We start from the raw sequence: 56,660 nt of genomic DNA, 5'->3' as shown, positions 1-56,660 counted from the left end.
CAGGCTTCGGTCACGTAGAGCATGGTGACGATGCAGAAGAGGCAGGTCAGGGCCAGGCATACCAGCAACGGCACGTAGCCGACCTTGCGGGCGGCGTAGGCCATGCTCAGCACGCCGGCGCCGATGTTGGTGCCGATGATGATCGCGATCGTCTCGAGCGAGCCCAGGGGATGGGCCTTGAGGCCCGATGCGTTGTCGTTCGCTTCTCGCATACCCATTTCTTGTTTCCTCTGTCAGGGCGGTGGAGTTCGGTTCTTCGGGGTCAGTCGAAGATCAGGTAGGTCTTGCGCACGGTCTGGCGGATGTCCCAGGTGCCCTGGGTGGCAGCGGCGAAATAGAGCGCGTCGCCGGCGCGAAACTCCACGGCCTGGCCTTCGTCGGGGGTGAAGCGACCTTCACCGCTGACGATGTAGCTGTACTCGGCCTGCTCGACCTGTCGGCGGAAGCGCCCCGGGGTACATTCCCAGATGCCGGTCACGCCGTTGCCGTCGGCGAGCGGGCGGTGGGCCGCGGTACGGGTCAGGGCTACCGGTTCGCCCAGCGGCTGGCCGACGGGCGTGGGCGAGGTGAAAGGACTTTCGTCGTCGAGACGGATGAGCGAAGGGTTCATGCCATGGGCTCCTCAGGATTTGTCTTCAAGGCCGGCGGGGGCGAAGCGTGCGAGAAAGCGGTCGGTGGCCGAGGGCGCGGTACCGGCGAGTTCCGCGCGTTCCTTGCGCAGGACGGCGTTGCGCACCAGGGAGCCACCCAGGTAGCGCAGCGGCTCGGGGGGGAAGCTCCGGCAGCGGCGTTCTACCAGCGGACAACGGCTCCACGGGTCGTCGCGGCCGAGGGCGAGGCTGGCGAGGATCCGCCCGCCCAGGCGGCTCGGTCCCACGCCGTTGCCGCTCCAGCCGATGCCGTAGTGGATGTTCTCGTGCAGGTGGCCGAAGACCGGCAGGCTGTCGTAGGTACGGTCGATGGGGCCGGACCAGCCGTCGACCAGCGGGATGTCGCCTAGCGAGGGATAGGTGCGGCGGAAGTCGGCCTCGGTCAGGGCCAGGCTCTCCCGGTCGACGTCGAATACCCGGCCGATGCGCGAGCCGTAGCTGATGGCGCCGGTGCCCTTGCCGAAGGCGATGCGCCCGTCGCGGGTGGTGCGGTAGTAGTCCACCATCAGTTGGGAATCGGTGATGGCTTCCCCGCCGGTCCAGCCGATTCGCTCCAGCCGTTGCGGTATCGCCTCGGTAACCGCGATGGAACTGTTCACCGGCACGATCAGCCTGGAGAGCCTGGGCAGGGCGGCCGACCAGGCGTTGGTCGCGAGAACCACCGCCTTGGCCTGGACCCGGGCCCCGGCGCTCAGCAGCTGTGCCGGCTGGCCGGGAACGATCTGGCTGACGCCACAGCGCTCGTGGATTTCCACGCCGAGGACCAGCGCCACGCGGCGCATGCCTTGCACCAGCAAGGCTGGTTGCACGGTGGCATTGCTGCGCTCGAAGACCCCGGCGAGATGCACCGGCGAACCGGTCCGGCGTGCCACTTCGCTGGCGTCGAGGCGTTCGAAGGGACTGACGCCGAGCCGTTCGCAGGCGGCGAGGGTATCGTTCCAGGCGTCGAGGTGGTGCGCCGTGGTGGCGGTCCACAGCCAGCCCTTCTGCTGGAAGTGCGCATCGATGTCATGCCGCGCGCAGAACTCCCCGAGTTCCTGGATCGCCCGCTCCGCGCTTTCGCCAAGGAAGCGCGCCTGCGCCTCGTTGCAGAAGCCCAGCAAGGTGCCGATCTTCGGCCACCAGGACATCACGAAACCACCGTTCCTGCCGGAAGCGCCGCCGCCGCAGACGTCCTGCTCCAGTAGCAGGACCCGTGCGTCCGGTTCCAGTTGCTTGAGGGTGATGGCGGTCCAGAGCCCGACGAAACCGCCGCCGACTATCGCCACGTCCGCCGAGTGGGCGCCGACGAGGGGGGCGCTGGCGGTGTCGGCCAGGTCGGTCGAGCGCATCCAGTGGCTGGGGGTCAGGGGAGGGGTGAGCGTGAGTTTCATGGCGCGGGTCCGGGGTCGCTGAATCTGGAGCAAGGGTGGCGAGCGGCGCCGTCCGCGACAATTGGACGCAACTAGGAATCGAGAAGGTGCTCTCGTACGATCGTATGAGTCTTGTGAAGGGCAGGCCTGGTCGGGACTGCCCGCCCTGTCCGAGCGAGCTGGCAGGCCCGAGCGGCGCCGCTGAACCGGAGGCTCAGGCGTCGCGCAGTTCGAAGGCGGGAAACAGCTCTTCCAGTTCTCGCCATAGCTGCGCAGCGCCCTGCGGCGCGGGCTTCGCGAGAAGCTGCGGATCGAGCTGGCGGGCCGGGCGCGCCAGTTGTACGGCGAAGCGCTCCACGCCCATCGCGCGCAGGCGCGTCGCCAGGCGCCAGAGGCGTTCGCTATCGAACAAGCCCCAGTGCACCGTGGTCCGGCATTCGTAGGCCACGCCGCTGTCCAGCAGGTATTCCAGGCTGCGCCAGTTGGCCGCGCCGCTGCCGTCCACGCCGGTAATGGCGGCGACGTCCTCGGCCGGCGCCTTGACGTCGAAGCCCACCCAGTCGCTCTGCGCCAGCACCCGGGCGAAGGCGCGGGGGTTGATGCCGGCGCTGTGCAGGCCGACGCGGAAGCCCAGTTCGCGGACCGTGCGCATGGCGTCGCCGAGGGCCGCCTGCAGGGTCGCCTCGCCGCCGCTGAAGACCACCGCCTGCAACAGGCCCTGGCGTCGGCGGAGGAAGTCGAGCAGGCGTGGCCAGGGGATTTCCTCCGCGCCGCGCGGCGCGATCAGTTCCGGGTTGTGGCAGTAGCGGCAGCGCCAGGCGCAGCCCTGGCAGAACAGCACGCAGGCGAGCAGGCCGGGGTAGTCGAGGGTGGTCAGGGGCACCAGGCCCCCGACCCTGAGCGTGGCGCTCATCGCGTCTCGCGGAAATGGCGGCGTTCGCGATGCTCGGACTGCTTGCCGGCATTGAACGCTGCCACGGGACGGTGGTAGCCCATCACGCGGGTCCAGACTTCGCAGCGCTGGCGCTGGCCTTCGGGCAACTGGTTGGGGATCATCGGTGGTACTCCTTGCTGGTGGATGAAAGGAACGACAGGCGACTCAACCGCCGCAGCCGCCGCAACAGCTCTTGGGCGTGGAGCGTTGCAGCAGCTCCTCGTCGCACTTCGGGCAGAACTCGTGCTCGCCGGCCAGGTAGCCGTGCCGCGGGCAGATCGAGAAGGTGGGGGTGACGGTCAGGTACGGCAGGCGGAAGCGACCGAGGGCGGTGCGCACCAGGGTCTTGCAGGCTTCGGCGGAGGAAATCCGCTCGGCCATGTAGAGATGCAGCACGGTGCCGCCGGTGTACTTGCATTGCAGGGCGTCCTGCAGTTCCAGCGCCTCGAACGGGTCGTCGGTGAAGCCCACCGGCAGTTGCGAGGAGTTGGTGTAGTAGGGCGCCTCCGGCGTGCCGGCCTGGAGGATGCGCGGATAGCGCTTGCGGTCCTCGCGGGCGAAGCGATAGGTGGTGCCCTCGGCGGGCGTGGCTTCCAGGTTGTAGAGGTGCCCGCTGTCCTCCTGGAAACCCACCAGCCGCGCGCGCACGTGATCGAGCAGGGCCAGGGCCATCTCGCGCCCGGCTTCGCTGTGCAGTCCCTCGCGGTCGTCGCTGAAGTTGCGCACCATCTCGTGCAGGCCGTTCACGCCGATGGTGGAGAAATGGTTGCGCAGGGTACCCAGGTAGCGTCGGGTGTAGGGATAGAGGCCGGCATCCATGTGCTGCTGGATCACCTTGCGCTTCAGCTCCAGGCTGGCGAAGGCGAGTTCGAGCAGGTGGTCGAGCTGGCGGTAGAGGCCGGCGGCGTCGCCACGGTGGCGATAGCCCAGGCGCGCGCAGTTGATCGTCACCACGCCCAGCGAGCCGGTCTGCTCCGCCGAGCCGAACAGGCCGTTGCCGCGCTTGAGCAGTTCGCGCACGTCCAGTTGCAGGCGGCAGCACATCGAGCGCACCTGGTTGGGCTGCATGTCCGAGTTGAGGAAGTTCTGGAAGTAGGGCAGGCCGTAGCGCGCGGTCATCTCGAACAGGCGCGTGGCGTTGTCGCTGTCCCAGGGGAAGTCGTGGGTGATGTTGTAGGTCGGGATCGGGAAGGTGAACACCCGGCCATGGGCGTCGCCGGCCTGCATCACCTCGATGTAGGCGCGGTTGATCAGGTCCATCTCGGCCTGCAGCTCGCCGTAGGCGAAGGGCATCTCCTCGCCGCCGATGCGCGGCACCTGGTCGCGCAGGTCGTCCGGGCAGACCCAGTCGAAGGTCAGGTTGGTGAAGGGCGTCTGGGTGCCCCAGCGCGACGGCACGTTGAGGTTGTAGATGAACTCCTGGAGGGCCTGGCGCACGCTGGCGTAGTCGAGGCGGTCCTTGCGCACGTAGGGCGCCAGGTAGGTATCGAAGGAACTGAAGGCCTGGGCCCCGGCCCATTCGTTCTGCAGGGTGCCGAGGAAGTTGACCATCTGCCCCAGGGCGCTGCCCAGGTGCTTCGGCGGACCGGCCTCGACCCGCCCCGGCACGCCGTTCAGGCCTTCGTTCAGCAAGGTGCGCAGCGACCAGCCGGCGCAATAGCCGGCGAGCATGTCGAGGTCGTGGATATGCAGGTCGGCGTCGCGGTGGGCGGCGGCGATGTCGGCATCGTAGACCTCGTCCAGCCAGTAGTTCGCGGTGACCTTGCCGGATACGTTGAGGATCAGCCCGCCGAGGGAATAGCCCTGGTTGGCGTTGGCGCGCACCCGCCAATCCTCGCGGGACAGGTATTCGTTCATCGACGCGGCGACGTCTACCAGGGTCTTGCGCTCGCGGCGCAGCCGGCCGTGGCGTTCGCGGTAGACCACGTAGGCGCGCGCCGTGGGGTAGTGGCCGGCCTCCATCAGCACCCGTTCGACCAGGTCCTGGACCCGTTCGATATCCAGGCAGGCGCGTTCCGGCAGGCGTTCCACCACGCGTTCGGCGAGCGCCTGCGCCTGCTGCGGGTCGAACTCGCCGGTGGCCTGGCCGGCGGCGGCGATGGCGCGTTCGATCTTGCCGGGATCGAAGGGGACTTCACGTCCGTTGCGCTTGAGCAGGGTGGCCGGCCAGGTAGCCTTCCGGGGCTGGGTCATTTCAATCTCTCCACAACATGATGTGTTTTGATTTTGCAAAACAACAAGATGTTGTGGATTCTGGCGAGCGACGCCGAGCCGGCCTTGATCTGCGTCAACGTCCGGCGGATTGCCCGGGTTCCATTGGAGGTATTCCCCGCGCCCGGGTGACGGCGTATCAGGCCTGGGCGAGGCGGGCGAAGACCACGTAGTTGTCCAATTGCTGCCAGACCGTGGCGGCCTCGGCGAAGCCCGCCTGGCGCAGGGCGGCGAGATGGAAATCGAGCGAGCAGTCTTCGTCTTCGCTGGCGCGCCTGAGCGGGCGCCGCGCGAAATGGGCGTCGCGCTGCGCCTTCAGCGGGGCCAGCCGGGGGATCTGCGCGGCGCGTTGCCACCAGTCTTCCCAACTGTCCGCGCCGCTGGCCACGGACGCCTGGAGGACCCGCTCGCGGTGCTTCCGGGACAATTCCGCGAGTCCCGGCCAGCGTCGGTCGTAGCGCATGTGGTCGGCGTTCAGCAGCACGCCGCCGGGGGCGAGCAGCTCGCCGGCCTGGGCGTAGAACCCGGCGAGTTCGGCGGGCGACAGCCAGTGCAACGCGGTGGAAGAGAGCAGCGCCGCGGGCCGTTCGCCGGCGAGGGACTCGCGCGCTTCGGCGACCCGTTCGGTCCAGCCTGGATCGGTGAGGTCGCACTCCACCACGCGGACCCGTTCGGCGAAACCGGCCAGCGCCGTACGCGCGATCTCCAGCAGCATGACGTCGGCGTCCAGCGCCACCACCCGCGCCGCCGGGAAGCGTTCGAGCAGGCGCCGGCCGAGGGAGCCCGGGCCGCAGGCGGCGTCGATGGCGGTGAAGCGCCCGTCGCGGCCGAAGAGGTCTTCGAGCAACTGGAACATCGCCTCGTAGCGCTCCTCGCGCTGGCGGATGTAGCCCTCCTGCTGGCGGTCCCAGCGTTCCAGGAGCGCCATGATCTGCTCGGTTGCGGTCATCTTTCCTCCTGGGGGGCATGCCCGGTTGAGAGTGGGGTCCTGTGCTTCGAGGGATACGGCGAGCGAGACGTTCCCTCGCCTCGACGAAGAAGAAACGGCGGGCATTCTTCATTCGAGAAAATGTTATGTTATAACTTATAAATATTCATAATTCATACCTGCCGACCATGACCCCCCATTCCTCCCCGCACCGTCTTCCTCCGCTGCGGCTGGCCCGCGCCGTGCCGTTCCTCTACCTGCTTCCCTGCCTGGCGCTGGCCGCGCCGGTCGACCTGGAGCCGACCGTGGTCAGCGCCACCACTACCGAGCGCAAGCTGCGCGACGCCCCGGCCAGCGTTTCGCTGATCACCGCCGAGGACCTGCGGCGGCGCCCGGTGCGCGACCTGCAGGAAGCCCTGCGCGGTTCGGAAAGCCTGCAGTTCAACGGCGTCGGCATGTCCCGGCGGGGCATCAGCGTTCGCGGCATGTCCAGCGAGCACACCCTGGTGCTGGTGGACGGCCAGCGGATCTCCACCTCGTCCGGGGCCATCGCCCATTCCGACTTCGACCTCGGCTGGGTGCCGGTGGAGAGCATCGAGCGCATCGAGGTGGTACGCGGGCCGATGTCCTCGCTCTACGGTTCGGAAGCCCTCGGCGGAGTGGTGAACGTGATCACCCGGCGCGCCACCGATACCTGGACGGGCAGCGGCCTGCTCGATGGCGGCGTGCGCGAGGACGGCCTCGGCGGGCAGAGCCACCAGCTCGGCGCCTATCTCGCCGGGCCGCTGGTGCCCGGCAAGCTGGGCCTCGCCCTGAACGGCGAGAGCCGCCGCCAGCAGGAAACCCCGGACGCCGACGAGCGCCGGCTCTCCGAGCTGGAAGGCGGCAACGCCGACAGCGGCGGGCTGAACCTCAGTTGGACCCCGGACGACGCCCAGCGCATCGACCTCGGCCACCAGCGCGGGCGCGAACGACGCTGGCGCAACAGCGAGACCGGGGGGCCGCGCTCGCGCTACTACGAGTCGCGCGACGTGATCGAACGCGAGCGCTGGTCGCTCGCCCACAATGGCCAGTGGGACTGGGGCAGCAGCCAGCTGCGCACCTACCGCAACCGCCTGGAGCGGCACAACGCGCGTTCCGACGGACAACCGCCGAGCAACCCGCAGCGGCTTACCGACAGCGTGGTCGACGGCCACCTCAGCATGCCGGCCTTCGAGCGGCATCTCTTCACCCTCGGCGGCGAATGGCGCAAGGAAGAACTGGAGGATCGCTCGGTGAATACCGCCGGCGACGCCAGCGCGCGACACAAGGCGCTGTTCCTGCAGGACGAGATCGCCTTCGGCCCGGACTGGTCGCTGACCCTCGGCAGCCGCTTCGACAAGCACGAGGCGTTCGGCTGGGAAAGCAGTCCGCGCCTGTACCTGCTGCACCACCTTTCCGATGCGCTGACCCTGCGCGCCGGCGTCGGCCGCGGCTACAAGGCGCCGAGCCTGAAGCAGCTATCGCCGGAGTATGCGGCGGTCGGCGGCGGCGGGCGCTTCACCATCTACGGCAATCCCGACCTGAAGCCGGAGACCAATACGTCCTACGAACTGGGCGCCGACTACCAGGGCGACGGCTGGTCGCTGAAGGGCACGGTGTTCGAGAACGATGTCCGCGACCTGATCCAGACCGTCTGCGTAGCGCGCTGCGGGGTGCGCGGCGCCGAGGTGCGCAACTACGAGAACGTCGACAGGGCACGGATCCGCGGCCTCGAGCTGGGCGGCGGCGTGGACCTGCCGGCGGACCTGCGCTGGGAACTCAACTACACCTACCTCGACGCGCGCAACCGCACCGCCGGCCAGCGCCTCGGCGACCGCTCCCGGCACCTCGCCAACAGCCAATTGCGCTGGAGCCCCAATGCGCGCTTCAGCGCCCAGTTGCGCACCGAATACGTCGGCAGCCAGGTGGCCTACAGCAGCAACGTCGGCTATGCCTTGCCGGCCTACAGCCTTTGGCACCTGGAGCTGAGCCAGAAACTCAGCGAGAACCTGACGCTGCGCGGCGGCATCGAGAACCTTGGCGACCAGCGCCTGGCCGACGACGACACGCACTTCACCTATGCCGAACCTGGGCGGACCTTCCATCTCGGTCTGGTGGCGAGCTTCTGATGCGCCGTTCGCTACTCTTCTGCGGCGCGCTGCTGGCCAGTCTCTGTGCCTGGGCGGAGCCGGCCCAGGTGCGTCTGCTCAGCAGCGATTTCGTCCTCCCGGGCAAGCACCAGCGCCTAGCCGGTTGGGCGCGCGAGGCCGGTGTCGAGTTGCGCGGCCTGCGCCTCGGCATCGGCGAGGCGCCGCCCGGCGAGTGGCTGGACGGCGGCGACCTGCTGATCCTCGACACGCCGCGGCCGACCGATCGCGCCCAGGTCGAGGAGGCGCTGGGCGAGCGCTTGCAAGGCGGGACGCAACCCTGGATCCGCGTCGGCGGCGGTCCTCCGGGCTTCGGCAACCTGCCGGCGGCGCTGGGCGGGCGCCTGGTCGGCTACTACGCGAACGGCGGCGAAGCCAACCTGCGCCGGCTGTTCGAGGCGGTCCGACGCTGGCATGCCGGCCTGCCCGTCGACGCGTTGCCGGCGCCGCAGCCCCTGGCGCAGGCCGGCTTCTATCATCCCGACGCACCGGCGCCGTTCGCCGGCCTCGCCGACTACCTGGCCTGGGGCGCCTCGCGCTGGGCCAGCGATGCCCCGCGCATCGCCTTCCTGATCCCGCGCGGCGCCATCGCCGACGCCCAGACCGGCGCCATCGACGAACTGTTGCGGCGTAGCGAGCGGCACGGCCAGGCGCCGCTGGCGGTGTGGTTCGACGACAGCGATCCGGAGGCGTTGAGGAAGTCCTTCGCTGGCGCCGATGTCCAGGCGCTGGTCAACCTGCAGCACCTGCAGAACGGCCCGGCGCGCCGTGCCGAGTTCCTCGCGCTGGACGTGCCGGTATTGCAGACCCTCGGCTACCGCGACGGCAACGAGGCCGACTGGCTGGCCGCCGCCAGCGGGGTGGCGCCGCGTACCGCGGCGGCCTTCCTCGGCATGCCGGAAACCTGGGGAATGAGCGATCCGCTGGTGATCAGCGCCCTGGAGAACGGCGAGCCGAAGCTGATGGCCGGGCAGGCCGAGGCCCTGCTGGACAAGCTCGACCGGCTGCTGCGCCTGCGTCGCCTGCCGGCGGCGGACAAGCACCTGGCGCTGATGTTCTGGAACCACCCAGAGGGCGAGAAGAACGTCGCCGCCTCGCATCTCAATGTACCGGCCAGCCTGGCCCGTCTCGGCGAAGCGCTGCGGGCGGCCGGCTACCGGGTTGCGACGAGCGACGAAAGCGCGCTGATCGATACCGCCCAGCGCCTGCTCAGCGGCTACTACCGGCCGCAGACCCTGGACGCGCTGTATCGCGACGGCCTCGCCGCGAGCCTGCCGCTGGACGCCTACCTGCACTGGTTCGAGGCGCTGCCGGCGGATCTGCGCGAGGAGATGCGCGCGCGCTGGGGCGACCCCCGTCGACATTGGGCCTTGCGCGATATCGACGGCCAGCGACGCTTCGTGTTCCCGGCGGCGCGCCTGGGTAATCTGCTGCTGTTGCCGCAGCCGCCGCGCGCCGGCCGTCCGGGCGAGGCCTACCACGACAGCGCGGTGCCGCCGGACCATCTCTTCCTGGCGGTCTACCAGTTCGTCCGCGAGGGTTTCGGCGCCGACGCGCTGATCCATTTCGGCACCCATGGCACCCAGGAATGGCTACCCGGCAAGGACCGCGGGCTGGCGGTGGGCGACTACCCGCTGCGGGCGCTCGGCGACCTGCCGGTGTTCTACCCGTACATCCAGGACAACGTTGGCGAGGCGATCCAGGCGCGCCGGCGCGGGCGCGCGGTCACCGTCAGCCACCAGACGCCGTCGTTCGCCCCGGCCGGGCTGTACGACGAACTGCGCGACCTGCACCAGTTGATCCACGAATACCAGCAACTGGACGAGGGCGCGGTGCGCGAACGCAGCGCCGAGCAGATCCGCGCGGCGGTGCGGGCGGCGCACATGAACGACGACCTGGGCTGGAGCGAGGCAGCGATGCGCGAGGATTTCCCGGCGTTCCTCGGCGTGCTCCACGACCACCTGCACCGACTGGCCGGCTCGGCGATGCCGCTGGGGCTGCACACCTTCGGTGTCGCCGCCTCGCCGGAGCTGCGCCTGGGCACCGTCATGCAGCAGCTCGGCGAGCCCTACTACCGCGCGCTCGGTCTCGACCCCGACGAACTGTTCGCCGCCGATTTCAGGGCGCTGCGGGAAGGTCGTGCCTACCGCACACTGCAACGCTACCTGCGCGACGGTGGCGAGATCGCCAAGGTGGCCGATCCGCGCCTGCGCGAGCAGTTGCTGCGCGCCCGCGAACTGGACCGCCAGCTCGCCGACACCGGCGAACTGGAGGCGCTGCTCGCCGGCCTCGCCGGGCGCTTCGTCGCGCCCGGGCCGGGCGGCGATCCGATCCGCAATCCGCAGGTACCCAGCGGGCGCAACCTGTTCGCCTTCGAGGCCGACAAGGTACCGACCCGCGCCGCCTACGAAGCCGGCGCCGAGGCCTTCGGCCAACTGCTGGAAAGCTACCGCGCCGAGCACCAGGGCAGGGCGCCGGAAAAGCTCGCCTTCAGCCTCTGGTCGTCGGAAACCATGCGCCACCTGGGCATCGTCGAAAGCCAGGCGCTGCACGCCCTCGGCCTGCGCCCGCGCTGGGACGCCGGTGGCCGCCTGCTGGCGCTGGACATCGTGCCGGCGGCGGAACTGGGGCGTCCACGGGTGGACGTGGTGCTACAGGTGACCAGTGTCTACCGCGACCAGTTCGACGGCTTCATGCGCCTGCTCGCCGAGGCCATCGAGCGCCTCGCCGCGCTGGACGAGCCGGGCAACCCGCTGGCGCGCAACAGCCAGGCGCTGGAGCGGCGCCTGCGCGAACGCGGCGTCGAAGCGCCACTGGCGCAGCGCCTGTCGCGCCTGCGGCTGTTCGGCAATGCGCCGGGCGACTACGGCACCGGGGTCACGCAACTGACCCTCGATTCCACCCGCTGGGACGACGACTCGGCGCTCGCCGAGCAGTTCCTCGGGCGCTTGCAGTACGCCTACGGCAGTCGCGACTGGGGCGTGAAGCTGGATGGCGGCAACCTGTTCGCCGAACAGTTGAAGGGTGTACAGGCGGCGATCCTCTCGCGCTCCTCGACGCTCAACGGCGTGCTCTCCACCGACCACCCGTTCGAGTACCTCGGCGGCCTGTCGCTGGCGGTACGTCACCTCGACGGCGCCAGCCCGGCGCTGTACATCGCCGACCTGCGCCAGCGCCAGCCGCGCACCACGGCCGCCGCGCAGTTCCTCGCCAGCGAGCTGCGCGGGCGCTACCTCAGCCCGCAGTGGATCGCCGCGATGCAGCGCGAGGGCTACGCCGGCAGCCTGGAAATGCTCGACCTGGCCAACAACCTGTGGGGCTGGCAGGCGGCGGATCGCACCATGGTCCGCGCCGACCAGTGGCAGGCGTTGCACGACACCTTCGTCATGGACCGCCGCGAGCTGGGTCTCGCCGAGTGGTTCGAAACGCACAATCCGACCGCCCAGGCGCAGATCATCGCGCGCATGGCCGAGGCCATCCGCAAGGGCTACTGGGACGCCAGCGAGCAGACCCGCCGCGAACTGGCCGAGCGCTGGCGGCAACTGGCGGCCGCCGGCGCCGGCGAGGTCGGCGCGGCGACCACCCGTGAATTCATCGAACGGATGGCCGGCGGTTTCGGCGAGGCCGCGGCGCAGGCAGAGGGCGCGGCCGCGTCCGGTGCCGGCGAAACGGTCAGCGGCCGCGTCCTCGAAGAAGTCGCGCCGCCGCCGTCCGGCGAGCCGCAGCCCTGGCTCCGGCTGGCCGCCGCCGTGCTGCTCGCGCTGTTCGCCGCCGGCGCCGTCCGGCAATCCGTAGTCAATCGTCGTCCGATGGAAAATCGCTCATGAATGGTCTGGAAACCAGCCTCTACGAACTCACCCGCCTGTTCCTGCTGCCGGTGCTGCTGTTGATCCTCGCCGCGCTGGCCTACGCCTTCGTCGCCCTCGGCGGCTTCGCCATGGAAGCCTGGCAGCGCCGTCGCGGGCGCTACCGCTCGCGCCTGGCGGCCTGGCAGGCGCTGCATGGCGGCAACAGCGACGACCTCGAACTGTGGATCATGCAGCGCCTGGAATGGCTGCGGATCACCTCGCGCAGCGCGCCGATGCTCGGCCTGGTGGCGACCATGATCCCCATGGGGCCGGCGCTGCTGGCGCTGACCCGCAACGACGCCCAGGGGATCGGCGAGAACCTGGTGGTGGCGTTTTCCGCGGTGATCCTGGCCCTGGTCGCCGCCAGCATCACCTTCTTCATCCTCACCGTGCGTCGCCGCTGGCTGCTCCAGGAACTGCGCGCCGTCGAACGTGCGCGGGAGGCCGGCTGATGCGCTTCCTCGAACACGACGAGGCGGACGACCCGATCCTCTCGATGGTCAACCTGATCGACCTGTTCCTGGTGGTGATCGGCATCCTCCTGATCGTCATCGTGCAGAACCCGCTCAACCCATTCAGCCAGGACAAGGTGGTGGTGGTCGAGAACCCCGGCGAGGCGGACATGCGCATGCTGGTCAAGGACGGCAAGGAGCTGAAGCGCTACCAGGCCAGCGGCGAGATCGGCGAAGGGCAGGGCAGCCGCGCCGGAGTGACCTACCGCCTGGCCGACGGACGGATGATCTACGTGCCGGAGAGCGGCGGGGAGGCCGGCAAGTAGCGACGCGTACGGCGGAGAGCTGGGACTTTTGCCCGGAGTTCCCGGATAATGGCCGGTTTCCGTTTCTCTTGGTGCTCGCCGTGGAAGTAAAGGTCAATTTTCTCGATAACCTTCGACTGGAAGCCAGGTTCGATGATTTCACGGTGATCGCCGACCAGCCGATCCGCTACAAGGGCGACGGCTCCGCGCCGGGGCCGTTCGACTACTTCCTGGCGTCGTCGGCGCTGTGTGCCGCCTACTTCGTCAAGCTGTACTGCCAGACGCGCAACATCCCCACCGACAACATACGCCTGTCGCAGAACAACATCGTCGACCCGGAGAACCGCTACCGGCAGATCTTCAAGATCCAGGTGGAACTGCCGGCCGACATCTCGGAGAAGGACCGCCAGGGCATCCTCCGCTCCATCGACCGTTGCACGGTGAAGAAGGTGGTGCAGACCGGACCCGAGTTCGTCATCGAGGAGGTCGACAACCTCGATGCCGACGCCCAGGCGCTGCTGATGCCCGGCACCGATGCCGCCGGCTGCACGCGCATCCCGGGCAAGGACCTGCCGCTGGAGCAGACCATCGCCAACCTGTCGGCCATCCTCGCCGGCCTCGGCATGAAGATCGAGATCGCCTCCTGGCGCAACATCGTGCCCAACGTCTGGTCGCTGCACATCCGCGATGCGCAGTCGCCGATGTGCTTCACCAACGGCAAGGGCGCGAGCAAGGAAAGCGCGCTGGCCTCGGCGCTGGGCGAATTCATCGAGCGGCTAAACTGCAACTTCTTCTACAACGACCAGTACTGGGGAGAAGAGATCGCCAATGCGGCGTTCGTCCATTACCCGGACGAACGCTGGTTCAAGCCCGGCCGCGACGATGCGCTGCCGCTGGGACTGCTCGACGGCCATTGCCTGGCGATCTACGACCCCGACGGCGAGCTGCGCGGCTCGCACCTGTACGACACCAACTCGGGCAACGTGCAGCGCGGTATCTGCGCCTTGCCCTTCGTGCGCCAGTCCGACGGCCAGGTGGTGTATTTCCCCTCCAACCTGATCGAGAACCTCTACCTCAGCAACGGCATGAGCGCCGGCAATACCCTGGCCGAGGCGCAGGTGCAGTGCCTGTCGGAGATCTTCGAGCGCGCGGTCAAGCGGCAAATCCTCGAAGGCGAGCTGGCGCTGCCGGACGTGCCGCCGGAGGTGCTGGCCAAGTACCCGGGCATCCTCGCCGGGATCCGCGGCCTGGAAGAGCAGGGCTTCCCGGTACTGGTCAAGGACGCCTCGCTGGGCGGCGAATTCCCGGTGATGTGCGTGACCCTGATGAATCCGCGCACCGGCGGCGTGTTCGCTTCCTTCGGCGCCCACCCGAGCTTCGAGGTGGCCCTGGAGCGCAGCCTGACCGAACTGCTCCAGGGGCGCAGCTTCGAAGGCCTGAACGACCTGCCCCAGCCGACCTTCGAAAGCCATGCGCTGACCGAGCCGAACAACTTCGTCGAGCATTTCATCGATTCCAGCGGCGTGGTGTCCTGGCGCTTCTTCAGCGCCAAGGCCGATTTCCCGTTCGTCGAGTGGGACTTCACCCGGCAGGGCGAGGCTGCCAACGCCGAGGAAGCCGCGACCCTGTTCGGCATCCTCGAAGCCATGGGCAAGCAGGTCTACATGGCGGTGTACGAGCACCTCGGCGCTACGGCCTGCCGGATCCTGGTGCCGGGCTACTCGGAAATCTATCCGGTGGAAGACCTGATCTGGGACAACACCAACAAGGCCCTGGCGTTCCGCGAGGACATCCTCAACCTGCACCGCCTCGACGACGCCGCGCTCGGGGCGTTGCTGGAGCGCCTGGAAGACTGCGAGGTGGACGACTACACCGACATCACCACGCTGATCGGCGTCGAGTTCGACGACAACACGGTCTGGGGCCAACTGACCATCCTCGAGCTGAAAGTGCTCATCGGCCTCGCCCTGAAGCGCTTCGAAGACGCCAAGGAAGGCGTGGAGGCGTTCCTCCAGTACAACGACAACAGCGTCGAGCGCGGCCTGTTCTACCAGGCGCTGAACGTGGTGCTGGAGGTCGTCCTCGACGACGAGCTGGAGATCGCCGACTACGAGGCCAATTTCCGCCGCATGTTCGGCGACGCGCGGATGGATGCCGCGCTGGGCTCGGTGGACGGCAGCGTGCGCTTCTTCGGCCTGACGCCGACCAGCATGAAGCTGGAAGGGCTCGACCGGCACCTGCGGCTGATCGACAGCTACAAGAAGCTGCACGCGGCGCGAGCCAGGATGCAGCCCGTGGTCGACGGCGAGGCCGGCGCTGCCGCGGCTGGCGGTCTCAAGCCTCGGCGCATGGCGATCCGCAAGCGCAAGTGAGGAGGGCGCCGAGGTCAGGGCGCGAGGATGATCATGAGGGAAACTTGATTTCATCACGAAGAAATTGAGTTTGTCTCATGGCATGAGCCTCACGAGAATCCCTCCATCGACCTTTCGACTGGAGGAACACCCATGGCCCTGGCCCACACTCTCGGCTTCCCACGCATCGGACGCGATCGCGAACTGAAAAAAGCCCAGGAAGCGTTCTGGAAGGGCGAGCTGGACGAGGCCGGCCTGCGGGCCGTCGGTCGGCAGCTGCGCGCTGCCCACTGGCAGGTACAGAAGGATGCCGGCATCCAGTTGCTGCCGGTCGGCGATTTCGCCTGGTATGACCAGGTGCTGACCCATTCGCTGACCTTCGGCGTGATCCCCGAGCGCTTCCGGGCGCACGGCGAGGCCGGGCCGACCCTGCATACCCTGTTCGGCATGGCCCGTGGCGTCAGCGACGACAGTTGTTGCGGCGGTGCCCATGCCCAGGAAATGACCAAGTGGTTCGACACCAACTATCACTACCTGGTCCCCGAGTTCAGCGCCGATCAGCAGTTCCAGCTGAGCTGGGAACAACTGTTCGAGGAGGTCGACGAGGCCAGGGCCCTCGGCCACCAGGTGAAGCCGGTGCTGATCGGTCCGCTGACCTACCTGTGGCTGGGCAAGGGCAAGGGCGCCGAGTTCGACAGGCTCGATCTGCTGGACCGCCTGCTGCCGCTCTACGGCCAGATCTTGCGCCGCCTCGCCGGCCAGGGCGTGGAGTGGGTGCAGATCGACGAGCCGATCCTGGTCCTCGACCTGCCGCAGGCATGGAAGAACGCCTTCGAGCGCGCCTACAACCTGCTACAGAGCGAACCGCTGAAGAAGCTGGTCGCCACCTACTTCGGCGGCCTGGAAGACAACCTGGGCCTGGCCGCCAACCTCCCGGTGGACGGCCTGCACATCGACCTGGTGCGAGCGCCGGAACAGTATCCGAGCATCCTCGACCGCCTGCCGGCCTACAAGGTCGTCTCGCTGGGCCTGGTCAACGGACGCAACGTCTGGCGCTGCGACCTGGAGAAAGCCCTGGAAGTGGTGCGCCATGCCCGGGAGCGCCTGGGCGAGCGGCTGTGGGTCGCGCCGTCCTGCTCGCTGCTGCACAGCCCGGTGGACCTGGAGCGCGAAGACGGGCTGGACGCCGAGCTGAAGAGCTGGCTGGCCTTCGCCGTGCAGAAGTGCCGCGAAGTCGCGGTGCTGGCCCGTGCCGCCACTGAGCCGGAAGCCGCCGAGGTGCTTGCCGCCCTGGAAGAGAGCCGTGCGGTCCAGGCCAGCCGCGCTTCTTCGCCGCGAATCCACAAGCCGGCCGTGCAGGCGCGCCTGGCCGCGATCAAGGCCAGCGACGCCCAGCGCCGCTCGCCGTTCGCCGAACGCATCGCCAGGCAGCGCGCCGGACTCGACCTGCCGGCGTTCCCGACCACCACCATCGGCTCCTTCCCGCAGACCTCGTCGATCCGCCTGGCCCGCCAGTCGTTCAAGCAGGGCAAGCTGAGCGAGGCCGAGTACATCGAGGCGATGCACAGCGAGATCCGCCATGCGGTGCAGATCCAGGAGCAACTGGGGCTGGACGTGCTGGTGCACGGCGAGGCCGAGCGCAACGACATGGTCGAGTACTTCGCCGAGCAACTGGACGGCTACGTCTTCACCCGCTTCGGCTGGGTGCAGAGCTACGGCTCGCGCTGCGTGAAGCCGGCGGTGATCTATGGCGACCTGAGCCGTCCGCGGGCCATGACCGTGGAGTGGATCAGGTACGCCCAGAGCCTTACCGACAAGGTGATGAAGGGCATGCTGACCGGCCCGGTGACCATGCTGATGTGGTCCTTCCCGCGCGAGGACGTGTCTCGCGAGGTGCAGGCGCGCCAGTTGGCCCTGGCGATCCGCGACGAAGTAGTCGACCTGGAGGCCGCCGGCATCAGGATCGTGCAGATCGACGAGGCGGCTTTCCGCGAAGGCCTGCCGCTGCGCCGCAACGCCTGGCCGCACTATCTGGAGTGGGCCACCGAGGCCTTCCGCCTGTGCGCCTCCGGAGTCCGCGACGAAACCCAGATCCATACGCATATGTGCTACAGCGAGTTCAACGATGTGATCGAGTCCATCGCCGCCATGGACGCCGACGTGATCACCATCGAGACTTCGCGTTCGGACATGGAGCTGCTGGAGGCCTTCGAGCAGTTCGACTACCCGAACGAGATCGGTCCGGGCGTCTACGACATCCATTCGCCGCGCGTGCCGAGCCGGGAAGAGATCGTCGCGTTGCTGCGCAAGGCGGCCCGGCGGATACCCGCCGAGCGGCTCTGGGTCAACCCGGACTGCGGCCTGAAGACCCGCGCCTGGCCGGAAACCGAGGCAGCGCTGGTGAACATGGTCGCCGCCGCCCGCGAACTGCGTGGCGACCTCGCCCGCGGTTGACCGGCGGGCCTGGTGAGCGGAACGGGACGCCTGGCGTCCCGTTCCGCATTTGCACGTCGGTTCAGCGCGGAGCGTCCACCAGCGCCCGTAGCACATGGTCTTCCCAGACCCCGGCGATCTTCAGGTAGGCGCGGGCGTAGCCTTCCTTCTCGAAGCCGAGGCTTTCCAGCAGGCGCTCGCTGCGTGCGTTGCGCGGCAGGTGGCTGGCCATGATCCGGTGCAGGCCGAGCTGCTCGAAGCAATACCGGTTGGCTACCCGCAGGGCTCGTGCCATCAGGCCGCGGCCCTGCGCCGCAGCGGCCAGGGAAAAGCCCAGGTGGCAGGCCTGGAATACCCCGCGGACGATATTGGTGTAGCTGCAGCGCCCCAGCACCTCGCCGTCGTCGGGATCGAGCAACAGCAGGAGAAGCGCCTCGCCTTCGTCCATGCTCGCCACCTGTAGCAGGGTGCGGGCGCGGGCGTTGTCCACGGAAAAATACCCCGGGTCGCGCAGCGGCTCCCATGGCGCCAGGTGCTCGCGGTTGGCGTTCTCGTAGCGGCTGGTCCGGACGAAATCGTCGGGTTGCAGCGCGCGCAGGAGGAAGTCCGCGTCGCGATGCAGTATCGGCACCTGCCGCCGGTTGTCCGGCAAGACCCTCGGGTAGCCGGGCGGGAAGGGCGCCAGGGCAGACTTGAAGTCATTCATAGAACTTGCCCGCCAGCATCAGCTGCGCCGCGCGCCGCCAGGCATTCTCCGGCCTGGAATAGCCCGGCAGGCCGTCGCGGGAGTCCTCGCCCCAGGTCGCGGCGGCATCGAGGAAGCCACCGATGCTGCCGTTCTCCCAACCCAGCGGGCTGGGGCCGAACGGTTTCGGCGGGTTGGCGGCGGCGAGGCGGCGGTCTTCCTCCCAGTCCGCCGCCAGCGCGGCGAGGAAGCGCAGGAAACCCGCTTCGTCCTCGACCTGTTCGGCCAGCGCGTAGAGATCGATTGCCATGTGCTTCCTCCTGGAAGTGGGTTTCGGGATACGACGGCGCGAGGTCGGAGCGCGGTCAGGCCGGGCGCCTCTGGCCAATGCCGGCCTTGGCCACCGCGATCGGCAGGGCGTAGCGATCATAGCGCGGGCCGGCGCTTGCGTGGCTGATGGCGCGGACGCGGGGCCACGCCCGGCAGGGGACGGACGGTGCCGCGGGCACCGAGGAAAGTTGCCGGAGCCCGATCTACACTGGCGTTTAGCGGTAGGACGGCTATCTCCGGTTCTCCACTCCCTCGCGATGGACAGGCGCCATCAAGGAGTCGTGCGCGATGCTCTTCGGCAGAAAAAGCAGGGCGGTGGAAAGCGCCGCCAAGGATGAAGACTTGGCGTGGCGACTCGATGCCATCGGGCAGAACGTCGCCACCATCCGTTTCACTCCCGATGGCCAGATACTGTCCGCCAACCCGCTGTTCCTCGCGGCGGTCGGCTATTCGGCGGACGAACTGGTCGGCAAGCACCACCGGATCTTCTGCGACGAGGACTACCAGGCCTCCGCCGCCTACGTGCGCTTCTGGAAGGAACTGGCCAGCGGCACGCCCCAGCGCGGCGTGTTCAAGCGCCTGCGACGCGACGGTTCGCCGGTCTGGCTGGAGGCCACCTATTTCCCGGTGAAGAATGCCGAAGGGGCGGTCGTCGAGGTGCTGAAGATCGCCGCCGACGTGACCCGCAACCATTCCGAACTGCTCCTGCTCAACGCGATCAACGACGCCATACGCCAGTCCATGGCGGTCATCGAGTTCACCCCGGACGGCGAGATACTCGATGCCAACGAGAACTTCCTGCGTCTCTTCGGCTACAGCCTCAAGTCGCTCAAGGGCCAGCACCACCGCATGCTCTGCTTCGACGAGTTCTATCGGGAGAACCCGGATTTCTGGGCTCGGCTGCGGCACGGCGAATTCTCCCGCGGGCATTTCGAGCGCCGCAGCGCCGCCGGCGAGCGGGTACATATCGAAGCCACCTACAACCCGGTCAAGGACAGTTCGGGGCGGATAATCAAGGTCATCAAGTTCGCCATCGACGTTACCGAACAGGTCAATCGCAACGAGGAAGTACGGCGCGCCGCCGAGCTGTCGTTCTCCACCGCGGAAGAGACCGCGCAGATTTCCACCCGCGGCATCGACTCCCTCGACCAGTCCGTCGCCCTGTCGGCCAAGACCCTGTCGATGGTCAACACCGCCGTCGGCCTGATTTCCCAGCTCACCCACCAGACCAAGGACATCGAGAACATCGTCACCACCATCCAGAGCGTCGCCGAACAGACCAACCTGCTGGCCCTCAACGCCGCCATCGAGGCGGCTCGCGCCGGCGACATGGGGCGCGGCTTCGCGGTGGTCGCCGACGAGGTGCGGCAACTGGCGGCGCGCACCAGCGGCGCCACGGTGGAGATCAAGAACGTGGTCACCGAGAACGTCAAACTGACCCAGCAGATCAACCACAACATGCAGACCATCGAGTCCAGCGCCCAGGAGAACAACAACCAGATCACCACCGTGGCCGGCATCATGCAGGAGATCAGCAAGGGCGCCGAGCACGTGGCGCGGGTGGTGTCGAGCCTATTCAAGTGACCTCGGCGCAGGCCTCCGGAGGCCGATAGCGGCGCAGGCGTCGAGCATCCGCCCGCCTTTGTGGCATGGCCATGGCCGTCATTTACTTTGAACGTATCTTCGAGCCGTTCGGTCGGACCTGAAAAAGCGGCATCCGCCGCGCCGATGCACCGACCGTGAGGCTTGTACCATGACCAATCCGGAGCCGGCGGACCTGCCGATCAGCCTGCTGATCAATGGCCAGCGCCGAGAGTTGAGAGTACCCCCGTGGCTGACGCTGCTCGACCTGCTGCGCGAGCGGCTCGACCTGGTGGGCAGCAAGAAGGGCTGCGACCACGGCCAATGCGGCGCTTGCACGGTGTTGCGCAACGGTCGCCGGATCAACGCCTGCCTGACGCTGGCGGTGATGTGCGACGGCGATGCACTGACTACCATCGAAGGTCTGGCCGAGGGTGATCGCCTGCATCCCCTGCAACAGGCGTTCATCCGCCATGATGCCTTCCAGTGCGGCTACTGCACGCCCGGACAGATCTGTTCGGCCCTTGGCCTGGCGAGCGAGGGGCGGGCGCGCTCGCGGGCGGAGATCCGCGAGGGCATGAGCGGCAACCTGTGCCGCTGCGGCGCCTACGGCAATATCCTCGACGCCGTGGAAGACGCCTTGCCGCTGCTCGATCGCGACGGGCAGGGAGGGCAGCGCGCATGACGCCCTTCGCCTATGCCAAGCCGGCCGACATCGAGCAGGCGCTGGGCCTCGCCGGCCCGGAGTCGCGCTACATCGCCGGTGGCACCAACCTGCTCGACCTGATGAAGGAAAACGTTGCCAGGCCCCGGCGACTCATCGACATCACCGGCCTCCCGCTGCGCGACATCCGCCGGACGCCCACCGGCGGCCTGCTGGTCGGAGCCCTGGTCAGCAACGCCGAACTGGCCTGGAATCCCGCCGTGGAGGCGGACTATCCCTTGCTAGCCCAGGCGATCCTCGCCGGCGCCTCGCCGCAGTTGCGCAACATGGCCAGCACCGGCGGCAACCTGTTGCAGCGTACCCGCTGCCAGTATTTCTACGACACCGGCACGCCATGCAACAAGCGCGAGCCGGGCAGCGGATGCCCCGCGCGCAGCGGGCTGAACCGCAACCATGCGATCCTCGGCGCCAGCGAACACTGCGTGGCGGTACATCCATCCGACCTGTGCGTGGCGCTGGCGGCGCTGGAGGCTCAGGTACTGGTGCGCGGCCGCGCTGGCGAGCGGCGGGTCGCTTTCGCCGACTTCCATCGCCTGCCGGCGGACACGCCCGAGCGCGACAACTGCCTGGCCGTCGACGAACTGGTCACCGCCATCGAGCTGCCAGCGCCGCGCTTCGCCCGGCATTGCCACTACCTGAAGGTGCGCGACCGGGCCTCCTACGCCTTCGCCCTGGTCTCGGTGGCGGCGGCCCTGGAACCGGACGGCGAGCGCATTGGCGAACTGCGCCTGGCGCTCGGCGGCGTGGCCCACAAGCCATGGCGCGTCGCAGAGCTGGAGGAACGTTTCAGGGGCCACCCGGCGAACCGGGACAGCTATGTCCGCTTCGCCGAAGCGCTGCTGCGTGACGCCAGGCCGCTGGCCCACAACGCCTTCAAGATCGGATTGGCGCGCAACGCCATCGTTCGCGCACTGGAAGAAGCCCACTCGGGAGGGATCGGCCAATGAGCAGCCTGCCACACAGCACCGGGCAAGCCCTGGATCGCGTCGACGGGCCAGCCAAGGTCACCGGCCAGGCTCGCTACGCCGCCGAATATCCTGCCGCCGACCTGCTCCACGGCAGCGTGGTCAGCAGCGACGTCGCCCGCGGCCGGGTGCGCGGCATAGACTGTGCGGCGGCCCTGGCGGTACCCGGGGTGGTCGCGGTACTGCATCACCTGAACCGGCCGCCGATGGCGGGCGACGACGAGCCCTACAAGGACGCCGATGCCGCCGAAGGCGAACCCTTCCGCCCGCTGTTCGACGACCGCGTCCTGTACAGCGGCCAGCCCCTTGCCCTGGTCCTGGCACGGAGCCTGGAACTGGCCCGCTACGCGGGCTCGCTGCTGCGCATCGATATCGAGCCCGAGCCGCACCAGACCGACCTGCTGGCCGCCCTCGACCAGGCCCATGAGGCTCCCGCCCAACTGCCCGCCGAGCGCGGCGATTTCTACACCGCCTACGGCGCCGCGCCGATTCGGGTCGAGGCCAGCTACAGCACGCCGATCGAGCACCACAATCCCATGGAACCGCACGCGTCCACGGTCATCGTCCAGCCCGACGGCAGCCTGCTGGTGCACGACAAGACCCAGGGGACGCAGAACAGCCAGGCCTACCTGCAAAAGGTCTTCGGCCTGCCCGCCGACAAGGTAAGGGTCTGTGCCGCCTACGTCGGCGGCGCCTTCGGCTCCGGCCTGCGTCCGCAATACCAGTTGGCCCTGGCGGTGATGGCGGCGCTGCAACTGCGGCGGTCGGTGCGCGTAGTGCTGACCCGCCAGCAGATGTTCACCTTCGGCTACCGGCCGCGCACCCTGCAGCGCCTGCAACTGGGCGCCGATGCCGAGGGGCGCCTCCTTGCGCTGGGCCACCAGGCGACAGCGCAGACCTCGCGCTTCGAAGACTTCACCGAGCACGTGGTGGAGTGGAGCGGCATGCTCTATCGCTGCGAGAACCTTTCCCTGGCCTACCGTCTGGTGCCGCTGGACGTCTATACCCCGCTGGACATGCGCGCCCCCGGCGCGGCGCTGGGGCTGATCGGGCTGGAATGCGCGATGGACGAACTGGCGGTGCGGCTCGGCATGGACCCCATCGCGCTGCGCCGGTTCAACTTCGCCGAGCGCAACGGCAACGAGGACAAGCCGTACTCCAGCAAGGCGCTGCTGGCCTGCTACGAGGAGGGCGCCCGGCGCTTCGGTTGGCAGGCCCGCGACCCACGGCCACGGAGCATGAGCGAAGGGCGCCAGTTGCTCGGCTGGGGCATGGCCGGCGGCGTCTGGGAGGCCATGCAGAGCAAGGCCAGCGCGAGGGCGCGGCTGGAGGCGGACGGCCTGCTGCGGGTGGCCAGCGCGACCACGGATATCGGCACCGGCACCTACACGGTGATGACCCAGATCGCCGCCGACGCCGCTGGCATGGCGCCGGAAGAGGTGCGCTTCCAGCTTGGCGACAGTGCGTTGCCCAAGGCTCCATTGCAGGGCGGCTCGTTCACCGTCTCGTCGGTCGGTTCCGCCGTCCGCCTGGCCTGCCTGCGCCTGCGCCAGGCCCTGGTCGCCCATGCCAGGGCCCGCCATCCGGAGCTGGCCGGCACCGCCGAAGAACGCTTCCGCATATGCCGTGGCCATCTGGAAGCGGGCGATACGCGATACGCCCTGGCCGACCTGCTGCAAGGGCTGCCGGAAGACGCGTTGCAGGTGGAGGTGGAAGCTGAACCCTCGGCGCGGCGCAAAGGCTACGCCACCGCGACCCATTCGGCGGTATTCGTCGAGGTGCGGATCGACGAAGCCCTCGGTACCCTGCGTGTGAGCCGGGTGGTCAGCGCGGTCGCGGCGGGGCGGGTGATCAACCCGAAGACCGCTCGCAGCCAGATACTCGGCGGGGTGGTCTGGGGCCTGGGCATGGCCTTGCAGGAGGAAACCCAGGTCGACCATGCGCTGGGCCGCTGCATGAACCACAACCTCGCCGAGTACCACATCCCGGTTAACGCCGATATTGGCGATATCGAGGTGATCTTCGTCGACGAACCCGACGATATCGTTAACGAACTGGGCTCCAAGGGCGTCGGCGAAATAGGCATCGTCGGCGTCGCCGCCGCAGTGGCGAATGCCGTGTACCACGCCACCGGCCGCCGCCTGCGCGACTTCCCGCTGACCGTCGACAAGTTGCTCGGCTGAGCCCGGCAGCCTGCGCAAGCGGCTTGGCGGCCACCTGCCGGGTCGCCGGGCTGGACTCTCCCCCAAGGGAAGATCGCAGGCCCCGCTCGCCACCCGCAACGGAGTCGAACACGACATGCCGCCGACAGCCTCGGTGGCGCCCTCGCCGAGCGCTACCGCGATGCCGGTCCAGGCGCACTTGTTGCATCGCGGCCACGCCGAAGCGGACCTGCCCGGCGCCCATTGGGCCATCGCCTGGGCCGAGCGTCCGGCCTGTGGTTGCAAGCGTTCGAGGGCAACCTGGCGGGCGCGAGGACCGTGTGGGTTGGAAGACCGGCGTTCCGCGTAGCGAGCGGTTTTCGCCTGGAAGCACGGTTGCGGGAAAAGTTCCGCTGGAAACCCTCCGACTTGCAGAACACGAGGCACCCCGCATTCCTTGGCACTGCGCTTGATCGCGGCGAAAAGACCCACGGAAAATCACCGGGTCGTTCAGTCTTTGCCAAAGGAAATCAGTATGAAGAACGCAATGGCCCTGACCCTGGCCGGCCTGCTGGCCGCTCCTTCCCTCGGCTTCGCCGCCGCGCCGGACGCAGTGATGGTCTTCGCCCGCCAGGGCGACAAGGGCAGCGTGTCCGTCGGCGACAAGCACTTCCGCACCCAGGCCTTCAAGGTCCGCCTGGTGAATGCGGCGAAGAGCGAGATCAGCCTGAAGAACAGCTGCCTGGTGGCGCTGTCCGCCGCCGGCCAGTCCTTCAGGCTGGATACCGTGGACGAGGAACTCACCGCCGAGACCCTCAAGCCGGGCGCCTCCGTCGAAGGCGACGCGATCTTCGCCTCCGAAGACGACGCGGTGTACGGCGCATCGCTGGTCAGGCTGAGCGACCGGTGCAAGTAGGCGACTAGCCGTTGCGCAGCGAAAGCCGCAGGGCAGCCTCGGCGGCTTTCGGGTGCGAGGAAACGGCTTTCGAAGGTTTCGGCGCGAATCTGAAATCATTCAGGGCGCGTTTCCGGTGCTTCTGGTTGCCTGGGCTGGGGGCCGAATTCCAGTTTCCAGATGCCCGGGGCTAGGGGAGTGTAGACATCGCTCCAGGCTGCGCCCGAGCGAGGCGCTCGACCCACAAGGCACGCCCGGCCCCTCTCCCGCGTGCGGGAGAGGGTTGACCACTACAGTTCATGGCTTGTCCTCCATGTGAGGGAGGACAAGGGTGGACCAGCCATAGCAACGGTCGCTAATCGGCCAGAAGCGGCCAGAAGCAGCCATTGATGCACTGTCGTCAGAGCCCGCACCTCTGCCCGAAGGCGACATCTCCCCAGTTTTTTTCTGCTACCAACCCCCTTCGACAGCTGCATCCTTGAGTTTCACCATCCGAATTTCCCCCTTCTCATCGCCTACCGTAAGTGCTGATGGAATGGGCTTCGGGGGCCTTCGATACCAGGCAATGCATGCCTGTATCAAATCGTTCTGAAACTGGCTTTGAGCGATCTGGTTTATCAGGTGTTCAGTCAACTCGATATTTGGATCAAAGAAAAAATCTCCGTCGAATCTCAGCGTATTATGAGAGCCATTCATAGACTTTATAAGGCGCTGGAAAGATTTTGACGGGGGAATTATTTCGAGTTCTGAAGAGATGGCGTGCTCGTTAAAAATCGGGCTCATGAAATCGATTAGATGGTCGCCGCAGGCAACCATTGCATGAAAAGCGTCGCTGGAGCTATGTATTTCGCCGCCATCGATTGTGGCGAAACACAAAACATTAGCCCCCTTTTCATTGACCATAAGACAAACAGCTCCAGCAAGTGGTTGGGCATCTTTTCCGTAGTGATGACGAAGGATTGCTGCTCCTGCGACGCTGAAGAACCAGCATGCACGGTCAGTTGTTGCACCGGCAGAGTCTAAAACGCTGCGGATTACGCGGTGAATGCGCAGGTAGTCGAGGAGAGGAATGAGTTGGTGCTTCTTCTTGCTCATGGTCGTCCTTGGTGGCTGTGCATGAAGTCCCAGAACGGATGGGCCTAATTGATTCACATGTAAAAGCTATAGCTGACCTGTGGCTTCTCCGAGGCATCCACGTATTTCATGATGTCTCCAACCTTGTTGGCGCACTCCAAAGTGATGGGTAGGCGTCCATCAAGCTGGGTGTTGTTCCAGTTCATCTTGGTCAACCCAAGGATCTCCTTGCACAGGTCTTCCAGGGATGAGTCGCTTTCGAACGCTTCCACGCGCAACGGGCTTGGGATGTACATGCCTGGGTATGTCTTGTAGAAGTCGACAATCCCCTTCGTATAGAGCACGCCTTGAGTTTCCGACAGGCTCAGCAGCGTTCCCCGGGTTGGCGGGTAGTTCTTGTCGCTGAACAGCCGGATATCGGTGGACGTGATCGACACCAAGTCTTTTGTCCTGATCCCCTTAGCATTCAGTACCCTGGAAAACCCTGATACTTCGGTAGGCCTGAACCTGCTGGACTTGTGGATCACGACGCGAGCCGGCTTCTGCATCAACGCCTTTTCATACTCAGCCAACGCGCTGTCGAGTAGCTCATACGCCTGAGATTCGTCCATGTAAGGGCGCTTGTCCCGCTTGTCCAGAGACACTGGTGCACCGCGCAAAATGACTCCATGTCCGAACTCGTCGAACACTTGAGCCAGGCTGGTCGAGACGGTTTCGCCATCCCGGCTCTTGTAGAACCCTATTCCGATGTAGCAGGTCTTGGGCTTGAACTTGTCCTCGACCAACCGCCACGGCACAGTGCGGTTGCCCTTGTAGTAGAGGGCGGTGCAGAAATTCCAAGCCTTGGTAGCGAGATCTTGCTGATCGATCGAGGGTTTGACTGACAGGATGGTCTTCTCGCGAACGAGTTGCAGCGGAATGCCCAGGTGCATGCAACGCGCTTTGAGAAGCCGACGGAAGTTGTGCTCCAAGTAGGCTTCCAGCGACTCGGTGTCTTTGTCCCCAGTCGCCTTGGTTAGAGAATCGAAGATGTCATTTGGGACGACGCAGACGATCACGTCGATGGAGCGGTTCTCGGACAGAAATCGAATCTGCTCATAGTAGAGCTCAACGCATTTCACGACCCGGTCTTCACGGGCCGTGATCTTCGATATGTTGTTGATTTCTGACTTCTGCAGGGTTCGTGTGTACTGGGGAGAGGACAGAATTTTGGTGTAGAACCCATGGTATTCATCCACGCCACCAAACCCCCGGAACAAATTGGGGAACTTGGTTTCTTCCTTTCCGACGATTCCGCGTTTGCATTTATCCAGCCATTCGTCCAGGAGATCAACACCTTCACCGCGCCCGACGATGCCAATGCGTAATTCACTACGCCTCAGCTCATCGCGCTTGTCATAAACTCCCAGGGTTTCGATGCCAGTCCTAGGGCATATGTGCGCGCCGTTTCCGAACTCCAACATTGGCTCTTTGAGGATTTTAATCTTCAAGGGCTAACTCCTCATCAAATTCAGCGCCAACCTGTTCGCCTTCCACCAGCTTTTCTTCGCAAGTGATCTCTAATAACTCGCCGAAGAATTCTACTTCATTCGCTGGGCTGTCCAGGGCAGGAGTCGAAGCAGAGTTATTAGGCAAAGCCTTAGTAATCGGGCTGTTGACTGAACGCAAGTAGTAGGCTAGGAATCGAACTATGTTTCGTACGCTTTGGTTAAACTCAAGTCTTTTTTGCTTTGATAGCAAATCCTCATGAAAGCGAGACTTGCGATTTCCATCATAAGTATAAAGCCAACTAGGCACAACGAGTGCGTACCACTGCTGCGCAATGCTGGTAAAGCTCAGTTCGAATGATAAATGAACATGGTGAGCGAGACGCGTGGGGTCTCGCTTGGACATCACCTTTTCGTACACTCGACGGGTTGATTTCTTTTTCCCTACCCAGTCTTCTTTGCGGCTTTCGTCGTCTGGGTTGTGAGGTTTGAAGAAAAAGATCTTCTCTCGGCGGTCATACACAATGTTGTGAGGCTTGACGGTCTCACGCACATGGTTATTCAAAAGTAGCTTGAAAATATTGATATTGTCGTCGATCTCAGATTCGGAGAGGTCGCGGGACTCAAGTGCTTCAATGGTGCCTACATCAACAATATGTCGAATACTGGAGTTGTTGATGTCCTCGAAGGTGAAGATTCGATTTTCGAAAACCACCCAGTCATCCGTGCCAGATCCATTGAGCAGTAGGGCCATCTTCACAAGGCTTTGCCTAGAGTAGCTATTTTTTCGAAAGTTCAGGTGTTCGCGGGCTTGCTCAAGGATTGAGGCCTCATTCAGCAGCAATTCGGCGACGTATACTGTTTCAGGCGGTGTTATCGTAATAAGGTTGGAAGTCAGTGTGTGAGATTGAAGGTTTCCCTCAGCATTGAAGTCCAGATATGCCTTGATGTCCCCCAAGATGATCTTGAAGTCATTCAACACCCGCTCCTGAGCGGGGATTCGAAGCCCGGACACCTTGGCTAGAATGTCGCCAAGATCAATGATGTGATTCTTCGTTGAAAACTCGAATGCGCCATTTGTGATGGCGTCAATCGCGGACTGGCTGTAGGAAGCCTGCTTGTTGGTCAGCATCAAAACGTACAGTTCATCAAACGTGTTGTAGAACTGCTTGTCGACGAAGTGGGTCAAGGTCTTTTTGACCTTTTCCAGAGAAGTGGTGGCGGTAACCTGAAAGGCGACACGGTCATGGTCATCACCCAGATCGATGCCGGGGAAGTTTTTCTGCCGCCTATTGAGGTTAATCAGGTTGGGTAGGTTGTAGGCTGCTTTCAGGATCGGAATCAGCGCATCTTCCAGCGACAGGTTGATGTCAAGCCTGCCTTGTTTAGTTGATAGGTCAACCTGGTTAATGATTCTGCTGACGACATCCCTTAGTTCATTCTCAATCTCTAACTGTCTCAATGCTAGACACTTCCCTATTGACCGAATCGATAGTGGCGCTGATACGAGAGCTGAGGCCGCTGGGAGTGGCATTGTACCACCATGGAATGGACGACTGTTCTGGGTGGATTGCCAGCCCCATTCTGCAAGGCTGCTGCGCTTGGCAGGCAATACAGTGCTGGTCAGGTGAGCTGGATGCGCTCGCATCGGGTGCGCAAGCGCTGGAAACCCCAATCAAGGCTCTCCTTCGATTGTGCACGACCGGTTATTCCTTAGCTGCCTTCAGCAGTGGGGCTCTCGGCGGGCTCGGCCAAACCCAAGAGACCCTTTCTCACGTCGGGCTCACATTTGTGGCAGGCAAAGTATTTGATTCTTTCCATGTCACCTGTGACGAATTCATCGCATCTCTCACACGCGACTGCTCCCCAGCCACGGTCGAAGCACGATACGCAACTCCACATGCCCTCGATGAAAAATACCGAGGGTTGAGGGTGCTGACACTTGTGGCAGGATGCGATGTGGACGTGGCCTTCCTCGCACCAGTCGTCGCCCTCGGGAAATTGTTTGGTGCAGAGGTCTATCAGGATGTCGGTGGTAATTTGATGGCCGCAGGCAGGACAGGCATGCAGACCTTTTTGAAAGAATTTAAACGGAGCATTGCAGCCGGGGCAGGGTAATTCTGCGTTGCACTCTTCCACTGCAGTGTCATCAACCCCGCAAACCATGCAGGTGTAGTCGGTACCCCATGAATGGGTTTCGCCGACAATTGCGGCAGACATGTGGCAATGACCGCAGGTAACGATCTTGTTGCCTTTCTTTTCCTGGATTTCGATCTTGGGTTTGAGGATCTCGAATCGGGCTTTGATGAAGTCGCCCTGACGCATCATGCGTTGGTTGAGCACCTGGAGTTCCACGGAGTAGGGCTGAAATACCGCCTCCCAAGGACCGGTCAATAGTGCATGGAGGTAGTGCCAGGATGCCCACGTTTCCACAATCACGCCGGCTTGTGTCTTACTCGGATTATCCATGCCTGAGTGGGCAAAATGGACGATCTGATTGCGGTGCTCGCCAAGGGCCTTGAAGTTGTCGGAAGCATCCTGGTCGATTTTCTCGCCAAGAATCGATTGGATTCGCTTCAGCGCGTCATCCAGGTAGACCGACAGAAAATCTCCCACGGCAAGGTTTTGTAGGTCACCGGTTTCGGGCTTCGCGAGCATGAGTGTCCAATGCTCTTTCATCAGTCGGGCTTTCAGGAACAGCTCGATCGCCGTGTACAGATCGACAATGGCATTCTTGGGTTTTTGCTGTAGGTGGTCGATGGAGGTATTGACGAAACCTAAAGCGTTTCGCACCAAGGCATCGAAAAGCTCCTCCTTTGTCCGCCGTTCCTGCTTCAGCCACTTGCGTGCCATAGTCCCTCACTGTGCCCGTTCTGCGGTTGTTGGGTCGGATGCATGCTGATGAAGCAGTCCTATTCGCGAGCTCAATCTATCGTATCGGGAATCCATAACGCTCATTAGCAGTACTTGAGATGGCTATTAACCCGCTTCTCATGCCCTCTGGAACCAGAGTTATCGTCAGCAAGCTTGTCCGCAATTTTAACCGATAGATCTCACGCAAGACTCGTAAAAGTCACCACCTCAAAAGTGAATCAGTCTACTTTCGAAGGCACTCGAAATGACCGCTTTTGGCCGATTCCGGCCATTCCCGATCAACGTAACACCAAGCACTCCTCCCCCTAAACCCTCACCCATTCCTCCCCAACCTATACCCACTGACCGCCTCGTAAACCGCCTTCCGCAACCGGTTGATCCCGCCGATCGGCCGATGCTCCGGCAGTGCGTGCCAGGGGTTGAACGAGAGGTTGTCACAGAACAGGTTCTGTTCCCGGCTATCAAAATCCTGAGCTGGCACAATGATGTCGGCTATGGTAGCGAAGGGCGCGTCCGACTCCTTCCATTCGACGCTGGTGTCTTCGATGGGCATGTACTTGGCCGGGTCCTGGCGCTGCACCTGGAAGGCGTAGCAGGCGGGGGTGCGGTCGATGGAGAGTTGCTGGTACAGGGCGGCGCGGAGGAAGTTGGGCAGGTCCTGGTTCTGCTTCGGTAGCTGGTAGGCCGGGCACTTCTCCGGGGCGGGGACGACGCGGAACTTGATGTTGTGTTCGCCCAGCTTGTACGGCGAGATGCCGTTGTAGCCGGCGTGCAGCGGGCTGTCCGGGGCGGGGGCGAGGGTGCGCAGGGCGATCAGCAGGTGGCGCAGTTCCCAACTGGCGGGGTTCCAGTTGGGGAAGAAGGCCAGGGCTTTCTTGCCGTCGGCCTGGGCGGCGAAGTTCTGCCGGTATTCGGCGATGTCGCGGATGAAGAACACCGGCTGGTTGAACATGACGAAGTCCTGCTCGCCGTCATGGCCGCGGCCGGGCAGGAGTTTTTCGCCGGGCACGTCGAGCAGCTTGATGGCCATGCCGCGCGCGTCGTTCTTGCTGTCGAACTGCGGGTAGGCGTTGCCGTTGGAGAAGCGCACCCAGGCGTTCCAGCTTTTGCCCGCTTCGGCGAACACGCCGCGACGCAGGGTTGGGTCGAGGTCGGCGCGTACCTTGAATTCGGCCTTCACGCAGCCGTGGGCCTTGGCGTGGGCATCGCGCAGGACGCGGGTGTTGTCGCGGTGCTGTTCGACCACGCGGATGGCGTCCTGGATGATCGCTTGGGTGATGCGGGCTTCGTCCGGGGCGATCTGCTCTTCCGCGGACACCGGGCCGGAGAATTTCCAGGCGTAGTAGAGGCTGCCGATGGCCCAGCCGCCGAGGCCGACGGCCAGCAGCAGGAGGAGCAGGCGGCCGAGCCATTTGCCGAGGAACAGCCAGGCGTGGGTGAGGAGTGCGCGCATGGAGTGGGTGTCCTTGGTGGTGTGCGTTGGCTGTGGGCTTTTATTCTTCTTGGGCGGGGAGTGCGCCACGATTGCTTCTCCCCGTCCTCTGGCTAGGCGTCCCCCCTGAAGGGAGAGGGGCTGCTCGGGGTGGAGAGGGGCGGCGGCGCCATGCCTCGCGCTTCTCCACTTCTCAGGTTCAGCGTTGCGCGGTCCGTTGCTCCGGCGCCGGGCATTTCGGGCCGGGCGTCCAGGGTGGGGTCTGGGCCGGGACCAGGCGGCGCTCGAATTCGGGGTTGCCGAGCACCTTCAGGTATTCCACCAGCGCCCAGCGTTCTTCCGGGCTGAGGGCGCGGCCGATCACGCCGTTCTGCCGGCAGCCGTCGCGGAATTCGTGGCCGCTGTTGCGGTTGCCGGTGAGACGGGTGTCGAGGAGGAAGCCACCGGGGAATTTCTCGGTGCGGAATCCGACGAATTTCGGATCGAATTCGAAGGTGCCGACGTAGAACTGCGGCGAGCGTTCGGCGGCCGGGGAGAGCAGTTGGAACAGGTTGGGCACCGAGCCGTTGTGCAGGAACGGCGGGGTCGCCCAGACGCCGTCCAGCGGGCGGGCCTTGTAGGCGCGCAGTTCCTGTACGCCGATCGGCAGGTCAAAGCCGTTCATGGTCTTCTGCTGTTCCGGCGGGATGCCGGCGTCCCGGTAGGCGCGCTGCTCGACGAAGGCGGTGATGTAGGCCAGGCCCTTGGCCGAGGACAGTTGCGAGAGGTCGAGTTGCTGCGGATCGGCGCCGATCAGCTGGACGTTCATCCGCGCCAGTTCGTCGACGCTCCAGCCGAGCTTGCGCAGGTCGTAGCGGTGGTCGGCGATGTTGTCGGCGGTGGTCGGGTCGGTGCCGATCACCTCGGTCGGCACCATGTGCATGCGCCACTCGGGATTGCGTCCGGGGGCGGCGTATTCCGCCGGTTGCACCTTGGGTGCATGGCAGAAGGCGCAGTTGGCTTCGAACAGGGCGCGGCCCTGGGAGGCGCGTTGCAGGTCGATGCGGCCGAAGAGGTCTTCCGGCCAGGTCGGCGGTTTCAGTTGTTGCAGGGTTTCTTCCAGGGCGTGCAGGTCGTGCAGGCGTACGCTGGAGGCGTAGCGCTGCTCGCCCCGCAGCGGCTGGCCGTGCTCGTCGAAGATCTGCAGGCGCGCGCCGACGCCGAGGGCCTCGCCGATGTTGCGCGCCATCGGCTGCATGGCCGAGCCGTTCCATTGCACCCAGTCGAATTTCCAGATGTCCCAGACCTGCGGATAGCTCACCGGGGCGTTGGCGACGCGGTAGTTGCCCGGGTCGATGGCATCGCCGAAGACGCTGTTGGCGATGCGCCCGAAGGCGTCGGTGCGGCCGGGGCCTTCCTCGGTGGGGTAGAGGTGGCGGCGGGTGTCGTTCCAGGCGGTGCGCAGGAGGGTGTCGAGCACGGCCTTGAAGTCGGCGCGCAGTTGCGACTTGTCCTGTTCGTAGCGTTCGCCGAGGACTTTCCTGGCGAAGCGCTTGAACTTGAACGGGTTGTAGTAGGTGGCGGCCATGCTCGCGCCGAGCGCCTGGCCGAAGGCGCCGCCGCGCAGGGTCGGCACGGTGGCGGCGATGGAGTGCATGGCGGCGCCGCCGTCGATGCGCAGCGACTTGCCCTGGTAGCGCAGTTCGCCGGTGTGGCAGGCGGCGCAGGTGATGTCCAGGTAGCGGGTGCCGGTCTTCTCGTCGCGGTGCTGGCTGAAGCCCACCGGCAGGTTGCCGGGGTTGAGGTCGCTGGCCTTCTGCTGCGGATCGACGAGGAAGCCGAAGCGGGCGAGGTATTCGGGGGCGGCGAAGGGTTCTTCGGAGAAGGGCAGTTCGAGGGCGGTGAACCAGTCGTAGTGCAGGCCTTTCACCAGGGTACCCTGGGGCGTGTAGTAGAAGCGCTGGCGGGCCTCGTCCTGCCATTGCGGCAGGTAGCGTACCTCGCTCGGCGCCTGGTAGTGGGGGAGGTTGGGATTGGCGACGTAGTAGACCACCACCCCGACGACCGCCAGCACGATCACGCCGACAACCAGCAGAGCCTTTTTCACGGTGCGCATCAGGAACGTCCTTGTAGGCCTTTTTTGGGCACCGTTATGCCAAGGCGTTGGCATATTGGCAAGCTGCTATCAGCTTTTTTGACAAGGTTTTCTTGACAGCGAACGGGTGAAACGTTTGCGCAGGCCTCGCCTGGCGATGTTGACGACGAAAGCTCGGTATTTCACCGGAGAAAGGCGGGACGCCGGAGCGTCTTGGAACGGCAGGGCGAGGCGCCAGCGGCCTGCCGGTCAGAGACCGGAGAAGGCCAGCCAGGCGATGATTGCGGCGTAGAGCATCCAGGTGGGATCGGTACGGCGGTCGAGCAGGGCTTTCATTTCTTCGCCTCCGCGCTCCAGAAGCCCTGGGCGTTGCGGAAGGGCTGGCGGGCCAATTGTTCCAGGCGGGTGATGCCGTCGGCGCGCATGGCATTGATCAGGGCCGAGAAAGATTTGGCGGAGTAGCTCATGGTGTCGTCTCCAGTTCCGTTCTGGTTATTCGGGGATCTGGCGACTATGTAAACATCGGCGTTGGCGAATGAAAAATGGATAGTCTCACTAGCCACTATCGATGGAATTGATTGATAGGCGAGAACATCTCCCCGCCGCAGGGCGGGGCGATGCGGATCATTCCGGGTTGAACAGGATCACCGCCGCGCGCAGCTTGCTGCGGCCGAAGCGGCTCATCTTGTCGAACTCGGCGTGGCTTACCGGGATGTGCTGGCAATCCAGCGGCTGGCGGTGCTGGCTGTGGTCGACGTCGGGATCGTGGAGGTAGACGAAGTCCTCGTCGTAGTGGGTGACCAGCACCCAGTGCGGGGCCTTGGAGCGGGTCAGGCGGTAGCTGCTGATCAGCACCAGCGGCTGGCCGCCCCTGGCCAGCTGGCGTGGGATGTCGAGCCTGGCCGAGCGCCTCTGCTCGACGCCCGAGGCGTCCAGTTCCTCGCAGAAGTCCTCGTGGACCAGGCGCATCACCGCCTTCTTGTCTTCGTTGCGTACGCCGTCGAGGAACAGCGGGCCGCCGGCGGACAGTACCAGCTTGACCCGGAAGCCGCGCCGCCAGGCGGCCAGCGCCAGGCCCTGGGGGCTACAGCCGCCGTGCCCGGCGGTCATGTAGATGGTGGTCGCCTCGCGCCACAGGCGCAGTTCCTCGCGGCGGGTCAACTGGCGTTCCGGTTGCAGCGCGCCCATGGCCATCAGCAGGCAGGCCGGGCCGCAGGTGAAATCGGTGGTCTGCCGGTAGAAGGGCACGTGGCGGCGCTGGTCGTGGCCGGGGTTGCGGATGCGTTTCTCGAAGCGCAGCGCTTCGCTGTGGTCCTCGTAGTAGTCGCGCACGGTGGCGAAGGGACGGTAGCCGTTGCGCTCGTAGAGGGCGATGGCGCCACGGTTGTCCGGGCGCACTTCCAGGCGCATGTAGGCGCGGTCGTTGTCCCGCGCGGCCTGCTCGGCGGCTTCCAGCAGCTTCTGGCCGAGGCCGATGCCGCGGGCGCGCGGGTCGATGGCGATGGAGTAGAGGCGGGCCAGCGAGGTGCCTTCGTGGAACAGCACCAGGGCGTAGCCGAGCACGCCGCCGTCGCCCTCGGCTACCGTCAGGCTGGCGTGGGCGCGGGTGAGCATCCACTGGAAGTTGCGGCGGGACAGGCGATCGTAGTCGAAGCAGCGGTTTTCCAGCTCGACCAGGGCGGACAGGTCGTCCACACCGGCCGGGCGGAGGGTCAGGTTCATAGCGGTCTCCACGGCCGCGGGCGGGAACTTCCGCGCGGGCGTGCTGTAATGGGTGCTGTACGCTTCGGTTTGCTGGCAGGCGCCATAGAGCGGTTTCGCAAGGGATTCCCGCCGAGTATTGGCCGGGATGCGTGCGCCGGCAAGCCGGTTCCGAATGCGCCGTGGTTTCGCAGTCACCCCGGGAGGTGTCGTGAGCAAGCTGTTCATCATCGTGGAACGCAAGGAAGACTGGACGTCCTATTACCCCAGCGAGGATGTGGTCACCGCCCAGGAATACCTGGAACTGCCCATCGACGACGACACTGGCAAGCGGGTCCAGGTGATCAACCTGTGCCGGCACTACAAGTACCTGCGCCATGGCTACTACTGCTCGCTGCTCGCCGAGGCGCGCGGGCACAAGGTGATCCCCTCGGTGCGGACGATCAGCGAGCTGGCCAGGAAGTCGCTGTACAGCCTGGTCCTGGAGGACCTCGACCGCACCCTGGACAAGGCCCTGGCCGCGCACCCCTACGGCAGCACCGATGGTTTCATCCTGACCCTGTATTTCGGCCGTACCGACATCGAGCCGCTGCAGGACCTGGCGCGACAGTTGTTCGAGGCGTTTCCCTGCCCGTTGCTGCTGGTGGAGTTCAAGCGCAACCGCACCTGGCACATCGAGGGCATCAAGCCCGGCGCCATCCACAAGCTGCGCGAGGACCAGGAAGACCTCTTCGCCAACGCCCTGGACAGCTTCAGCCGGCAGATCTGGCGCAAGCCGCGTTCGCGCAAGCCGTTCCGCTACGACCTGGCGATCCTCCACGACCCCGGCGAGGCGTTCCCGCCCTCCGACGCCAAGGCGCTGAAGAACTTCGTGCGGGTCGGCCGCAGCCTCGGCATCGACGTCGACCTGATCGAGCGCAAGGACTATTCGCGGATCGCCGAGTACGACGCGCTGTTCATCCGCGAGACCACCAATGTCGCCGACCACACCTACCGTTTCGCCAAGAAGGCCGAGAGCGAAGGGTTGGTGGTGATGGACGACCCGGTGTCGATCCTGCGCTGCACCAACAAGGTGTACCTGGCCGATCTGCTGCGCAGCCACAAGCTGGGCATGCCGGCCACCGAGATTCTCTACAAGGAGAACCCGCAGGAACTGGAGAAGGTCGGCGAGCGCCTGGGCTTCCCGCTGGTGCTGAAGATTCCCGACGGCAGCTTCTCGCGCGGGGTGATCAAGGTGGAGGACCAGGAGCAGTTGCTGGCGGCCAGCGCCGAGCTGTTCGAGCGCTCGGTGCTGATCCTTGCCCAGGAGTTCTTCTATACCGAGTACGACTGGCGTATCGGCGTGCTCAACCGCAAGCCGATCTTCGCCTGCCAGTACTTTATGTCCAAGGGCCACTGGCAGATCTACGACCACAGCCCGGACGCCGAGGAGGTCAGCGGCGATTTCCGCACCATGCCCGTGCACGAGGCGCCGCGCAAGGTGGTGGAGCTGGCGGTGAAGACCGCCAACCTGATCGGCGACGGCCTCTACGGGGTAGACCTGAAGCAGGCCGGCGACAAGGTGGTGGTGATCGAGGTGAACGACAACCCGAACATCGACTGCGGGGTGGAAGATGTCTACCTCGGCGACGACCTCTACAAGCTGGTCCTGGAGGAGTTCGTCCGGCGCCTGGAAGTCAAGCGTCGCGGCTACGACTGATAAGACGATTTCGGCATTGGCGATATAAACAAAGATTCACTTTCGCGCGTCAAAAAATTGCTAGATTTTCCTTTCAGAGCGCCAACATGCCGTTTTTATGACGGTTCAAAGAATTGGCGCCGCAAAGGAGCACACATGCCAGATGCATCGAACCTCCGCCGTCTGCTGGTGGTGGACCCGTGCGACGATTGCCGGCGCCTGTTGCCGGGACTTCGCGAGGCGGGTTGGGCAGTGGACAGCTGCGCGCTGGAAACGGCGCGCGAACGCGCCTGCGACGTCGGCCTGCTGCGCCTGCGGCCGTTCCACCTGGAGCGGCCGGAGACGGTGAAGGACCTGATCAGCCGCAGCGGCACCGAGTGGATCGCCGTGCTCAGCCCGGACACCCTGCCGGTGAATGGCGTCGGCGATTTCGTCTGCGAATGGTTCTTCGACTTCCATACCTTGCCGTTCGACATGGCGCGGGTGCAGGTGACCCTCGGCCGCGCCTTTGGCATGGCCCGCCTGCGCGGGCGCGGCACGGTGCCCGGCGATGCCGAGGGCGAGCACGAACTGCTCGGCGAGAGCCTGGCCGTACGCGACCTGCGCCGGCTGCTGGCGAAGCTGGCGCCGACCGACTCGCCGGTACTGATCCGGGGCGAGAGCGGCACCGGCAAGGAACTGGTCGCGCGTACCCTGCACCGGCAGTCGCGGCGCGCGGACAGGCCGTTCGTCGCGATCAACTGCGGGGCGATTCCCGAGCACCTGATCCAGTCCGAGCTGTTCGGCCACGAGAAGGGCGCCTTCACCGGCGCGCACCAGCGCAAGGTCGGGCGGATCGAGGCGGCCGACGGCGGCACCCTATTCCTCGACGAGATCGGCGACCTGCCGCTGGAGTTGCAGGCCAACCTGTTGCGCTTTCTCCAGGAACAGCAGATCGAGCGGGTCGGCGGTAGCCGGCCGGTCGAGGTGGACGTGCGGGTGCTGGCGGCGACCCATGTCGACTTGGAGGCGGCGATCGATGCCGGGACGTTCCGCGAGGACCTCTACTACCGGCTCAACGTCCTGCAGGTCGGCACCGCGCCGTTGCGCGAACGGAGCGAGGACCTGCCGCTGCTGGCCCAGCATTTCTCCCGGCTCTACAGCCTGGAGACCGGCCGCCGCCCGCGCCGCTTCAGCGAGGACGCGCTGGCGGCGATGGCGATGCACGCCTGGCCGGGCAATGTCCGCGAACTGGCCAACCGGGTACGTCGCGGGTTGGTCCTGGCAGAGGGAAAGCAGATCGAGGCCCAGGACCTCGGCCTGGAATGCGCGCGCGGCGACGGCCCGCCGTTGTCCAGCCTGGAGGTCTACAAGCTCTGCGCCGAGCGCCAGGCGATGTGTGATGCGCTGGCCCGTTACGGCGACAACCTCAGCGTGGCCGCGCGGATGCTCGGGGTGTCGCGGCCGACCTTCTACCGCCTGTTGCACAAGCACCGGTTGCGCTGAGTGGGCGGCGGGAGATCTGCCGGCCAGGCAAAATATCCTGCGTTTCCCAGCCGTAGCGAACTAGAATCCAACCGATCCCGACCGGTTCGCGACAGTTGCTCGTGGCGATTGACAGAATCTGTCAGATCGACGCATATTCACCTAACGCAAACGTTTGCGTCTGGATAATCTCCTGGAAAAGCCTCAATACAACGATAAGAAAAGCTGGAGGATACACCATGAAGCGGGTCGCTTCCCGGCGCCTGTTGGCTGCCGTTGTGCTGACTGCCTGTTCCTCGTTCCTGCCCCTGTCCGCCGTCCACGCGGAAACTCCCGAGAAGCCCAGGATCGCGCTGGTGATGAAGTCGCTGGCGAACGAGTTCTTCCTGACCATGGAGGACGGCGCCAAGGCCTACCAGAAGGAGCATGCCGACCGGTTCGAACTGGTTTCCAACGGCATCAAGGACGAGACCGATACCTCCAGCCAGATCCGCATCGTCGAGCAGATGATCGTTTCCGGGGTCGACGCACTGGTGATCGCGCCGGCCGATTCCAAGGCGCTGGTGCCGGTGGTGAAGAAAGCGCTGGACGCCGGCATCGTGGTGGTCAACATCGACAACCGCTTCGACCCGCAGGTGCTGCAGGCGAAGAAGATCGGCGTGCCCTTCGTCGGGCCCGACAACCGCAAGGGTGCGCGGCTGGTCGGCGAGTACCTGGCGAAGCGACTGAAGGCCGGCGACGAGGTCGGCATCATCGAAGGGGTCTCCACGACCACCAATGCCCAGCAGCGCACCGCCGGCTTCAAGGATGCGATGGACGCGGCGGGGATGAAGATCGTCTCCTTGCAGTCGGGCAACTGGGAAATCGAGAAGGGCAACGCGGTGGCCTCGGCGATGCTCAACGAGCATCCTGACCTCAAGGCGCTGCTCGCCGGCAACGACAGCATGGCCCTCGGCGCGGTATCGGCGGTGCGCGCGGCGGGCCGCGCCGGGCAGGTGAAGGTGGTCGGCTACGACAATATCCAGGCGATCAAGCCGATGCTCAAGGATGGCCGGGTGCTGGCTACTGCCGACCAGTTCGCCGCGAAGCAGGCGGTGTTCGGTATCCAGACCGCGCTCAAGCTGCTTGCTGGGCAAGCCCCGGAACATGAGAAGGACGGCGTGGTCGAGACGCCTGTCGAGTTGGTGACCGCGCCCTGATCCGTCCGATGGAGCCTTCCCATGTCTAGCGACGCATTGCCGCTGCTGAGCATCCGCGGGGTCGGCAAGACCTACGCGCAGCCGGTGCTGGCGGAGATCGACCTGCAACTGTTCGGCGGCGAGGTGCTGGCCCTGACCGGCGAGAACGGCGCCGGCAAGAGCACCCTGTCGAAGATCGTCGGCGGCCTGGAACGTCCCGGCGCCGGCAGCCTGGAGCTCCTCGGCCGGCCTTACGCCCCCGCTAGCCGCCGCGAGGCCGAGGCGCTGGGCGTGCGCATGGTGATGCAGGAACTGAACCTGCTGCCGACCCTGTCGGTGGCGGAGAACCTGTTCCTCCACGACCTGCCCCGGCGCGCCGGCTGGATCGACCGTCGGCGCCTGCGCGCGGCGGCCCGCGAGGCGATGGCCCAGGTCGGCCTGGAGGCGATCGATCCCGACACGCTGGTCGGCGACCTCGGTATCGGCCACCAGCAGATGGTCGAGATCGCCCGCAACCTGATCGGCGACTGCCGCTTGCTGATCCTCGACGAACCCACGGCGATGCTTACCGCGCGCGAAGTGGACATGCTCTTCGAGCAGGTCGAGCGGCTGCGCGAACGTGGCGTGGCGATCGTCTACATCTCCCATCGACTGGAGGAACTGGCGCGGATTTCGCAGCGCATCGCGGTGTTGCGCGATGGCCGCCTGGTCTGCGTCGAGCCGATCGAGCGCTACGACGCCGACCAACTGGTGACCCTGATGGTCGGCCGCGAACTGGGCGAGCGCTTCGACCTGGGCCCACGGCAGACCGGTGCGCCGCTGCTGCGGGTGGAGCGGCTGAGCCGGCGCGGCAAGGTGCATGAGGTGTCGTTCGAGGTGCGCGCGGGGGAGATCTTCGGCATTTCCGGACTGATCGGCTCCGGGCGCACCGAATTGTTGCGCCTGATCTACGGCGCCGACCGCGCCGACGGTGGGCAGGTCCTGCTCGGCGATCCGCCGCAGCGCCTGAGCCTGCGTTCACCGGCCGACTCGGTGCGCCAGGGGGTGGCGCTGATCACCGAGGACCGCAAGGGCGAGGGCCTGCTGCTGGACCAGTCGATCAGCGCCAACCTGGCCCTGGGCAACCTGCCGGCGCTGGCGCGCCACGGGGTGATCGACCGGCGCCGCGAGGAAGCCCTGGCGCGGCGCCAGGTGGAGGCGCTGCGGGTGCGCTGCGCGGACACCGCGCAGGCGGTGGGCGAACTGTCCGGCGGCAACCAGCAGAAGGTGGTGATCGGCCGCTGGCTGGAACGCGACTGCCAGGTGCTGCTGTTCGACGAGCCGACCCGTGGCATCGACGTCGGCGCCAAGTTCGACATCTATGCCTTGCTCGCCGAACTGACCCGCCGGGGCAAGGCGCTGGTGGTGGTGTCCAGCGACCTGCGCGAGCTGATGCTGATCTGCGATCGCATCGGCGTGCTCTCGGCGGGACGTATGGTGGACACCTTCGAGCGCGACGCCTGGACCCAGGACGCGCTGCTGGCGGCGGCCTTCGCCGGTTACAAGAAACGCGACGCGCTGCTGGCGACGTCGTGAACATGCAACGCAAGGAACCAGAAATGAGCGACCCGACGTCTTCCGCTACCGCCGCCGCAGCGCCAACCCTGCGACGCGGCAACTATTTCGGCCTGGGCACCTACCTCGGCCTGGCCGGCGCGCTGCTGGCGATGATCGCGCTGTTCTCGGCGCTGAGCAGCCACTTCCTCAGCTATGGCACCTTCCTCGCCATCGCCAACCAGATCCCCGACCTGGTGGTGCTGGCGGTGGGCATGACCTTCATCCTGATCGTCGGCGGCATCGATCTCTCGGTAGGTTCGGTGCTGGCCCTGGCGGCCTCGGCGGTAAGCCTGGCGACGCTCGGCTGGGGCTGGGGCGTGCTGCCGGCGGCGATGCTCGGGATGGCCTGCGCGACCCTGGCCGGCTGCGTCACCGGTTCGATCACGGTGGCCTGGCGGATTCCCTCGTTCATCGTGTCCCTCGGGGTGCTGGAGATGGCCCGTGGGCTGGCCTACCAGATGACCGACTCGCGCACGGCCTATATCGGCGACGCCTATGCCTGGCTGTCCAATCCGCTGGCGTTCGGCATCTCGCCGGCCTTCGTGATCGCCCTGCTGGTGATGTTCGCCGCCCAGGCGGTGCTCACCCGCACGGTGTTCGGCCGCTACCTGATCGGCATCGGCACCAACGAAGAAGCGGTGCGATTGGCCGGTGTGAACCCGAAACCCTATAAGATTGCAGTATTCGCCCTGATGGGGCTGCTCGCCGGGTTGGCCGCGCTGTTCCAGATCTCGCGTCTGGAAGCGGCCGATCCCAACGCCGGGGTCGGCCTGGAACTCCAGGTCATCGCCGCGGTGGTGATCGGCGGCACCAGCCTGATGGGCGGGCGAGGTTCGGTGGTCAGCACCTTCTTCGGCGTGCTGATCATTTCCGTATTGGCGGCGGGGCTGGCGCAGATCGGTGCGTCGGAGCCGACCAAACGAATCATTACCGGGGCGGTGATCGTGGTAGCGGTGGTGCTGGATACCTACCGCAGCCATCGCGCCCGCAGACAGGGCTGAACGATGGCGACAATGAAGGACGTGGCGGCGATGGCGGGGGTTTCCTTCACCACCGTATCGCATGTGGTGAACAGGACGCGGCCGGTCAGCGACGCGGTGCGCAAGAAGGTCGAGGACGCCATCGCGCAGCTGCACTACGTGCCCAGCGCGGTGGCGCGCTCGCTGAAGGTGCGTACCACCTCGATCATCGGCCTGCTGGTGCCGAACAGTACCAACCCGTATTTCGCCGAGCTGTCGCGCGGCATCGAGGATTGCTGCGAGCGCAACGGCTACTGCGTGATCCTCTGCAACTCCGACGACAACCCGCAGAAGCAGGCCAACTACCTGCGCGTACTCCAGGAGAAACGCATCGACGGCCTGGTCCTGGCGTCCGCCGGCGGCGACGGTGCGCTGGCCAAGGGGCTGGCGAACATGCGCACGCCGACCGTGATCGTCGACCGCGAGGTGGAAGGCGTGGAAGCCGACCGGGTGCAGATCGACCATGAGATGGGCGCCTACCTGGCGACCCGCCACCTGCTCGAACTGGGCCATCGCGACATCGCCTGCATCGGCGGGCCGCTGTCGACCAAGGTCTCGACGCTGCGGGTCGAGGGCTACCGGCGGGCGATGGCCAAGGCCGGCCTGGAGGTGCGCCCGCAGTGGCTGCTGGAAAGCGAGTTCAGCAGCCCCGGCGGCTACCACGCGGCGCTCGGCCTGCTGGGCGGCGAGGGCGAGCGACCGACGGCGATCGTCGCCGGCAACGACATGATCGGCATCGGCGTGCTGCGCGCCGCGGCCGAGCTGAATATCAGGGTGCCGCACGAACTGTCGGTGATCGGCTTCGACGATATCGAGCTGAGCCGCTTCGTGTTTCCCGCCTTGACCACCGTGGGCCAGTCGATCCGCCTGCTCGGCGAGATCGCCGCGCAACTGCTGCTGCAACGCATCGCCGAGCGCGAGGAGCCGATGCAGCGGCGGGTGGTGGCGCCGGCGCTGGTCCTGCGCGAATCCACCGCGCCGCCGCTGGTGCGGGTCTGAACCGGGCGCCGGGGGCGCCCTCGCTAGAGAGAGGCTGGAACAAGGACGCAACGATGCAAGCGAAAGTACTGGTGGTGGGCAGCCTGAACATGGACCTGGTAGTGCGCGCGCCGCGCCTGCCACGGGGCGGCGAGACCCTCGCCGGGCAGTCCTTCACCACCATTCCCGGCGGCAAGGGCGCCAACCAGGCGGTCGCCGCGGCGCGTCTCGGCGCTGGGGTGGCGATGATCGGCTGCCTTGGCGACGATGCCTACGGCGACCAGCTGTACCGCGCGCTGCAGGCCGAGGGCATCGACTGCCAGGGCGTCGAGCGGGTGGCCGGGGAGTCCAGCGGGGTGGCGCTGATCGTGGTCGACGACAGCAGCCAGAACGCCATCGTCATCGTCGCCGGCGGCAACGGCCACCTGTCGCCGGCCGTGCTGGCGCGCCACGAACACTTGCTGGAGCAGGCGCAGGTGGTGGTCTGCCAGCTGGAAAGCCCGCTGGAGACGGTTGGCCATGTGCTGCGCCAGGCCCATGCGCTGGGCAAGACGGTGATCCTCAACCCGGCGCCGGCCACCCGCGACGTGCCGGCGGAGTGGCTGCCGCTGGTGGACTACCTGGTCCCCAACGAGACCGAAAGCGAACTGCTCTGCCGCCTGCCGGTGGACTCCCTGGAGAGCGCCGGGCGTGCCGCCGAGCGCCTGCGCGAAATGGGCGCCGGCAGGGTGATCGTCACCCTCGGCGCACAGGGCGCCCTGCTGGTGGGCGAGGGGCGGGTCGAGCATTTCCCGGTGGCGCGGGTCAAGGCGCTGGATACCACGGCGGCCGGGGACACCTTCGTCGGCGGCTTCGCCGCGGCCCTTGCGCGCGGCCTCGACGAGGCGGCGGCGATCCGTTTCGGCCAGGCCGCCGCGGCGATCTCGGTGACCCGCCTCGGCGCGCAGACCTCGATCCCCTCGCGCGAGGAAGTCGAGCGGGCGCTCGCTGGCGAGGCTTGAGAGGGACGGTGCCGTTGCTACCGGCGGATAACGCCTGCGCAGCTAGGCGAGGATCGCTCCCAGGCTCACGCATCCCTTCGAGGGGTAGGGCATGCCCAGGCTCGAACGGTGGCCCCTCAGAAGTAGTAGGGGAATTTCACGCCGAAGGTAAAGTCCGGCGCGTCCGGAGTGATGCCGATGGACAGGCTGGGCACGATGCTGAACCTGTTGCTCACCGCATAGGTCATGCCCAGGCCGAAGTAGCCGGCGTTGGCGTCGCTGCCGCTGACGGTCTGCCAGCTCTGGCCGTCCTGCTTGACCTTGCTCTTCTGGCTGATCAGCTCTGAGAAGGAGAACGACATGCTCATCTTCTCGTTCAGCGCGAAGGCCACGCCGACGCCGAGTTGGAACCAGTTGCCGAGCTTGACCTTGCCGCCGGTCTTCACGCCTTGCTGCGGGTTGATGTCGTCGAACGACTCTTCGAAGTTGTAGGTATACGACAGGCTGCCGAACAGCACCGCCGGGTCCACCGTCTTCACCAGCGAGATGCCCGGGGTGATCGACCAGACGCCGTTGCCGGTGGGCAGGTCGTCGGGCACGTTGAGGTTGTTGTTGCCCGGTACCTGCTTCAGCTTGATGCCGTAGGGATCCTTGCCGGTGGGCGCCTTGACCCGCAGGCTGACCACCGCGTCCGGGGTGCTCTCGCTTTCGTCGAGGAACTTGTAGGCGACGCCGAAGCTGACGTCGCCCAGGCGTGGGTCGCCGGTCACCGATTTCTCGGTGATCTGCGAGGTCGAGCCGCCGGCGCCGGCGGACTGGTAGGTCGATTCGCGATAGACCACCGGGGCGTTGATATCCACCTGCCAGCGCTGGTTCCAGTTGTAGCGGCCGGTCAGGTCGAGGGTCCAGATGTCGGCATCGATCTGGTCCACGCCGATGTTGCCGAGGAAGATCGAGTCCAGCGCCAGGAAGCCGTTGAGGAACAACTGGCGGGTGTCGTAGTGGCTGTAGGTGAGGCCGGTCTCCAGGCTGAAGGTGCCGCCGCCGAAGAAGCCGCTGGCGTCCTGGTAGATGTTTTCCACGCTGGGCGCGGGCGCGCCATCGTCCTTGAGGCTGGCGCCGTAGGTGCCGGCGACTGCGTTGGCGTCGTTGCGCGCCTGCGCCGGCGGCTGGATCGACTTGACCAGGCGTTGCGGCTGCGGCGCCTGGGGTTGCGCCTCGACCTGGCGCACGCGCTGTTCGAGGACCATCAGGGCGTTCTGCTGGGCCTCGTAGCGTTGGCGCAGCTCCAGGAGTTCCTTCTTCAGCGCCTCGACCTCGGACTCCGTCGCGGCCTGCGCCAGGAACGGGGAAACCAGGGTGGTGGCGCAGAGGACAGCTCGCAGCGAGAGTGTCTGGGTCATGTTTGCCGTTCCGTTTTTATGGCCTTCCGATAGCACAGTGATTTCAGACTAGATCAACTTTCAGTAGCCGCTGGGGCGCAGCGCGCGCAATTGCTCCCAGGCGCAATTCAGTGCCGGATCGGCGCCCGGCCGGTCCTTGAGCATCACCTCGAGCGCCGCCAGGTTCTGCACCAGGTTGCGGTTTCCGCTGAGCGCCACGCTCTGCACCAGGCCGCCGGCGCCGAGGCTTTGCAGGCTGGCGCCCTGGCCGCTGGCCTGGATCGCCAGTTGCAGGGCGCCGCCGTTCGGCGTGACCTTGACCGTGCCGGCCTCGCCGCTGAGGGCCAGCGCACCTTCCAGCGGCGTGCCGCCCGGCAGTGGCGGCGGCGCCTCGCCGTGGCGGACCTCGATGCTGACGCCATTGCTGGCGCTGTTGTGGTCGCCGGCGGTGCGGATGCTCTGGCTGACCCCCTGGGTCTGCGCCAGTCCGGCGCCGCCGAGGACCTGGCCGTTGCCGGCGACGGGTGGCGGGGCGTCGCCTGGCCGATCGACCAGGGTGACGTTGAGGACCGGGCGCGCCAGGTTCTGCCGCACCTGCAGGTCGACGCGTGCGCCGAGGACCTGGCCGCTGGCGTTCTGCCAGGTGCTGCTCATGGTCACCCCGAAGCTGACGATCCGCCCCGGCAGCACGTAGCGCCCGCGCAACTGGGAAAGCTCCTGGTCGCTCAGTTCGGCGGGGGCGAAGAGGTCGCTGGCGGGGGCGGGCAGCGCAGCGCCCAGGCAGCAGGCGAGGACGAAGCAGTGGTGCGTGTACATGGCGTGCTCCCGGAGCATCCGGCTCCTGCGATCAGAAGAAATCGCTCTGGATGAAGCCGAATTCCATCAGTTCGGCGTCCCTGACCGGTTTGAAGCGGTCCAGGCGATTGCGCGCGGTCAGCGGCTCGGGCGGCGTCAGCAGCGGATTGCCGCGGTCGTATCCCTGGCCGATCACGGCGAAGACGATGCCGTTCCAGCCCTTGGCGAACTCTGTCAGCGCGTAGCGTTTGTGCCCCAGCGCCGGGTCACCCACGTACACGTACTCGCCCTGGGTGCGTTGCAGGACGACGAAGTGCTTGTAGCCGCGGATTTCCATCAGCACGATGGCGGGTATCTTCAGTTGTTCCAGTTGCGCCGCCTCGATCCGGTAGCCGCGCGCGCGCATGCCCATGGATTCGACGTAGCGCTTCATGTCGAGCATGGAGAAGCCCTGGGTGCGGACGATCTCCGGGTCGGTGTGGGCGAGCATGCCCTGGATCACCGCCTGCTCGTCGAGCGGGGCGCCGTAGGCCTTCTCCAGGATGGTCGCGAGGGCCGCGGCGCCGCAGCTGAAATCGGTCTTCTGCTCGACCAGGTCGGCGAAGCGCCGCTCGCGGATGCTCTGCACCTGCTTGTAGACCAGGCCGCCGCCGGGCAGGGCGGGAAAGCCGAGGGTCGCCGCCTGGGCGGTGAGGTCGACGAGCAGCAGCAGGGAAAGGATGAGCGTGCGCATGGCCGGTTCCTGTGTCGGATGGAAAAGGGTTCCGGCTGGCGCCGGAACCCCTGGGCCAGGATCAGAAGCCAAGGCTCTCGCCACCGGCCGGGCAGCTGCTGCAACCGGCGGCGATGGACAGGGAGTTGCTCTGCTGGTTGCCGCCACCGGCGGCGATGTTCACCCCGACGTTGCCCGAGACGTTCTGCAACGAGTTGCTCAGGCTGGCGTTGTTGGTGACCGGGGTCTTGAAGCCGACGATCGCCGGGATGAAGCCGGACACCGTGCCTTTCAGGTCGACGTCGCCCTTTTCCTTGAAGGCGAACGCGCCGCCGTCGTGGTTCAGGTCCTTGGCGCCCTGGGCCTGGCTGTCCACGTCGATGTGGCCGGTATTGCTGCCGCCCGGATGGGTCTGGCCTTCCCAGGTGTCGAGGTAGACGTCGCCGATCTGGTCGGAGGTGCCCTTGTAGCTGCCGTCGGCGTTCAGCTTCAGCGACACGTAGGTGCCGCCATAGGCGTAGTTGGCGCTGTTGACGGTGGTGTTGCCGGTGGAGGTCTGCGACGCGGCGCTACCGGCAGTGCTGTACTGGCCGTTGGAGACGGCGGCGGCCAGGTCGTTCTTCTGCTGGTTGAAGTTGCCGGCGGCGACGTTCACGCCCAGGTTGCCCGAGACGTTGTTGGCCGAGTTGCTCAGCGATGCGGTGTTGGGGTTGGAGTAGTTGTTCAGCGTATTGCCGTAGCCGCTCTGCAGCACGCTGGTGCTGGCGGTCGCGGTGCCGAACACGAAGCTGGCGTCGGCGCTGGCCAGCGCGGCGGCGTTGGCCTGCTGGTTGTTGTCGCCGGCGGCGACGTTGACCCCGACGTTGCCCGAGGCATCCTTGATCGAGCCGCTCACCGAGGCATTGTTCACCGTGCCGAAGTTGCTGACCTTGTTGTTGTAGTTCTGCTGCGTATCCACCACCAGGGCCGTGGCTCCGCCCTTGTTGTTCGACTGCGGGTTGGGTTTCGGCGGGTGCCAGCCACCTTCGTTTCCGGCGTAGGCCGATACCGACAGCACTGCAGCCATTGCCAGGGCCAGCGGGGTCAGGACCATAGTCGCTTTCATGGCGTTTCTCCTTGCATTTCTGTGCTTAGTGTTGGGCTTGTGTTGGCTTGGCAGAGTCATTCCATGACCCTGACGCTGAGGGTGTTCATCGACTGATTGCCCACCCCAGCGCTCTGGTTCACCTGCACCACGCCGCTGCTCCCGGCGAAGGCGCGATCGTCCGTCGAGACGCTGCGTCCTCCCGGGACCGGAGTGGCCGAACCGGAGACTTTGGTCAGCGCCACGCTTTGCGCGAGAACGCTGTCATCCAGGCTTTCCGGGCCGTTGCTGACGCTCAGCCGGAAGGCGTTGATCTGTTGGTTGCCGAGGCCGGCGCCCTGGTTGACGCCGAGGATGCCGCTGCCGCGTAGCGCCGCCCCCGAGATGCTGGCGCTGGCCGCGATCGGCTGGCTGGCGTCGAGTTGCAGATGCTGGCGCTGGTCGCTGCCGACGAGGGCCGCGGAGCCGACCGCGACGACACGAACGTTGCTCTGTTGCTGGGCGTCGCCGGCGGCCTGGTTGAGGGCGAAGTTGCCGCGGTAGGTGCCGCTGGCATCGATGCTGGCGCGATTGCGTGAGGCCAGCGGGTCGGCCTGGAGCGACGCGATACAGGCGAAGGCGAGGAGGAGGGCGGACAGGCGCTTCATTGTCCACCCCCGAGCATCTGCAGCGGCGCCAGGCCCTGCTTGAGGCTGCCGTTGATCTGCCCGGCGAGGCCGGCGCCGGCGCCGCCTCCCGCGCCGTGGGTGGTGCCGACGTTACCGACGGCCTGGACTGTCGCCGGGTTCGCCGGCTGGTTGGCGAAACCCGGCAGGGCGCCACCGGGGAGAATCATGCTGCGAATCCCGGAACCGCTGGTCACGATGGCGAAGTCGGCATCGCCCAGTTCGCGGCTCACGGTATTGCCGCTGGCCGCCCCGTTGGCGAGGGCGTTGACCTCGGCGGAGACGTTGGTGTCGACGACGGTGGGATGTGGGTCGGGCACCATGCTCGGACGGTAGGCGACCCGTGGCTGGACCTGGCGCTGGACGACGATCGTACCGTCCGCCGCATGCGCGGGGAGGCTCACCGGCACGGAGCCGACGATGACCAGCAGCGCTGGAACGACGATGCGTAGCGAACTCCCCGACATGATGGCGCTTCCTTCGTTGGCGCTGAGCCCTAATCAGCGTTGGCAGGGAGCGAGCATGGGGCGTGCCGGTTTTGCGTTTTCCTTGTCCATCAAGGGCTTGGAGGTGAGCGCCGGGGGAACCTGGCGGACAGTGTTGCATCCGTGCAACAGCAGGCCCGCCAACCAGGGGGCGAAGCCTGCCGGGGACGCGCCTGGAGCTGTTTCAGCGCCGAGACAGCTTTCCGCGGCGCCGTCGCGAAACGCTCTGCGCCAAGGCCCGGACCGCGCTGGCGGTGTATCGGCGGCGTGACAGGGCCGGCCCGTCAGCCGTCCCGGAGCAGCCCTTGCACTGCGGCGAAAGCCTGGCGCCGGCGCTCGGCCCAGTCGCCGGCGATGGCGCGGTAGGGCTGCCGATGGCGCTCCAGCCAGGCTTGGCATTCGCGGTGGAAGGCCTGGCGCTGCGCCAGTTCCGGCTGGCAGCGCTGGCCGTCGGCGCTCCAGGCTACGCCTTCCGGCGAGAGCAGCAGGTGCAGGTCGTAGCGCCGCCGCAGCAGGGCGGGTTCGAGCCAGTCCGGACAGTCGCCGAAGAGAATCCGGCTCCAGAGGATGTTGCTCAGCAGGTGGGTATCGAGGATCAGCAGCGCCGGCCGTTCTGCGCGAGCGGCGTCCTCCCAGGCCAGTTGCCCGCGGGCGATGGCGGGGATGTCGGCGTAGCAGGTGTCGCGGCGCTGTTCGTCGATGAAGTGGCGGACGTACTCGCCGACCACCCGGCCGCCGAAGCGGGCCTGGAGCTGCTCCGCAAGCCAGCTCTTGCCGCTGGATTCGGGCCCGGTGAGTACCAGCACCTTCATGCGGCGACGCCCTCGCGCAATGCCGGGTCGCGGCGCCAGGTCCGCCAGCCGTGGATCGCCAGCAGGGTGAAGAGGGCGTAGAGGGCGGCGGTCAGGTACAGCGCCTTGCTGGCGAAGAGCGCCACGAACAGCACGTCCACGGCGATCCACAGGGCCCAGCATTCCAGGCGCTTCTGCGCCATCCAGCATTGCGCCACCAGGCTGAAGGCGGTCAATCCGGCGTCCCACCAGGGACTGGCGGCATCGGTGTGGTTGGCCATCAGGTAACCGAGCGCGACGCTGCCGACCAGGCCCGCACCGAGCCCGTAGAGGCGCTGCGCGGCGTTCAGGCGGCTCACCGAGCGGCCGTCGTGGTCCTGCCCGCCGCGGGTCCACTGCCACCAGCCATAGAGCTGTAGCGCCGCGTAGACCATTTGCAGGAGCATGTCCGAATAAAGCTTCACCTCGAAGAATATCCAGGCGTAGAGCGCCACCATCACCAGGCCGATAGGCCAGCACCAGGGATTCTGGCGGACGGTCAGGTAGACGGCGATGGCGCCGAGCGAAGCGGCGAAGAGTTCAAGGGGTGACACGGAAGGCCCTCATGCGGCGAGGACGCATTGTAGCGAATGTATCCGGCGCTTCGCGAAGACCAGGGCGGAGGGGACGGGCGCGGACAGATTTGTTCAGACGCCGGCTGGCAAGAATTCCAAGATTCCTGGCCGGCCGCTCTGGTAGCATGCCCGCCGGTTTCGACTTCGGCAGTGGGGGAACTGGTCGGGTTCTTCGGAGTCGTAAGGCCTTCATAAAAGACGGCGAGTGTATCGCCGAGAACAACGAAAGCTCGTTCGGGACAGTAGTAGAAGGGGGAGAAACATGGAGTGGTGGACTGCTTTCCAGGCGTTCATCCTGGGCGTCGTGGAGGGGCTGACCGAGTTCCTGCCGATTTCCAGCACCGGGCACCAGATCATCGTCGCCGACCTCATCGGCTTCGGCGGCGAACGCGCCAAGGCGTTCAACATCATCATCCAACTGGCGGCGATCCTCGCTGTCGTCTGGGAATTTCGGGGAAAGATCTTTCAAGTCGTCCGTGACCTGCCGAGCCAGCGCCAGGCCCAGCGTTTCACCGCCAACCTGCTGATCGCGTTCTTCCCGGCGGTAGTCCTCGGCGTCCTGTTCGCCGACCTGATCCACGAGTGGCTGTTCAATCCGATCACCGTCGCCCTGGCGCTGGTGGTGGGCGGGGTGGTCATGCTCTGGGCCGAGCGCCGGAAGCATGTGATCCGCGCCGAACACGTCGACGACATGACCTGGAAGGACGCCCTGAAGATCGGCTGTGCCCAGTGCCTGGCGATGATCCCCGGCACCTCGCGGTCCGGCGCGACCATCATCGGCGGCCTGCTGTTCGGCCTTTCGCGCAAGGCGGCCACCGAGTTCTCGTTCTTCCTGGCGATGCCGACCATGGTCGGCGCGGCGGTCTATTCCGGATACGTGTACCGCGACCTGTTCCGCCCCGAGGACCTGCCGGTGTTCGCCGTCGGCTTCGTCACCTCGTTCGTCTTCGCCATGCTGGCGGTGCGTGCCTTGCTGAAGTTCATCGGCAACCACAGCTACGCGGCTTTCGCCTGGTATCGGATCGCCTTCGGCCTGCTGATCCTGGCGACCTGGCAATTCCACCTGATCGACTGGAGCACCGCCGGCGAGGTGTGAGGCCCGGGAACAGGCAAGAGGCGCGGCGCGAGCCGCGCCTTTTTTCGTCTGGCCGCCGCGGGTGGCTAGAATGCAGCGCGAAACGGGTAGCGAGCGAGTGGATGTGGATATGGAAAAGCCGGGCATGATCAGCCGCTGGTATGACGACAAGGGCTTCGGCTTCATCCTGCCGAAGACCGGCGGGGAAGAAGTCTTCCTGCATATCTCCGCGTTCCGCGGCGACCGCCGTCCCCGCCAGGGCGACCAGGTGTGGTTTCTCGCCAGCCAGGATGCCCAGGGCCGCCTGCGCGCCGAGAGGGCGCGGCTGGACGCGCTGACCATCGATCCGCCAACTGTCCGCCGTGGCGCCCAGGCGCCGGTGACGCGGGCCCAGGCGCGGCCGGCGCCGACTCCGCCGAGCGCGTTGCAGCGCCCGTTGGCGAAGCTGCTGGTCCTGCTGATCCTCTGCGTGCTGCCGGCCGCTGGCGCCTGGCGGATGTACCTGGACGGACAGGCCCTCTGGCCGCTGCTGGCCTATCCGCTGGCCAGCCTGCTCGCATTCGCCCTCTACTGGCGGGACAAGCGCAGCGCCGCACGCGGCGACTGGCGTACCCCGGAGGTCCGCCTGCACCTGTTCGAGCTGCTCGGCGGCTGGCCTGGCGCGCTGGTCGCGCAGCAGGTATTCCGCCACAAGACCCGCAAGCTCTCGTTCCAACTGGTGTTCTGGGGCATCGTCCTGCTGCACCAGCTGTTCTGGCTCGACAGCCTGCTCGGCGGGCGCCTGTCCGCCGCGCTGTTGCAGTGGATCGGCTGAACGGCGCGGCTCACTCGCGGGCGCGGCGGTAGGCCGGGCCGGTCTCGCCCGAGGGGCGTTGCAGGGCTTCCACGAGAAAGTCGATCAAGGCACGGATCGCCGGAATCTGGCTGCTGCGCGGCAGGTAGGCGGCCTGCATGGTGCTTTTCGGCAAGGTCCACTGCGGCAGGATGCGCACCAGGCTGCCATCGGCCAGTTCCCTGTCGCAGTAGCCTTCGGGCAGCAGGGTGACGCCGAGGCCGGCCACGGCGGCTTTCTTGCGCAGGACGAAGTCGTCGACGCCCAGGCGCGGTTCGCGTTCCAACTGGTAGCGGCTGCCATCCGGCCCGATCAGGGTCGCGTGGACCTTGCGGTCGTTATGAATAGCGCCGAGGAAGGGCAGGTCTTCGAGGTCTTCCGGATGTTCCAGGCGACGCCCGGCGATCAGCGACGGGGCGGCGAGGATCTGCGTGGTCGCCGGAGCCAGGCGCCGGCAGACCAGCGCAGGGTCCTCGTCGCCGAGTTCGCGCACGCGCAGTGCCACGTCCACCCCCTCGTTGAGCAGGTCGACCCGGCGGTTGGTCAGGAGGATTTCCAGCTGGACCTGCGGGTGTCGTTCGAGAAACCGCGGCAACAGGTCGGCCAGGTTGCTCGAAGCCATGGCCACCGGTGCGGAAAGGCGCAGCCGGCCACGCGGCTCGACGCTCAGCTCGGCGATCACCTGTTCGGCCATCTCCGCTTCCAGCAGCAGGTTGCGGCAGTGCTGCAGGTAGCGTTCGCCGACCTCCGTGAGCGCCAGCTTGCGTGTCGTGCGGTGCAGCAGGCGCACCTGAAGGCGCTCCTCCAGCTCGGCGATGCGCCGCGACAGGCGCGACTTGGGAATCCCCGTCTCGCGTCCGGCCGCGGCGAAGCCGCCGCATTCCACCACCTTGGCGAAGTAGTAGAGGTCGTTGAGGTCGTGGGGCATGCAGGCGCTCCGCTGGGGGGAAAAACAGATTGTCCTATGTGTGGGACGAATAGTCATGTTTCTACCGACTAATCGTCGATTGGCCTTGCCGGTAGGATGCAAACCACTCGATCGCCACACTGCGATCCCCCACTTTCAGGAGCGAGACATGAAACTTTTGCATATCGATTCCAGCATCCTCGGCGACGCCTCCGCTTCCCGCCAACTGAGCGCCGAGCTGGTCCAGGCCTGGCGGCAGAACGAAGACGGGCTTGACGTCACCTACCGCGACCTGGCCGCCGACGCGGTGGCGCATTTCTCCGCCCTGACCCTGGCCGCCGGCAGCACCCCGGCGGAGCTGCGCGATGCCGCGCTGAAGCATGAAGTCGCGGTGGGTGAAGAAGTGCTGGAAGAGTTCCTCGCCGCCGACGTCGTGGTAATCGGCGCGCCGATGTACAACTTCACCATCTCCAGCCAGCTCAAGGCCTGGATCGATCGCATCGCGGTCGCCGGCAAGACCTTCCGCTACACCGAGAACGGCCCGGTTGGCCTGGCCGGCGACAAGAAAGTGGTGATCGTCTCCACCGCCGGTGGCGTGCATGCCGGCCAGCCGACCGGCGCGGCCCACGAAGGCTACCTGCGCACCGTGCTGGGTTTCTTCGGCATCACCGATATCGAAGTGGTTCGCGCCGAAGGCCTGGCCTATGGCGAGGAGCCCCGCGCCCAGGCCATCGCCGCCGCCCGCCGGCAGATCGCCGGGCAGTTCGCCGCGGCCTGATCCCCGCGTCATCGGAAAACCTCGCTTCGGCGGGGTTTTCGCGTTGTGCGCAGCGGCGCGCTGCGTGTAGATTGGCTGGACAATTACAAGCACAAGGAACCGGCCTGTGAGCGCGTGTTACTGCCGCAACTGCGGCGCCCGAGCGACCCGTCTCGTCGAGAACGGCATCTGCGAAGCCTGCAAGCGGCGCTCGGACATCAATCCGAAGAACGTCCTGATCGCTGCCGCCCTGATCGTCTACATCGGGGTGAACGTGGCTGCCTACATCAAGGACCACCCGCCCCGCGAGCTGACCGCCGAACAGCGCGAGAAGATCGCCGAGGGCCAGCGCCTGGCGACCCGCGCGGCGATGATGGCCGGCTACGTCGACTGAGTCGCGCTCCCCATAGGCCCTGCGCGTCCATGCCGGAATGAAAAAGCCCCGCGGATGCGGGGCTTTCGCGTTGCGCGACGGGGACTCAGACGATTACGCCCTGGCTGCGCAGGTAGTCGTCATAGCTGCCGCTGAAGTCGGTCACGCCGTTCTCGCCCAGCTCGATGATGCGGGTAGCCAGTGAGGAAACGAATTCGCGGTCGTGGCTGACGAAGATCAGCGTGCCCGGATAGTTGTCCAGCGCCAGGTTCAGCGCCTCGATGGACTCCATGTCCAGGTGGTTGGTCGGCTCGTCCATCACCAGCACGTTGGGGCGCTTGAGGATCAGCCGGCCGAACAGCATGCGGCCCTGCTCGCCGCCGGAGATCACTTTCACCGACTTCTTGATCTCGTCGTTGGAGAACAGCATGCGGCCGAGGGTGCCGCGCACCAGTTGTTCGCCGCCCTGGGTCCACTGGGCCATCCAGTCGAACAGGCTCATGTCGTCGGCGAAGTCGTCGGCGTGGTCTTGGGCGAAATAGCCGACGTCGGCGCTGTCGGTCCATTTCACCTCGCCGCCGTCCACCGGCAGGTCGCCGACCAGGCAGCGCAACAGGGTGGTCTTGCCGATGCCGTTGGGGCCGATGATGGCGACGCGCTCGCCGGCCTCGACCTGCAGGCTCAGGCCCTTGAACAGCGGCTTGCCGTCATAGCCCTTGCTGATGTTTTCCACGGTCACCGCCTGGCGGTGCAGCTTCTTGTATTGCTCGAAGCGGATGAACGGGCTGACCCGGCTGGACGGCTTGACCTCCTCCAGCTGGATCTTGTCGATCTGCCGGGCGCGGCTGGTGGCCTGCTTGGCCTTGGAGGCGTTGGCCGAGAAGCGGCTGACGAAGGATTGCAGCTCGGCGATCTGCGCCTTCTTCTTGGCGTTGTCCGACAGCAGGCGCTCGCGGGCCTGTTCGGCGGCGGTCATGTACTCGTCGTAGTTGCCCGGGAACAGGCGCAGCTCGCCGTAGTCCAGGTCGGCCATGTGGGTGCAGACGCTGTTCAGGAAGTGGCGATCGTGGGAAATGATGATCATGGTGCTGTTGCGCGCGGTGAGCACGCCTTCCAGCCAGCGGATGGTGTTGATGTCCAGGTGGTTGGTCGGTTCGTCGAGCAGCAGCACGTCCGGGTCCGAGAACAGCGCCTGGGCCAGCAGTACGCGCAGCTTCCAGCCGGGAGCGACGGCGCTCATCGGGCCGAAGTGCTGCTCCAGCGGGATGCCCAGGCCGAGCAGCAGCTCGCCGGCGCGGGACTCGGCGGTGTAGCCGTCGAACTCGGCGAACTGGACTTCCAGCTCGGCCACCGCCATGCCATCTGCCTCGCTCATTTCCGGCAGGGAGTAGATGCGGTCGCGTTCGGCCTTCACCGCCCAGAGTTCCTCGTGGCCCATGATCACCGTATCGATGACGCTGAAGTCCTCGTAGGCGAACTGGTCCTGGCGCAGCTTGCCCAGGCGCACGTTGGGTTCCAGCATGACCTGGCCGGCGCTCGGCTCCAGGTCGTTGCCGAGGATCTTCATGAAGGTCGACTTGCCGCAACCGTTGGCGCCGATCAGGCCGTAGCGGTTGCCGTTGCCGAACTTGACGGAAACGTTCTCGAACAGCGGCTTGGCGCCGAACTGCATGGTGATGTTAGCTGTAGATATCAAGGCA

49 protein-coding genes and 1 pseudogene (1 of these 50 running past the window's edge) are annotated in these 56,660 nt (G+C 66.1%); 23 read left to right on the top strand and 27 right to left on the bottom strand.

The genetic code is table 11. From position 1 onward, the window contains the following. From HMPREF3014_RS15225 to HMPREF3014_RS15195, 7 genes are all read right to left on the bottom strand, one after another. Positions 1-218, bottom strand: partial view of an aromatic amino acid transport family protein gene (locus HMPREF3014_RS15225; RefSeq protein WP_003088197.1) — the start only. The gene continues 1,015 nt to the left of window position 1, outside the view; the window shows 218 of its 1,233 coding nt (coding positions 1-218); it begins with the start codon at positions 216-218; the stop codon falls past the left edge of the window. A 44-nt stretch (positions 219-262) separates the two neighbouring features. Then, positions 263-610, bottom strand: a complete 348-nt coding sequence (locus tag HMPREF3014_RS15220; protein WP_003088200.1) for a cupin domain-containing protein — start codon at positions 608-610, stop codon at positions 263-265. Positions 611-622: 12 nt separating this feature from the next. Further along, positions 623-2,023: an NAD(P)/FAD-dependent oxidoreductase gene (locus HMPREF3014_RS15215; RefSeq protein WP_023087563.1), complete on the bottom strand. Its 1,401-nt coding sequence runs from the start codon at positions 2,021-2,023 to the stop codon at positions 623-625. Positions 2,024-2,216: 193 nt separating this feature from the next. Beyond that, positions 2,217-2,915 carry an anaerobic ribonucleoside-triphosphate reductase activating protein gene (locus HMPREF3014_RS15210; RefSeq protein ID WP_003122002.1) on the bottom strand — a complete coding sequence of 233 codons (699 nt, stop codon included), beginning with the start codon at positions 2,913-2,915 and terminating at the stop codon, positions 2,217-2,219. Next, a complete protein-coding gene (gene nrdD, locus HMPREF3014_RS15205; protein WP_019371873.1) occupies positions 2,912-3,058 on the bottom strand; it encodes an anaerobic ribonucleoside-triphosphate reductase in 147 nt (48 codons plus the stop codon). The genes HMPREF3014_RS15210 and nrdD overlap by 4 nt, the downstream gene beginning before the upstream one ends. 43 nt (positions 3,059-3,101) lie before the next feature. Further along, the gene (locus tag HMPREF3014_RS15200) at positions 3,102-5,129 is read right to left on the bottom strand and encodes a ribonucleoside triphosphate reductase (protein ID WP_003111559.1); all 2,028 of its coding nucleotides are present in this window, start codon (positions 5,127-5,129) and stop codon (positions 3,102-3,104) included. A gap of 157 nt (positions 5,130-5,286) precedes the next feature. After that, positions 5,287-6,096 carry a class I SAM-dependent methyltransferase gene (locus HMPREF3014_RS15195; RefSeq protein WP_003088221.1) on the bottom strand — a complete coding sequence of 270 codons (810 nt, stop codon included), beginning with the start codon at positions 6,094-6,096 and terminating at the stop codon, positions 5,287-5,289. Positions 6,097-6,263: 167 nt separating this feature from the next. On the opposite strand from HMPREF3014_RS15195, the gene HMPREF3014_RS15190 reads away from it, so the two are divergent. From HMPREF3014_RS15190 to metE, 6 genes are all read left to right on the top strand, one after another. Further along, positions 6,264-8,225, top strand: a complete 1,962-nt coding sequence (locus HMPREF3014_RS15190) for a TonB-dependent receptor domain-containing protein (RefSeq protein WP_003122001.1) — start codon at positions 6,264-6,266, stop codon at positions 8,223-8,225. Continuing rightward, positions 8,225-12,070 carry a cobaltochelatase subunit CobN gene (gene cobN / locus HMPREF3014_RS15185; RefSeq protein ID WP_023087562.1) on the top strand — a complete coding sequence of 1,282 codons (3,846 nt, stop codon included), beginning with the start codon at positions 8,225-8,227 and terminating at the stop codon, positions 12,068-12,070. The genes HMPREF3014_RS15190 and cobN overlap by 1 nt, the downstream gene beginning before the upstream one ends. After that, positions 12,067-12,543, top strand: a complete 477-nt coding sequence (locus HMPREF3014_RS15180) for a MotA/TolQ/ExbB proton channel family protein (RefSeq protein ID WP_003088234.1) — start codon at positions 12,067-12,069, stop codon at positions 12,541-12,543. The genes cobN and HMPREF3014_RS15180 overlap by 4 nt, the downstream gene beginning before the upstream one ends. Further along, the gene (locus HMPREF3014_RS15175) at positions 12,543-12,869 is read left to right on the top strand and encodes a DUF2149 domain-containing protein (protein WP_003088238.1); all 327 of its coding nucleotides are present in this window, start codon (positions 12,543-12,545) and stop codon (positions 12,867-12,869) included. The genes HMPREF3014_RS15180 and HMPREF3014_RS15175 overlap by 1 nt, the downstream gene beginning before the upstream one ends. 80 nt (positions 12,870-12,949) lie before the next feature. Beyond that, the gene (locus HMPREF3014_RS15170) at positions 12,950-15,220 is read left to right on the top strand and encodes an OsmC domain/YcaO domain-containing protein (RefSeq protein ID WP_031627920.1); all 2,271 of its coding nucleotides are present in this window, start codon (positions 12,950-12,952) and stop codon (positions 15,218-15,220) included. A gap of 132 nt (positions 15,221-15,352) precedes the next feature. After that, on the top strand, positions 15,353-17,653 hold the full coding sequence (gene metE, locus HMPREF3014_RS15165; RefSeq protein ID WP_003119172.1) for a 5-methyltetrahydropteroyltriglutamate--homocysteine S-methyltransferase: 2,301 nt from the start codon (positions 15,353-15,355) through the stop codon (positions 17,651-17,653). A gap of 61 nt (positions 17,654-17,714) precedes the next feature. Here metE and HMPREF3014_RS15160 read toward each other — a convergent pair whose 3' ends face one another. After that, entirely contained in the window at positions 17,715-18,284 is a 570-nt protein-coding gene (locus HMPREF3014_RS15160; RefSeq protein ID WP_073647836.1) for a GNAT family N-acetyltransferase, read from the bottom strand. A gap of 46 nt (positions 18,285-18,330) precedes the next feature. Then, positions 18,331-18,627 carry a DUF7660 family protein gene (locus HMPREF3014_RS15155; RefSeq protein WP_009876303.1) on the bottom strand — a complete coding sequence of 99 codons (297 nt, stop codon included), beginning with the start codon at positions 18,625-18,627 and terminating at the stop codon, positions 18,331-18,333. Between the two features lie 308 nt (positions 18,628-18,935). On the opposite strand from HMPREF3014_RS15155, the pseudogene HMPREF3014_RS35425 reads away from it, so the two are divergent. The 6 genes and pseudogenes from HMPREF3014_RS35425 to HMPREF3014_RS15130 all read left to right on the top strand — a co-directional run. After that, positions 18,936-19,703: pseudogene (locus HMPREF3014_RS35425) on the top strand (PAS domain-containing protein); the annotation flags it as partial. Next, positions 19,680-20,231 carry a methyl-accepting chemotaxis protein gene (locus HMPREF3014_RS35420; protein ID WP_369700333.1) on the top strand — a complete coding sequence of 184 codons (552 nt, stop codon included), beginning with the start codon at positions 19,680-19,682 and terminating at the stop codon, positions 20,229-20,231. The pseudogene HMPREF3014_RS35425 and the gene HMPREF3014_RS35420, both read left to right, overlap by 24 nt. Positions 20,232-20,400: 169 nt before the next feature. Then, positions 20,401-20,913: a (2Fe-2S)-binding protein gene (locus HMPREF3014_RS15145; protein ID WP_003088271.1), complete on the top strand. Its 513-nt coding sequence runs from the start codon at positions 20,401-20,403 to the stop codon at positions 20,911-20,913. Further along, positions 20,910-21,899 (top strand): FAD binding domain-containing protein, encoded by a 990-nt coding sequence (locus tag HMPREF3014_RS15140; protein ID WP_003102358.1) that lies wholly within the window; start codon positions 20,910-20,912, stop codon positions 21,897-21,899. Before HMPREF3014_RS15145 ends, HMPREF3014_RS15140 begins: the two co-directional genes overlap by 4 nt. After that, on the top strand, positions 21,896-24,100 hold the full coding sequence (locus HMPREF3014_RS15135) for a xanthine dehydrogenase family protein molybdopterin-binding subunit (protein WP_017002237.1): 2,205 nt from the start codon (positions 21,896-21,898) through the stop codon (positions 24,098-24,100). Before HMPREF3014_RS15140 ends, HMPREF3014_RS15135 begins: the two co-directional genes overlap by 4 nt. A 493-nt stretch (positions 24,101-24,593) precedes the next feature. Then, complete coding sequence (locus HMPREF3014_RS15130; RefSeq protein ID WP_003102356.1) at positions 24,594-24,974, top strand: DUF4354 family protein; 381 nt, start codon at positions 24,594-24,596, stop codon at positions 24,972-24,974. A 429-nt stretch (positions 24,975-25,403) separates the two neighbouring features. Here the strand turns inward: HMPREF3014_RS15130 and HMPREF3014_RS15125 are convergent, their stop codons facing one another. The 8 genes from HMPREF3014_RS15125 to HMPREF3014_RS15095 all read right to left on the bottom strand — a co-directional run bounded on the left by HMPREF3014_RS15125 (position 25,404) and on the right by HMPREF3014_RS15095 (position 35,616). After that, positions 25,404-26,048, bottom strand: a complete 645-nt coding sequence (locus tag HMPREF3014_RS15125) for a DUF2026 family protein (RefSeq protein WP_025982329.1) — start codon at positions 26,046-26,048, stop codon at positions 25,404-25,406. 53 nt (positions 26,049-26,101) lie between these two features. Beyond that, positions 26,102-27,517, bottom strand: a complete 1,416-nt coding sequence (locus HMPREF3014_RS15120) for an argonaute/piwi family protein (RefSeq protein WP_016263567.1) — start codon at positions 27,515-27,517, stop codon at positions 26,102-26,104. Then, positions 27,507-29,189 (bottom strand): SMEK domain-containing protein, encoded by a 1,683-nt coding sequence (locus HMPREF3014_RS34650; protein ID WP_225011441.1) that lies wholly within the window; start codon positions 29,187-29,189, stop codon positions 27,507-27,509. Before HMPREF3014_RS34650 ends, HMPREF3014_RS15120 begins: the two co-directional genes overlap by 11 nt. A gap of 38 nt (positions 29,190-29,227) precedes the next feature. After that, entirely contained in the window at positions 29,228-30,367 is a 1,140-nt protein-coding gene (locus tag HMPREF3014_RS15110) for a hypothetical protein (RefSeq protein WP_016263565.1), read from the bottom strand. A gap of 334 nt (positions 30,368-30,701) precedes the next feature. Further along, complete coding sequence (locus tag HMPREF3014_RS15105) at positions 30,702-31,841, bottom strand: catalase family protein (RefSeq protein WP_003088286.1); 1,140 nt, start codon at positions 31,839-31,841, stop codon at positions 30,702-30,704. A 178-nt stretch (positions 31,842-32,019) separates the two neighbouring features. Further along, positions 32,020-33,915 (bottom strand): di-heme-cytochrome C peroxidase, encoded by a 1,896-nt coding sequence (locus tag HMPREF3014_RS15100; protein WP_023081763.1) that lies wholly within the window; start codon positions 33,913-33,915, stop codon positions 32,020-32,022. A 311-nt stretch (positions 33,916-34,226) separates the two neighbouring features. Continuing rightward, entirely contained in the window at positions 34,227-34,361 is a 135-nt protein-coding gene (locus tag HMPREF3014_RS35135) for a hypothetical protein (RefSeq protein ID WP_003088290.1), read from the bottom strand. A gap of 157 nt (positions 34,362-34,518) precedes the next feature. Next, entirely contained in the window at positions 34,519-35,616 is a 1,098-nt protein-coding gene (locus HMPREF3014_RS15095; RefSeq protein ID WP_023087561.1) for a GNAT family N-acetyltransferase/peptidase C39 family protein, read from the bottom strand. Between the two features lie 190 nt (positions 35,617-35,806). Here HMPREF3014_RS15095 and HMPREF3014_RS15090 point away from each other — a divergent pair, with 190 nt between their 5' ends. The 7 genes from HMPREF3014_RS15090 to rbsK all read left to right on the top strand — a co-directional run bounded on the left by HMPREF3014_RS15090 (position 35,807) and on the right by rbsK (position 44,509). Then, positions 35,807-37,294, top strand: a complete 1,488-nt coding sequence (locus tag HMPREF3014_RS15090; RefSeq protein ID WP_023087560.1) for a RimK family protein — start codon at positions 35,807-35,809, stop codon at positions 37,292-37,294. A 135-nt stretch (positions 37,295-37,429) separates the two neighbouring features. Continuing rightward, positions 37,430-38,758 (top strand): sigma-54 dependent transcriptional regulator, encoded by a 1,329-nt coding sequence (locus HMPREF3014_RS15085; RefSeq protein WP_003102344.1) that lies wholly within the window; start codon positions 37,430-37,432, stop codon positions 38,756-38,758. Positions 38,759-38,976: 218 nt separating this feature from the next. After that, on the top strand, positions 38,977-39,936 hold the full coding sequence (locus HMPREF3014_RS15080; protein ID WP_003160123.1) for a sugar ABC transporter substrate-binding protein: 960 nt from the start codon (positions 38,977-38,979) through the stop codon (positions 39,934-39,936). 21 nt (positions 39,937-39,957) lie between these two features. Next, complete coding sequence (locus HMPREF3014_RS15075; protein WP_003119159.1) at positions 39,958-41,490, top strand: sugar ABC transporter ATP-binding protein; 1,533 nt, start codon at positions 39,958-39,960, stop codon at positions 41,488-41,490. Positions 41,491-41,513: 23 nt separating this feature from the next. After that, entirely contained in the window at positions 41,514-42,512 is a 999-nt protein-coding gene (locus HMPREF3014_RS15070; RefSeq protein WP_003088303.1) for an ABC transporter permease, read from the top strand. Positions 42,513-42,515: 3 nt separating this feature from the next. Further along, positions 42,516-43,529, top strand: a complete 1,014-nt coding sequence (locus HMPREF3014_RS15065) for a LacI family DNA-binding transcriptional regulator (protein ID WP_003119158.1) — start codon at positions 42,516-42,518, stop codon at positions 43,527-43,529. A gap of 53 nt (positions 43,530-43,582) precedes the next feature. After that, a complete protein-coding gene (gene rbsK, locus HMPREF3014_RS15060) occupies positions 43,583-44,509 on the top strand; it encodes a ribokinase (RefSeq protein ID WP_023087559.1) in 927 nt (308 codons plus the stop codon). A 116-nt stretch (positions 44,510-44,625) separates the two neighbouring features. Here the strand turns inward: rbsK and HMPREF3014_RS15055 are convergent, their stop codons facing one another. From HMPREF3014_RS15055 to pnuC, 8 genes are all read right to left on the bottom strand, one after another. Continuing rightward, positions 44,626-45,891 carry a transporter gene (locus tag HMPREF3014_RS15055; protein WP_003088309.1) on the bottom strand — a complete coding sequence of 422 codons (1,266 nt, stop codon included), beginning with the start codon at positions 45,889-45,891 and terminating at the stop codon, positions 44,626-44,628. A gap of 60 nt (positions 45,892-45,951) precedes the next feature. Next, complete coding sequence (locus tag HMPREF3014_RS15050) at positions 45,952-46,704, bottom strand: hypothetical protein (protein WP_003121981.1); 753 nt, start codon at positions 46,702-46,704, stop codon at positions 45,952-45,954. A gap of 13 nt (positions 46,705-46,717) precedes the next feature. Then, complete coding sequence (locus tag HMPREF3014_RS15045; RefSeq protein ID WP_023087558.1) at positions 46,718-47,398, bottom strand: C39 family peptidase; 681 nt, start codon at positions 47,396-47,398, stop codon at positions 46,718-46,720. 61 nt (positions 47,399-47,459) lie between these two features. Continuing rightward, positions 47,460-48,482 carry a hypothetical protein gene (locus HMPREF3014_RS15040; RefSeq protein WP_003121980.1) on the bottom strand — a complete coding sequence of 341 codons (1,023 nt, stop codon included), beginning with the start codon at positions 48,480-48,482 and terminating at the stop codon, positions 47,460-47,462. 56 nt (positions 48,483-48,538) lie between these two features. Beyond that, positions 48,539-49,108 carry a hypothetical protein gene (locus tag HMPREF3014_RS15035; RefSeq protein WP_003111321.1) on the bottom strand — a complete coding sequence of 190 codons (570 nt, stop codon included), beginning with the start codon at positions 49,106-49,108 and terminating at the stop codon, positions 48,539-48,541. Further along, positions 49,105-49,593, bottom strand: a complete 489-nt coding sequence (locus tag HMPREF3014_RS15030; RefSeq protein WP_009876312.1) for a hypothetical protein — start codon at positions 49,591-49,593, stop codon at positions 49,105-49,107. The genes HMPREF3014_RS15035 and HMPREF3014_RS15030 overlap by 4 nt, the downstream gene beginning before the upstream one ends. 302 nt (positions 49,594-49,895) lie before the next feature. Continuing rightward, on the bottom strand, positions 49,896-50,423 hold the full coding sequence (locus tag HMPREF3014_RS15025) for an AAA family ATPase (RefSeq protein WP_003158870.1): 528 nt from the start codon (positions 50,421-50,423) through the stop codon (positions 49,896-49,898). Next, positions 50,420-50,995 carry a nicotinamide riboside transporter PnuC gene (pnuC, locus tag HMPREF3014_RS15020; RefSeq protein WP_003088324.1) on the bottom strand — a complete coding sequence of 192 codons (576 nt, stop codon included), beginning with the start codon at positions 50,993-50,995 and terminating at the stop codon, positions 50,420-50,422. The genes HMPREF3014_RS15025 and pnuC overlap by 4 nt, the downstream gene beginning before the upstream one ends. 283 nt (positions 50,996-51,278) lie before the next feature. Between pnuC and HMPREF3014_RS15015 the strand changes: the two genes are divergently transcribed. Both HMPREF3014_RS15015 and HMPREF3014_RS15010 read left to right on the top strand, forming a co-directional pair. Further along, on the top strand, positions 51,279-52,112 hold the full coding sequence (locus HMPREF3014_RS15015) for an undecaprenyl-diphosphate phosphatase (RefSeq protein WP_003113476.1): 834 nt from the start codon (positions 51,279-51,281) through the stop codon (positions 52,110-52,112). A gap of 70 nt (positions 52,113-52,182) precedes the next feature. Next, entirely contained in the window at positions 52,183-52,905 is a 723-nt protein-coding gene (locus tag HMPREF3014_RS15010; RefSeq protein WP_010895592.1) for a DUF1294 domain-containing protein, read from the top strand. A 10-nt stretch (positions 52,906-52,915) separates the two neighbouring features. On the opposite strand, the gene HMPREF3014_RS15005 is transcribed toward HMPREF3014_RS15010, so the two are convergent. Then, a complete protein-coding gene (locus HMPREF3014_RS15005; protein WP_003119152.1) occupies positions 52,916-53,851 on the bottom strand; it encodes a LysR substrate-binding domain-containing protein in 936 nt (311 codons plus the stop codon). 148 nt (positions 53,852-53,999) lie between these two features. Here HMPREF3014_RS15005 and azoR2 point away from each other — a divergent pair, with 148 nt between their 5' ends. Together azoR2 and HMPREF3014_RS14995 are read left to right on the top strand one after the other, a co-directional pair. Then, entirely contained in the window at positions 54,000-54,608 is a 609-nt protein-coding gene (gene azoR2 / locus HMPREF3014_RS15000) for an FMN-dependent NADH-azoreductase AzoR2 (protein WP_003088332.1), read from the top strand. Between the two features lie 106 nt (positions 54,609-54,714). Then, positions 54,715-54,981, top strand: a complete 267-nt coding sequence (locus tag HMPREF3014_RS14995; protein ID WP_003088334.1) for a hypothetical protein — start codon at positions 54,715-54,717, stop codon at positions 54,979-54,981. Between the two features lie 85 nt (positions 54,982-55,066). On the opposite strand, the gene HMPREF3014_RS14990 is transcribed toward HMPREF3014_RS14995, so the two are convergent. Continuing rightward, on the bottom strand, positions 55,067-56,656 hold the full coding sequence (locus HMPREF3014_RS14990) for an ABC-F family ATPase (protein ID WP_003111315.1): 1,590 nt from the start codon (positions 56,654-56,656) through the stop codon (positions 55,067-55,069). Positions 56,657-56,660: the final 4 nt, after the last annotated feature.

The organism is Pseudomonas sp. HMSC065H01 (genome assembly GCF_001815235.1).
GTDB lineage: Bacteria > Pseudomonadota > Gammaproteobacteria > Pseudomonadales > Pseudomonadaceae > Pseudomonas > Pseudomonas aeruginosa.
Note: the sequence above shows the minus strand (reverse complement) of the source record. Positions and strands in the feature narration are given on the sequence as shown.

Coding starts and splice junctions, on each gene's coding strand:
- HMPREF3014_RS15095 (WP_023087561.1), bottom strand. CDS start 35,616: ATGAACCTGACCCTCCGCCCGGCCGGTGTGGACGACCTGTCCGCCCTG.
- cobN (WP_023087562.1), top strand. CDS start 8,225: ATGCGCCGTTCGCTACTCTTCTGCGGCGCGCTGCTGGCCAGTCTCTGT.
- HMPREF3014_RS15045 (WP_023087558.1), bottom strand. CDS start 47,398: ATGCGCACGCTCATCCTTTCCCTGCTGCTGCTCGTCGACCTCACCGCC.
- HMPREF3014_RS15010 (WP_010895592.1), top strand. CDS start 52,183: ATGCAGCGCGAAACGGGTAGCGAGCGAGTGGATGTGGATATGGAAAAG.
- HMPREF3014_RS35135 (WP_003088290.1), bottom strand. CDS start 34,361: ATGAGCTACTCCGCCAAATCTTTCTCGGCCCTGATCAATGCCATGCGC.
- HMPREF3014_RS15040 (WP_003121980.1), bottom strand. CDS start 48,482: ATGAAAGCGACTATGGTCCTGACCCCGCTGGCCCTGGCAATGGCTGCA.
- HMPREF3014_RS15070 (WP_003088303.1), top strand. CDS start 41,514: ATGAGCGACCCGACGTCTTCCGCTACCGCCGCCGCAGCGCCAACCCTG.
- HMPREF3014_RS15035 (WP_003111321.1), bottom strand. CDS start 49,108: ATGAAGCGCCTGTCCGCCCTCCTCCTCGCCTTCGCCTGTATCGCGTCG.
- HMPREF3014_RS15015 (WP_003113476.1), top strand. CDS start 51,279: ATGGAGTGGTGGACTGCTTTCCAGGCGTTCATCCTGGGCGTCGTGGAG.
- HMPREF3014_RS15100 (WP_023081763.1), bottom strand. CDS start 33,915: ATGCGCACCGTGAAAAAGGCTCTGCTGGTTGTCGGCGTGATCGTGCTG.
- azoR2 (WP_003088332.1), top strand. CDS start 54,000: ATGAAACTTTTGCATATCGATTCCAGCATCCTCGGCGACGCCTCCGCT.
- HMPREF3014_RS15220 (WP_003088200.1), bottom strand. CDS start 610: ATGAACCCTTCGCTCATCCGTCTCGACGACGAAAGTCCTTTCACCTCG.
- HMPREF3014_RS15200 (WP_003111559.1), bottom strand. CDS start 5,129: ATGACCCAGCCCCGGAAGGCTACCTGGCCGGCCACCCTGCTCAAGCGC.
- HMPREF3014_RS15215 (WP_023087563.1), bottom strand. CDS start 2,023: ATGAAACTCACGCTCACCCCTCCCCTGACCCCCAGCCACTGGATGCGC.
- HMPREF3014_RS15190 (WP_003122001.1), top strand. CDS start 6,264: ATGACCCCCCATTCCTCCCCGCACCGTCTTCCTCCGCTGCGGCTGGCC.
- HMPREF3014_RS15135 (WP_017002237.1), top strand. CDS start 21,896: ATGAGCAGCCTGCCACACAGCACCGGGCAAGCCCTGGATCGCGTCGAC.
- HMPREF3014_RS15110 (WP_016263565.1), bottom strand. CDS start 30,367: ATGGCACGCAAGTGGCTGAAGCAGGAACGGCGGACAAAGGAGGAGCTT.
- HMPREF3014_RS15175 (WP_003088238.1), top strand. CDS start 12,543: ATGCGCTTCCTCGAACACGACGAGGCGGACGACCCGATCCTCTCGATG.
- HMPREF3014_RS15050 (WP_003121981.1), bottom strand. CDS start 46,704: ATGCTCCGGGAGCACGCCATGTACACGCACCACTGCTTCGTCCTCGCC.
- HMPREF3014_RS15195 (WP_003088221.1), bottom strand. CDS start 6,096: ATGACCGCAACCGAGCAGATCATGGCGCTCCTGGAACGCTGGGACCGC.
- rbsK (WP_023087559.1), top strand. CDS start 43,583: ATGCAAGCGAAAGTACTGGTGGTGGGCAGCCTGAACATGGACCTGGTA.
- HMPREF3014_RS15085 (WP_003102344.1), top strand. CDS start 37,430: ATGCCAGATGCATCGAACCTCCGCCGTCTGCTGGTGGTGGACCCGTGC.
- nrdD (WP_019371873.1), bottom strand. CDS start 3,058: ATGATCCCCAACCAGTTGCCCGAAGGCCAGCGCCAGCGCTGCGAAGTC.
- HMPREF3014_RS15080 (WP_003160123.1), top strand. CDS start 38,977: ATGAAGCGGGTCGCTTCCCGGCGCCTGTTGGCTGCCGTTGTGCTGACT.
- HMPREF3014_RS15125 (WP_025982329.1), bottom strand. CDS start 26,048: ATGAGCAAGAAGAAGCACCAACTCATTCCTCTCCTCGACTACCTGCGC.
- HMPREF3014_RS15210 (WP_003122002.1), bottom strand. CDS start 2,915: ATGAGCGCCACGCTCAGGGTCGGGGGCCTGGTGCCCCTGACCACCCTC.
- HMPREF3014_RS15075 (WP_003119159.1), top strand. CDS start 39,958: ATGTCTAGCGACGCATTGCCGCTGCTGAGCATCCGCGGGGTCGGCAAG.
- HMPREF3014_RS15030 (WP_009876312.1), bottom strand. CDS start 49,593: ATGTCGGGGAGTTCGCTACGCATCGTCGTTCCAGCGCTGCTGGTCATC.
- HMPREF3014_RS15105 (WP_003088286.1), bottom strand. CDS start 31,841: ATGCGCGCACTCCTCACCCACGCCTGGCTGTTCCTCGGCAAATGGCTC.
- HMPREF3014_RS15130 (WP_003102356.1), top strand. CDS start 24,594: ATGAAGAACGCAATGGCCCTGACCCTGGCCGGCCTGCTGGCCGCTCCT.
- HMPREF3014_RS15140 (WP_003102358.1), top strand. CDS start 20,910: ATGACGCCCTTCGCCTATGCCAAGCCGGCCGACATCGAGCAGGCGCTG.
- metE (WP_003119172.1), top strand. CDS start 15,353: ATGGCCCTGGCCCACACTCTCGGCTTCCCACGCATCGGACGCGATCGC.
- HMPREF3014_RS15025 (WP_003158870.1), bottom strand. CDS start 50,423: ATGAAGGTGCTGGTACTCACCGGGCCCGAATCCAGCGGCAAGAGCTGG.
- HMPREF3014_RS15065 (WP_003119158.1), top strand. CDS start 42,516: ATGGCGACAATGAAGGACGTGGCGGCGATGGCGGGGGTTTCCTTCACC.
- HMPREF3014_RS15155 (WP_009876303.1), bottom strand. CDS start 18,627: ATGGCAATCGATCTCTACGCGCTGGCCGAACAGGTCGAGGACGAAGCG.
- HMPREF3014_RS15180 (WP_003088234.1), top strand. CDS start 12,067: ATGAATGGTCTGGAAACCAGCCTCTACGAACTCACCCGCCTGTTCCTG.
- HMPREF3014_RS15055 (WP_003088309.1), bottom strand. CDS start 45,891: ATGACCCAGACACTCTCGCTGCGAGCTGTCCTCTGCGCCACCACCCTG.
- HMPREF3014_RS15145 (WP_003088271.1), top strand. CDS start 20,401: ATGACCAATCCGGAGCCGGCGGACCTGCCGATCAGCCTGCTGATCAAT.
- HMPREF3014_RS15005 (WP_003119152.1), bottom strand. CDS start 53,851: ATGCCCCACGACCTCAACGACCTCTACTACTTCGCCAAGGTGGTGGAA.